The sequence below is a fragment of the Robertmurraya mesotrionivorans genome (assembly GCF_050971805.1).
Lineage (GTDB): Bacteria > Bacillota > Bacilli > Bacillales > Cytobacillaceae > Robertmurraya_A.
Window position 1 is genome coordinate 344,515 of sequence record NZ_JBPCCH010000001.1, and the last position, 57,671, is coordinate 402,185.

Sequence of the window (57,671 nt, forward strand, 5' to 3'; positions counted from 1 at the left end):
GATATAATTACCACTGTAAGCAATAATTTCTAAAAAGGAGGTCGAGTGAAATGATTAAATTATCTGTAGCAATTGAAAAGAAGACAACTAAATGTTTCACGCATTCGACCATTAGGAATGAATTGCTTAAGTAAGTGTGAACTTAAACTTATGCCATTTCAAGCCGCATGGAGAATGTACTCTTGCGGTTTTTTATATGCCTAAAAGTCGCAGGGGGATCCTTGCGGCTTTTTTGTGTGCAAAAATAAGGAGGTGATAGATATGACCCTGAATATATTATTCTTAACGGTAACGATTAAAAAACGTAACGTGTCAGCTGCTGAATTTGAACGAGCAGAAAAGGCGAAAAAGCAATATGAAGCTACTCGCGATCGTATGCTTTCCATTCAACGATTATTTTAAGGTAAGCTTAATAACAAAACTAAAAAATAAAGAAAGGTGGGAATGAAGATGATTTATTTCATGCAAGATCGTAAGGCAGTTTTATGGGTGGAGAAAGATACCACCTAACGAATTTGTGGTGAGGAGGGGAAATAGATGTTCCTCCGTGTATTGTTGCTATCTCTAGATGTGTATTGCTTAAGAAAACTAAAGAAGAGTTCTTCCCCCGGAGATATCTCTTAGATTTAAGTGACTTAGCGCATTATGAGGGCTTCATAAGTAACAAAATGTTCACATCCTTTCTCCATTTTGCTCTGAAAAATATGGTACATTCGAAGTAACAAAAGGGAGAGAAGGGGTGGTAACATGTTCGCAATCGTTATGGGTTTAATTATATGCGGATCTGTAGGTTGTATAATTGCTGCCGAAGTTTCCGTAGAATAGAAGTTTGAAACACCGACCTCGCTGTCGGTGTTTTTTAATAATCATTTTCTATTTAAATATAATTAAGTGGGACAGACAAATACGACCACCTCTCTTCATAGGTATTAACATGGAGGAAAGTCCTGAAAGTGGGGTGGAATAAATGTCAGGTATATTGACTGCGCTTAGCTATTTAGTAAAGGAAATTGTGTTTTTAGTTTCCTATGTTAAAAATAATGCATTTCCACAACCATTATCATCGGCGGATGAAAAGAAATATTTACGATTAATGGCAGATGGTGATGCTCATGCTCGTAATATGCTTATTGAACATAATCTCCGTCTCGTCGCTCATATCGTCAAAAAATTTGAGAATACGGGGGAAGATTCAGAGGATTTAATCTCCATTGGAACAATTGGATTAATTAAAGCCATTGAAAGCTATTCAGAAGGGAAAGGAACAAAGCTTGCTACGTATGCGGCCCGTTGTATAGAAAACGAAATTCTCATGCATTTACGGGCTTTAAAAAAGACAAAAAAAGATGTGTCCCTTCACGATCCAATTGGTCAGGATAAAGAAGGAAACGAGATCTCATTAATCGATGTCTTGAAGTCAGAATCTGAGGATGTCATTGAAACCATTCAACTAAATATGGAGCTTGAAAAGGTAAAAGAATTTATAGACGTGCTTGATGACAGGGAAAAGGAAGTAATCGTTGGCCGATTTGGTCTCGATTTAAAAAAGGAAAAAACGCAAAGAGAGATTGCAAAAGAATTAGGCATATCAAGAAGCTATGTTTCAAGAATTGAAAAGAGAGCATTAATGAAGATGTTTCATGAATTTTATCGAGCGGAGAAGGAAAAGCGAAAGCGTGATTCTCAAAGTTAGAAAGTAGCAGGCATAGAGCAATCTATGCCTATTTGTATGGAGGAAAGTCCGCACTCGCCTACACCAATATGGACAATGAACATACATTGATTAGTAGGATATAGTGTAAAGGAGGGTAAAAAATGCCATACGGTTATCCTTATCCATATGCTTATCAAGCACCATATTATGGTGGCGGTGGAGTAGCTTTAGCACTGCTTATCGTTTTGTTCGTACTGTTGCTCATATTCGGTGGTTGGTGGTATTTTACTGGTTATCGATATTAATTTTTGGACCCATCATCAAGGTGGGTCTTTCGGTTTTCGAAACTTTCCGTAGAGTTTTCGGAAAAATAAATTTATAATGAAATAGACAATGATTAGGAGGGGTATGGATGACGAAAGGAAGTACTTATTATGATGTATGGGACCTTGACGTGTTTTTTTCAGGGGGAAGTTCTTCTCAAACATTTATTAATCACATACATAGTTCAAAAGAAGATGTTGAAAGGTTTCGAAGTAGGGTAACAGACTGGCAGCCATCAAATAAAATAACAGATCAAGAACAAATTGCAGAAATCGTTGAATTCTTTCAAAGAGTTGCGAAAGAGATCCGCCAGGCAGGGGCATTTGTTAGCTGTTTACATGCACAAAATACAAACGATAAGAAAGTAAGCGGACTTCGTGGACAAGTAACTGAGCTTAGTGCTAGTTTACAAAATGCTCTCACTGGTTTTGATCAAAAATTAACTACTTACGACGATCAAATTTGGGAAGACCTGCTGCAGGTAGAGGATTTACATCAATTGCAGTTTGTGTTGGATGAAAGACGTATCAATGCATTAGAGAGACTTTCTCAGGAAGAAGAAACGATCATTAATGCATTAAGCATTGATGGCTATCATGGATGGGGGCAATTATATGATACCATCGTTGGTACGATAAAAGTTCCGTTTAAAGAAGGAAACGAAACAAAAGAGTTATCAGTTGGGCAGGCAGCCAACAAGTTCTCACATCCTGATCATGCGCTAAGAAAATCCATCTTTGAAGGCTGGGAGGAAACTTGGTCTGAAAAAGCAGAGTATTTGTCAAAAACACTCAACCACCTTGCCGGATTTCGATTAAACACTTATAAGCTTCGCGGATGGGAAGATGTTTTAAAGGAGCCTTTACAAATAAATCGTATGCAGAAGAAAACATTAGATACGATGTGGCAGGTTATTTCCGATGCCAAAGCCCCTTTTGTAACATTTTTAGAGAGAAAAGCGAAGTTACTAGGGAAGGATAGGTTAAGCTGGTATGACTTAGATGCACCCATCGGTCAGGTAGAATCAAAGGTTACTTATGAAGAAGGTGCTGAATTTATTATTGAGCATTTTTCACGCTTTGGAAAAGAAATGACTGGTTTTGCGAGAAAGGCATTTGAACAGAAATGGATTGAAGCTGAAGATCGCCCTGGAAAAGCCCCAGGTGGTTTTCATACCTTTTTCCCTGAGACCAATCAGTCAAGAATATTTATGACGTTCTCAGGAACACCTTCTAATGTTTCAACTCTTGCACATGAATTAGGTCATGGCTTTCATACATATGCGATGAGAGATCAACATTATTTAAATAGAAATTATGCGATGAATGTAGCAGAAACAGCCTCGACCTTTGCAGAGATGATCGTAGCTGATGCTTCTGTCAAACAAGCGAGGAACCCAGAGGAAAAGCTAGCGTTATTAGAAGATAAAATACAGCGTTCAGTAGCATTATTAATGAATATTCACGCTCGTTTTCTATTTGAAACACGCTTCTATGAGGAAAGAAAAAATGGAGTCGTAGGAACAGATCGTTTAAATCAATTAATGAAAGAAGCACAGGAAGAGGCATATGGTGGGGCGCTAGCTGAATACCATCCTTTGTTCTGGGCCTCTAAGCTACATTTCTTTATCACAGGTGTTCCTTTTTATAATTTTCCTTACACATTTGGTTATTTATTCTCTTTAGGAATTTATGCAAAGGCACTAGAAGAAGGGGAAGGCTACGAGGAAAAGTACATTGCTCTGTTAAAGGATACAGCATCTATGACAGTAGAGGAATTAGCTTGGAAGCATTTGAATGTTGATTTAACAAAGCCAGATTTTTGGGAAAAAGCAGTACAACAATGTGTAGCAGATGTTGAGGAATTTTTATCGCTAACTTAAATGAGACAATATAGACACGGGCTTTTTAAGGCTGTGTCTATATTTTTTTTAATTTGAAAGGACTAACCATGAAAAAAGAAAGAATAATAATGAAAAAGAGGAACATCTCTGGAGAAAGGAACGGGAGCAATAGGTAGCTAAAGGTCAATAAGCAGCCAGCAGCTGTAATCGGTAAACCCGTAAAATAGCTTTGATTCTCACTAATATTAAAGCGAGCAAGTCGAAATGCCCCACAGGCGATATAAAAAATCGTAAAGAATGTCCCAGGAAAGTCAAACTCAAATAATATTCCTTGATAAATCAATAGTGCAGGTGCGACACCAAATGATATAATATCACTCATGGAATCTAATTGTTTGCCAAGTTCTGATTCAATATGAAGTTTCCGGGCAACAATTCCATCAAATCGGTCAACGAAAGCGGCAATGAAAATTAATAAAAGGCTCAAATCTAAATTCCCTTTAAGACTCTCAATCACTGCGAATCCACCGAGAAAGAGATTGATGAAAGTTAAAAGATTGGCCGTTTGAATCCTTAATTTTTTGAGCGTTTGATCGAGTACGTTTAATAAAAACAAATATGCCTCACCCCTATATTAAAATGGATAAAAAACATCTTAATTATAAGTAATGATTGGTTATCTTGTTTTATTCGTTTATTGTGTGAGAATTTTCCCATAACGGAGGTCAATCCATTGTTTCAAACCATTTATCGTTTTATGATTGAATTAACCAATGGCAAATGGTCATCATTGCTGTTGAAGAGATTTGCTACATCAAATATGAGTCGTTATGTCGTTCCTCACTTCTCAAGAATCTATCAAATCAATACGGAGGAAATGGAAGGAGATCTCAAGGATTTATCCACACTTCATGATTTCTTTATACGAAAGCTGAGGAAAGGGAGTAGACCGATTGATCAGGATGTGCAAGCTGTTACTAGTCCAGTGGATGCCGTACTTGAGGAAGTTGGACCTATTTCAGAACAGAAATTGATTGAAGTGAAGGGGAAAACATACTCGATTGCAGAGATGCTAGGTAATGATGCACTTTTACAGAAATACATACATGGTACCTTCATGGTTTTGTACTTAAGCCCGAGTCATTACCATCGAATTCATAGTCCTGTAGCTGGAAGTGTTACAGCCAGTTGGACACTCGGAAAGAAATCATATCCAGTCAATTCTCTTGGGTTAAAGTATGGGAAAAGTACACTTTCGAAAAATTATCGGACAGTGACCGAAATTCAGCATCAGACGGGTCATATAGCAGTGGTGAAGGTGGGAGCCATGTTCGTGAACTCCATAGAAGTTACACATGAGAATGAACATTTAGAAAAAGGGCAGGAACTTGCGTATTTTACATTTGGATCAACGGTCGTCTTATTGTTTGAGAAAGACTCCATTAAATCAACATTAGAAAAATCGCTTCCATTTCCTATTAAAGTGGGGGAAAGAATTGCGTTATTAAAAGAGACATGATATTGTTTTGTGAGCGCAAAGAAAAAAGCCCAACATAGGGCTTATTAGACAATGATTTTGTGAGTTAATGAACGACGGTGAATTTCTGTCTCGATTAGATAGATAAAATCTTTGCTTAGTTGTAGTTCTCTTGCTTTAAAATACGATTCAACAAGCAAGTCATCCGATAATTTACGCAATGGAAATCACACCTTTCTTTTCTTGAGAATGGTTCTACTGCATAGTGATTCATCATAAAATGTAGGCTATGTAGCTGTACTCCTACTCTATCAAAATTAACAAAACAGAACAACCGTTCTGTTATCCACAAGTTGTGGTGGATAACTTGTGATTAATTTGTTTATAAGAGAGTAATTCCTTTTTATGACAGTGTGAGTTTTGTGCATAAAGTTATCCACAGTGTTGAAGGAACGTGAAATTTGTCGAAAAATTTTCATTAATTTAATGAGGTGTAAGAAATGCTTAAAAAATTTTTGCCAGATCAGCATGTCAAAAGTATTTTTGAAATTACTCCTGAAAGTCTAAAAGAAAAGGGAGTAAAGGCGATCATAACTGATTTAGATAACACTCTTGTCGAATGGGATCGGCCAAATGCAACACCGAACCTTATCAAATGGTTTGAGGAAATGAAAAAACACAATATTATAGTGACCATTGTGTCTAATAATAATGAAGGAAGAGTAAAAGCTTTTTCTGATCCGCTGAATATTCCTTTTATTTTTCAAGCTCGTAAGCCGATGGCAAGAGCCTTTAAAAAGGCTATGAAGCAAATGGGAACATCTAAGGATGAAACGGTGGTTATCGGAGACCAGCTACTTACAGATGTTCTGGGTGGTAATCGCAGCGGGTTACACACCATTCTTGTTGTACCTGTTGCTTCAACAGATGGATTTGTAACAAAGTTTAATCGACTAGTTGAGCGGAGAATACTGAATTGGTTCCGTAAAAAAGGAATGATTGTATGGGAGGATTAAGTTTGAGTGAACAGTTTTCGTGTATAGGCTGTGGGGTAAATATCCAAACAGAGGATAAGGAGGCTTTAGGCTATGCGCCTCCATCTGCGCTTGAAAAGGAAATTATTATTTGCCAACGCTGCTTTCGTTTAAAACACTATAATGAGATTCAGGATGTTAGTTTAACAGATGACGACTTTCTAAAAATATTGAATGGATTATCCCAGACGGATGCACTTATTGTAAAAATTGTCGATATTTTTGACTTTAACGGCAGCTGGTTACCAGGGTTACACCGTTTTGTTGGGAAGAACAAAATCCTGCTAGTTGGAAATAAAGTGGACCTTCTGCCCCATTCTGTAAAGCCAAATAAAGTCATTCAATGGATGAAGAGAGAAGCAAAAAAACTGGGTTTGCATCCAGAAGATGTGTTTTTAGTGAGTGCACATAAAGGTCAATTTGTTCGTGAAGTAGCGGAAGCAATCGACGAGTATCGAAATGGCAAGGATGTGTATGTAGTTGGTTGTACAAATGTTGGGAAATCAACATTTATTAACCGTATTCTTAAAGAAGTATCGGGAGAAGGGGATGTAATTACCACTTCTCATTTCCCAGGAACGACTCTTGATATTATTGAGATTCCGCTTTCTGACGGTAAGCATCTCATTGATACACCAGGAATCATCAATCACCACCAAATGGCTCATTTTGTGAGTAAACAGGATTTGAAAATTATTACTCCAAAAAAGGAAATAAAGCCAAAAGTCTTTCAATTGAACGAAGGACAAACTTTATTTTTCGGAGGACTTGCGAGATTTGATTTTATTAGTGGGGGAAGACAATCATTTGTTTGTCATTTTTCTAATGAAATTAATATTCATCGTACAAAACTTGATCATGCCGATGAGTTATATAAAAAGCATGTGGGTGACATGCTCTCACCCCCAAGAACAGATGAATTGGAGGAATTTCCACCACTCGTTCGCCATGAATTTATGATTAAAGAAGAAAAGACAGATATCGTGTTTTCCGGTCTGGGCTGGATAACGGTAAACGAACCAGGTGTGAAGATTGCAGCGTATGTCCCTAAGGGTGTTCATGCAATGATCAGAAAATCACTTATATAATTTAGCTATTTGAGTAAATCAGCTTGATCAACCTCATGAAGTACTCTAGGCTACAACAAGGGAGAGGAATTTTTTTGAAAAAGCTGTATGCGGTAATAGGGGATCCAATCGCTCATTCTATGTCGCCTGCCATGCACAATGATTTATTTGGCTTTTATGATATAGACGCTCATTATCAAGCGCTTCATGTGAGAAAAGGAGACTTACAGAAAGCGGTCCTAGGGTTAAAAGCGATTCAAATTAGTGGGTTTAATGTGACTGTTCCACATAAGGTCGATATCCTTCCGATGCTTGATCGCTTAGATCCTTTAGCAAAAGCAATCGGTGCAGTTAATACAGTTGTAAATGAGGATGGCGAATTTGTTGGTTACAACACGGATGGGGAAGGATCAGTAAAAGGAATTATGAATATTATTCCAGATCTTTTCAACCACCGAATTCTCATTGTTGGAGCCGGTGGGGCTGCAAGAGCTATTTATTTTACTTTAGCTTCAATGGGGATTAAAAATATAGATGTTACCAATCGTACGAGTGAAAAAGCAGAAGAATTAATCGCTCAATGTCCATATACAGTTAACTCCAGCGTATTAATGCGTGAGGAAGCTGAGAACTTGTTGGGTGATTATGATATTATCATACAAACAACATCGATTGGTATGGCACCGGATGTAGAATGCCAACCGCTCTCTTTACATAACTTAAAAGAAAATAGTTTTGTAAGTGATATTATATACAACCCACTTGAAACTCTATTTTTGCGTTCTGCAAAAGAAAAAGGGGCTCGTACGCAAAATGGAATTGATATGTTCGTTCTTCAAGGAGCATTAGCATTTAATAAATGGACTGGAATTTTCCCGGACCAAAAAAGAATGGAAAAATTGGTTTTAAACCGATTAGGAGGATAAGGATGTTAACTGGTAAGCAGAAAAGATTTTTACGTTCGAAAGCACATCATCTAAACCCTATTTTTCAAGTAGGTAAAGGTGGAGTGAACGATAATATGATTAAACAAATCAATGAGGCATTAGAGGTTAGGGAGCTTCTGAAGGTAAGTGTGTTACAGAATTGTGATGAGGACAAGGACGAAGTAGCAGATAAGTTAGCGTCAGCATGTAAGGCAGAGCTTGTTCAAGTAATTGGATCAACCATTGTTCTATATAAAGAGTCTGAGGAAAATAAACAAATACAGCTTCCTTAACCAGAGGGGGTCCTTATGAAGAAAATTGGAATTTTAGGGGGAACCTTTGATCCGCCCCACAATGGACACCTGCTTATTGCAAACGAGGTATTAGAATTCTTAGGGCTAAATGAAATATGGTTTTTACCTAATTCAAAGCCACCGCATAAATCAACAAGCGGGACGAGCACGATCGATCGAGTGACTATGCTTGAAAAGGCAATAAGTAATCATGCTCATTTTAAAGTTGAAAAGATAGAGTTGGAGCGGAGTGGTCCGTCCTATACGTATGACACGATGAAACTTCTGCAAGAAAAAAATGATGGGACAGAGTTTTATTTTATTATCGGGGCAGATATGGTTGAATATTTACCAAAATGGTACAAGATTGATGATTTAATGAAACTTGTTACTTTTGTCGGAGTGCAAAGACCAGAACACGTATTGCAGACAAGTTATCCGGTTATCTTTTTAGATATTCCGGAATTTGCCGTCTCTTCTAGTTTAATAAGAGAAAGAGTAAAGAATGGGAATACTATTCATTATCTTACCCCTGACTCCGTCATACAATATATAAAGGAGCATCAGTTATATGGATCGATCGAAAGCGTTAGAGATTGTTAAAGAGCAATTAACCGACCATCGTTATCAGCATACACTAGGGGTAGAAGAAACAGCGTTAAAGCTAGCAAAAAAATATGGAGCAAATGAGAAACAAGCGGAGTTGGCAGCGATCTTTCATGATTATGCTAAGTTTCGTCCAAAGGAAGAGATGGAGCAAATCATCCTTCGTGAAAAAATGCCAGAGGAACTGCTTTCCTATAACAGCGAACTTTGGCATGCTCCAGTTGGCGCCTATTTAGTGGAGAATGAAGTCGGTATTCATGATCATGAAGTACTAGAGGCAATTCGTTACCACACTTCTGGTAGGCCGCACATGTCATTGCTTGAAAAAATAATTTATGTGGCTGATTACATTGAGCCAGGAAGGCATTTTCCAGGTGTCGATGAGGTCAGAGAGGTAGCGGATAAGAATTTGAATGAAGCATTGTTACTTTCCATTCAAAATTCAATCATTTTCTTAATAAAAAAGAAACGAGCAGTTTTTCCGTTAACGCTCCAAACGTATAACTATTTCATTCATTTAAAGGAGGACTGATTGGATGACCAATCGTCAATTATTAGAAACATCAGTAAAGGCTGCTGATGATAAGCGCGCAGAGGATATTGTTGTATTAAATATGCAGGGCATTTCACTAATCTCTGATTACTTTATTATTTGCCACGGAAACTCTGATAAGCAGGTTCAAGCGATTGCCAGAGAAATGAAGGAAAAGGCAATGGAAAATGGCTATATGGTAAAGAGAATGGAAGGCTTCGACGAGGCAAGATGGATCCTTCTTGATTTAGGGGATGTGGTGGCTCATATATTCCATAAAGACGAAAGAAGTTACTATAACCTCGAGCGATTATGGGGTGATGCACCAATAGAAAATATGGAAAGTGTTCTCACTCAATGACGTATGGGAAATTTGCCTACCTTTATGATGAATTAATGAAGGATGTACCGTATGATGAATGGGTTTCTATCGTAACGGAAAAATGGAGCAAGTATGAGTGTAAGGGAAAAAAACTATTAGATTTAGCCTGTGGTACAGGTGAGTTATCTGTACGCTTTGCGAAAGCTGGATTCGAAGTAACAGGTGTCGATTTATCAGCGGACATGCTTACAGTCGCTCAGATGAAAGCAGCGACTAACGGGCTAAAGCTTCCTTTGTATCAACAAAATATGGTTGAACTCGACTTATATGAGAGTTTCGATGTGATCGGGATATTTTGTGATTCTTTAAATTATCTACAGACGGAAGAAGAAGTTATTGAAACGTTTGCGAAAATTTTTGACTTACTTGATGAGGATGGATTTTTTATATTTGATGTCCACTCTGTTCATAAGATCATGAATATATTTATGAATCAAACGTTTACCCATGATGAGGAGGATATTTGCTATATTTGGAATTGTTTTCAAGGAGACTATCCTCTTAGCATTGAACATGAGCTTACATTTTTTGTCCAGGATGATGAAAGCGGGAAATATGACCGTTATGATGAGTTTCATAGTCAGAGAACATTCCCGATAGAAGTGTATAAAAATTGGTTAGAAGCAAGTGGCTTATATGTAACAGATATCTTCTCTGATTTTATGGACGATTTATCTTCCGAGGCAGAAAGAATCTTTTTTATCGCTAAAAAGCATGCATGAGAAAAAGGCTGATTGAAAATAATCAGCCTTTTTTTTATATTGTTGCAGGAATCATTATTTCTTTAGAGAATTATTTAAAGGGAACTGTTTTTGTGATTCAATCAGATCTTCTTCGAATTTTGTATGAGTCGCTTGAAATAAGTGCTCAAACACATCTCCAAGCTCTGCATCCAACACTTTAATTCCTTCCCACGTTACTCCGCCCTTAACACAAACTTTTTGTTGTAGGGTTGGAAGTGTGTAAAATCCTTTTCGAAGCAATTCCCCAAGCCCTATTAACATTTCACTAGCAAGTGTCGTTGCAGTTGCTTCATCTATTTTTGTTTCTGCTACTGCTGCATTAATAAATCTTTGTGTTAAGTAACTGAAAAATGCTGGTCCACAACTAACGATATCTGAGCCTACTCTTGTAATATCTTCGTTAATGGAGACCGGTGTGGAAATTGCTTCAAACAGCTGAAGTAGCTTATCCTTCCATTCCCCTGTACAGCTATCACCAAACGTTAGTAGAGATACACCTGCTAGTGCCCGGTTGGTAATACTTGGTATAGCTCTCGCCACCGAACAGTCTACCACTGATTCAATTTGATTAACACTTATAGGACTAGTGATGGAAACAACACATTTCTCTGGGAGTAAAAATGGTTTAATTTCCATTAATACCTTTTGGATGTCTTTTGGTTTTATGCATAAGAAAATGACATCTGATACTCTTGCTACGCTTTTAGCATCAGAAAGTACGGCGACGTCATTATACACTGCTTTTATATTCATTGCTTTACTAAGCGTTCGATTTGTCACATTCATAAAAGAAGGGGAAATGGCTTTTCCATCAATAAGTGCCTCAATTAATATCCTCCCCATATTCCCTGTACCAATCACTCCGATTTTCAATGTACTTCCCTCCTTCACAAAGCAAGCATTCTCATATAAAAGTATGTAAATAAATTTGTGAATATGCCAAGAAAGGAATAACAAGATGATTGACTCTGTAAAGAAATATAAATGGTTTATTGTTGGGTCTTGTGTTATCGCCATTGGAATGCTAATTTATGCTCGCGGTTTTGTAAACGACAATGAGGAGGAAAATAAATGGACGATTCCAAGTGAGGAAGAACAAGATCCGGAAGTGCCCGAAGAAAAGTTTGTTCAGGAACCGGATGTAAAGAATTTAGTAGATGTAAAAGGAGCAGTAGAAAATCCAGGTGTGTACGAAGTGATGCTGGATGAAAGGGTAATCGATGTTATCGAAAAGGCTGGAGGATTAAAGGAAGGAGCGGATGAGACAAAAATTAACTTTGCTGGGCGGGTAACAGATGAAATGGTTTTGTATATTCCTTTAATAGGAGAAGAAGGAGAAAATATGATTGTGTCTGCCGGTGCTAGTTCTACCTCTACCTCTACTAGTCAAGGAGAAGGCAAAATCAATATTAATAAGGCTACTTCTGATGAATTGCAAAATCTCCCTGGAATTGGACCGTCTAAAGCGGATGCGATTATAGCGTATCGTGAAGAAAACGGATTATTTCAAACGATTGATGATTTGAAGCTTGTTACTGGGATTGGTGATAAGACATTTGAGAAGCTGCAGGATCAGATCATCGTAAAATAACAGCATTGACTAAAATCGACAATTTCCCTTAGACTAGTAGAAAATGAGAAATCTGGAGTGGGGAATATGAGCAACCATCGTTTAACTTGGGATCAATACTTTATGCTAAATGCGCATCTGATAAGTATGAGAAGCACATGTAATCGACTGAATGTAGGTTCGGTATTGGTAAAGAATAATCGAATCATTTCAACTGGCTATAATGGGGGAATTAGTGGAGATGATCACTGCCTTGATGCGGGCTGTTACGTCGTTGATAATCACTGTCTTCGCTGTTTGCATGCCGAAGAAAATGCGATCCTTCAGTGTGCACTTGAAGGAGTTTCCACAAAGGGAAGTCAAATCTATGTGACTCATTTTCCTTGTATACATTGTATGAAAAAGATCCTACAAGCGGGTATTACAAAAATTTATTACACGCATGATTATAAAAATCATGAATATTGCTATCATCTTCTCCGCATAAGCAATGTGGAAGCAATAAAGCTAGAAATGGATATTGAAAATGAGCTTAACAATAAAAACGATAACTCAGGGCATTTAAGTTGGAATTTTCAAGAATAATATACCTTGATTCAAACACGATCCGGGGGTGATATCTTGCAAGGAAGTTGGATCTATTTTGCAATTGCTTCTTTACTTGCTCTGGTTATTGCTTTTCAGACCCAAGTTGTTGTCAAGGTCTCACTCTTTTTATTTTTGATCTTATTTTTGTATTATAAGCGGTTCTCAAAAAGAAAAGTTTATACCATCTTGTTGATTGTCCTTGTTTTCTATACGAAGGCAAGGATTGATATAAACAGAAATGAATCTGTTTTTCATGGGAGTGAGACCCAGTTTGCTGTTTCGTTTCAAGATGAAGTAACGCTTAATGGGAGTCTACTAAGTGGTTATGCAAAGGATATAACCGGAGAAAAGCTATTAATTAAATACCGAATGAAGTCCGAAAAGGAAAAGTCCAGTTTTAATGAGGAAAGACTCCTCGGATATTCTTGTCAGTTAAAAGGTAGCTTAAAAACAGTGAATGGACAAACTAATCCTAATGCCTTTGATTACCAATCTTACTTAAATCATCAACAAATTCATTGGCAGTTAGTTGTTGATCAATGGGGGGATTGTTACGAACATGATGGACCTATTCTTCTTGTGAAAAAGCAAAGGCAAAGGGCAATCGCATTATTGGAATCTTATTTTCCAGAGTCCGTCGCTTCCTTAGCCAGTGCACTGCTGTTTGGAGAGAGACAGATACTCGATCCATCCTTAGAGAAAGCGTATCAAAAACTCGGAATCATCCATTTATTAGCTATTTCTGGAGCAAATGTTGCTCTTTACGTAAGCATCATCCATTATATTGGTGTGCGTTTAGGAGTGACAAGAGAACGCGTGATTGTCGTCCTTCTTCTCTATTTACCAATCTTTACTTATCTGTCAGGAGCCTCTCCTCCCGTGTTTCGAGCAGCGATGATGATGTTTCTTTTTTTGTTCCTTCGGCTTGTATCACAGTCAAAATTGGCCAGTCTAGATATTTGCAGTATCGTATTCATGGTTTATGCATTTCTTTCACCTTATCTCCTTTTTGATGTTGGGTATCAGCTGTCCTTTAGTGTGACCTTCTCATTACTTCTTTCCACCAAAGGATTATTAAAGCCTTCTAAATTCCTCTTAATAAAAGCGTCATTTATTTCTCAGCTAAGTTCTCTCCCTATCGTCCTCTATCATTTTTATGAATTTTCTTTGTTGTCATTGTTGGCAAACCTCGTTTATATTCCCGTTTTCTCTATAATCATAAACCCTGTTTTTATCACTCTGTTTTTTCTGTTATTCATTTTGGGGGAACATGTCTCATTTTTGATAAAACCAGTGGATTTTGTCATTACCTTAATGAACCGATTAACCGTTGGGCTAGCATCGTTTCCGTACCAAACAGTCACAATTGGCCGGCCTTACGTTTGGATCATACTTGTCCTGATATGCTCTATTGTCTATTTACTCTACAAATGGGAGACAGGTAAGACAAGGAAAAGCCAACTGATTTCAATCCTTCCTTTGTTATTTACCCTCACTTCCTCCTATTGCATGTCACATTATTCTTTCTCAGGACAAATCACGTTTGTTGATGTTGGGCAAGGAGACAGTATCGTTATTCAAAACGGTTTTCATAATAAAACGTATGTGATTGACACGGGAGGAACTATGTCTTTTCATGAGGAGGGATGGGAAAAGCCAAGAAATCCTTTTGAAGTTGGAAATGATATTCTCGTCCCCTTTTTAAAAGGAAAAGGGGTAAGTACAATCGATAAGTTAATATTGACTCATGGAGATATGGATCATATTGGTGGAGCAAAGTCTGTTCTCGAAACAATAAGAGTGAAAGAATTAATCCTTCCTTATGTTTCGAATCGTTCTAATTTGGAAAATGAAATCATTCATTTAGCTAAAGAAAAGAAAACTACTGTCATATTTGTGAAAAACGGAATGAGTTGGAATGAAAATGGGTCCTCCTTTAAAATCGTTAATCCAATTATTGAACAAGAGGATAGAAACGATAATTCAGTCGTTATTCATGTGAAAATAGGAGGGTTATTCTGGTTGTTTACAGGAGATTTAGGAGAACAAGGAGAAGAAAGGTTATTGAGAGAGTATCCTACCTTACCAGTGGATGTTTTAAAAATAGGACATCATGGCAGCAAAAGCTCTACATCTGCTACTCTTCTTCAGGCCTATCAGCCGAAAGTCGCGGTGATATCTGTTGGGATGACCAACCGATTTGGGCATCCACATCAAGAAGTTTTGGATCGGTTAGAGGAAAGAAATATAAAAATTTTCCGTACTGATACAGATGGTGCAATTAGTTACACTTTTCAGAATGGGATAGGAACCTTTTCTAAACATATCCCATATGATGTAACAAACCCATAAAAAAGAGACTGCAATAGCAGTCTCCTTATGTTTTATGTAGCAGAACCATTATGCCCCTACGAGTTTAATGACAGTTGCAATGATAAATAAAGTTGCAAAAAAACCGAAGGAAACGATGAACCCTACACCAGAATCAACAGCGTCATTACGTTTACTTTGCACATTTTTCTCAAATTCGTTCACAACTACCCCTCCTAATCAATCTTAGTATAAGCGATTTCATAAAAAAAATCTACCGATCCTCTTGTTTCTTTTCCTTGCTTGTCAGTGATTGTCACAAATACTTTTTAGATGTACGGTAACAATAATGTATACAACGGGGGTTATCGCTGTAAAAGGAGTATCCTAGGCCTCTTTTTTCAGCGTTTCTATAGATGGGAATTGGTCAGGAGATTGATCAATTCCCTTTAAAATGCTTGTCAAATCCTTGATCCTTCATTAGGATAAATAAGTAACCTATTTTCCTGAACGGAGCGAGGAAAAGTGATTTTTGATTTATGGAAGCAAATTAAGAGGAAAGAATTTTCTCCTATTTACGTTTTGTATGGAACAGAATCGTTTCTAATAAATGAAACAAAGCAGCTTTTTATACAAAATGTTTTGGGTGAAGATGAAAGTGATTTTAATCTATCCACCTATGATTTAGAAGAAATACCGATTGAAGTGGCTTTAGAGGATGCCGAAACAATCCCATTCTTAGGGGATAAAAGGCTGATATTTTTAAATAACCCAGGTTTCTTAACTGCTGAAAAAACGAAGGACAAAGTGGAACATCAGCTAGGAAGACTAGAACAATACATGAAGGAGCCGTCCCCTTATTCGATTGTTGTGATGGTAGCGCCATATGAAAAGCTAGACGAACGAAAAAAGCTAACAAAGGAATTAAAGAGAACAGCTGTAGTAGCAGAAGCAAAGAAACTTGGGGAACACGAACTAAAGAACTGGATTGTCCAAAGAGCAAAGACAAATGGAACAAGCATAGATGATGAGGCAGTAGAGCGGATGCTTGCATTAGCTGGGACCAATCTATTTTTATTAACCTCAGAGGTGGACAAGCTTAGCTTATATTGCAATGAGACAAAACAAATTGATGCCGAAACAGTAGAGAAGCTCGTGTCACGCTCACTTGAACAAAATATTTTTACACTCGTTGATAAAGTGGTGCATCGAAAAGTAGACGAGGCATTACGTATTTATTATGATTTGTTGAGGCAAAATGAAGAGCCGCTAAAAATATTAGCGATTATTGCAGGTCAGTTCCGGTTAATTTACCAGGTAAAGGAATTAGCAAGACGTGGATACGGTCAACAACAAATGGGAGGGTATTTGAAAGTACATCCATTCCGTGTGAAACTAGCTGCAGGTCAAGCAGTGCAATTTAGTGATGAAGAGCTGACGAAAATTATGAAAATGTTAGCAGACGCTGATTATCAAGCGAAGACAGGTGGAATGAACAAGGAGCTTCTTATTGAAATGTTCTTATTTCATTTACATTCTAGTTCATAAATCAAAAAAAGCTAGATCCGATAAGGATCTAGCTTTTTATCTATGTTTAGCAAAAATTAAGAGTTTAATGAGTTTAATTTCTTCATTAAACGAGACTTTTTGCGAGCAGCAGCATTTTTATGGATAAGACCCTTTGCTGCAGCTTTGTCAAGTTTACTTGCAGCAAGAGCATAGCTCTCTTGTGCAGTAGTAGCGTCACCGTTTACGATAGCTGATTCTACTTTCTTAACAGCCGTACGTGTTGCAGATTTCACCATCGTGTTACGTGCATTACGCTCTTCGCTTGTTTTCACGCGCTTGATTGCAGATTTAATATTTGGCATTCTTTTCACCTCCTACAAAGCATCGAGATTATATACTCGACTATCACCATTCATTAATTTACGTAAATTAAGAACAAAACACATTTTATCATTCGGTGCATACTATTGCAATACTTTTCAATGGAAATATATCAGCCGATATCCAATGGTTTGAATGGTTTCATATAGAAAAGGAAATAATAGTTGCTAGTTTATTATCTAATTTGACGAAAGAGAGGGGCTTATGATGAAAGAATCAATAGATTTAAGTAGATATTCCATCCGTACCGATTTGGCAGTAGAGGCAAGGGAGATGGTGATTGCAAGCAGGGGGGGGAATGTAACAGATGCACAAGATCTCTCAAATATAAATGGTGTGGTTATTAAAGAAAAAGAAGAGAACGGCATTAAGCTATCGCTAGTAGAAGTGTCGAAGGAAGGAGAGAAAGAGCTAAATAAAAAAGCAGGAAAGTATTTAACCATCGAAGTTCAAGGGATTAGACAGCAGGACACAGATTTACAAAAAAAGGTTGAAGAAACGTTTGCGAGAGAATTCTCCCATTTTTTAAGTGGATTAGGAATAAATAAAGATGCCTCCTGCCTTGTAGTTGGATTAGGAAATTGGAATGTTACTCCTGATGCCCTTGGTCCACAGGTGTGTGAAAATCTATTAGTTACGAGACATTTATATCAATTAAGTCCTGAGAGTGTGGACGAAGGCTATCGTCCAGTAAGTGCGTTAGCTCCTGGTGTTATGGGCTTAACAGGTATAGAAACAAGTGACATTATTATGGGAGTGGTTGAGAAAACAAAACCTGATTTTGTTATCGCTATTGATGCGTTAGCTTCGCGATCCATTGAGAGGGTCAATTCAACGGTTCAGATATCAAATACAGGAATACATCCAGGATCTGGGGTAGGAAATAAGCGTAAGGAGCTTAGTGAAGAAACATTAGGAATACCTGTTATCGCAGTGGGCGTGCCAACGGTGGTTGATGCGGTTTCCATTACAAGTGATACGATTGATTTTATTTTAAAGCATTTTGGACGGGAGTTAAAAGAAGGAAATCGACCTTCTAGGGCATTAGCGCCAGCAGGAATGACGTTTGGTGAGAAGAAGAAATTGACTGACGAAGATATGCCTGAAGAACATCACCGAAATACATTTCTTGGAATGATTGGCACTTTAGAAGAAGAAGAAAAAAGAAGATTGATTCATGAAGTATTATCCCCGCTTGGACATAACTTAATGGTAACGCCAAAGGAAGTGGATGTATTTATTGAAGATATGTCCAATTTAATTGCAAATGGACTAAATGCTGCTTTGCATGATGCTGTAAATCAAGATAATGCAGGTTTCTATACAAGATAGAGTTCGTCCAAATTTATTGTTCTACCTTCTCTAGTAAGTACATATCATTTACTAGACTAGGCTAAGAGGTGGAATAATGAAACTACAAAAAACGCCCTATGTTGTAACTATTCAAGGGACAAGCATTTTAAAACTCATTTTATCGTGTTTGTTGTTGATTTTCCTACTCTTTTCTGTGAGCGGACTATTAACTTCTTTAAACCCACAATATCAGCTTAGGTCATCGAGTGTGAACAAAGCGACAATGAATATGAGCGGAAATGTACTCTTTCAGTTGATGGCTAGAGAAAACCATTATTTAATGAGCGGATTAGTAGAAAGAGATGAAGTTCCGAGTATGTCGAGTGTCTTGTTTAAAGCCTCCACAAATGTGAATCTTGATGATCCACGGAGCTTATTAGGTAGAGAACTTCCGGGGTTCTCCTTATTTGATGGGAAAATTCTTGTTGCTGGTGAAGGAACCAATTATACCAATATGCCAATTGAATCAGCTCCACCAGAGGAAGCGTTGAACACAGAAAATGAGGCGAGTTTGCAAAACACGGACGATATTACAAAGGAAGAACCAAATAAAGTAACTCCTCCTTTAACAACAGGTGATAAAAAGGTTGCTTACATTTATTTCTCTCATACAAGAGAATCCTACCTCCCTTATTTAAAAGGAGTGACGGATCCAAATAGTGCGCAACACTCAGAAATAAATGTAACGAAAATAGGTGATCGCCTGCAAGAGAGGTTGGAAGGTTATGGGGTTGGCACAATAGTGGATAAAACCGATATTACGAATCGTTTAAATTCCAATGGCTGGACTTATGGCCGATCCTATGACGCTTCTAGGGCTCTTGTACAAGAAGCAATGGCTGGTAATTCTAACTTATCATATTTGATAGATATTCATCGTGATTCAAGAAGAAAAGAAGATACAACGAAAGTAATCAATGGTAAATCATACGCGAAACTAGCTTTTGTAATTGGAGCAGAACATCCAAATTACGAAAAGAATTTAAAGTTAGCGACGGAAATCCACAATAAACTCGAGGAGAAATATCCAGGTTTAAGCAGAGGAATTATCCAAAAGAGCGGAGCAAGTACAAATGGTCGTTTCAATCAGGACCTTTCCGGAAATGCTTTATTAGTAGAGTTTGGTGGAGTGGATAACAACTTTGACGAGCTTAATCTTTCTGCAGATGCATTTGCAGATGTATTTAGCGAAATTTTCTGGGAAGCAGAAAAGGTGAATTACCCAGTAACCGTTCCTTCTGAGGAGCAATAATGTTAATTAAGGTGATAGTTATGAAAATGTTTATGTTTAAAAGCATATTGTTAATGTCTCTCATGTTTGTATCAGTATTATTTGGAATGCAAATTGCAAACAACGGGATCGTAAACATGAAGGGATTTGAAGATCCTAATTTTAAAGGTGCATTCACTATTAACGAACAAGAAGAAAATGTCCAAGTATCGGTATTAGGAAATAATGTAGATAGTCACGATATTAATAAAAAAAGAGAGCAGCTAGAAGAAATGGAAGCCTATAACTTCTTCTCAGACTTAGGCAAAACATTAGCAGACATAGTAACGGGTATAGCAGATATTACGATTGATCTTATCACGGACAGGTAGAATTACGGCAATCTTAGGATTGCTGTTTTTTCTTTATATGGCTAGCTCCGCCTCCTTGGCCCTCGAGGTCGTAAATCAAACATCTCCAGAAGGCAGGCCTTCCTGCGATATTCGCCTTACGCTTGTCGGGCCAGTACAGTCGGCTCCGCTTTTCTCTGTCTAGCTCCAGCAGCTAGTCCCTCGGGGTCATAAGCCAAAGCACTACAGAGGTCAGGACCTCTTACGGTCTTCGTCTTATGCCTGTCGGGACTGATCAAGCTGCTTCCGCTTTTCTCTATTGAATCTTATTTTACCTACTGCTATAATCAAAAATAGTGTATACGTGCGAAGTATAGTAGGAGTGAACTGAATGAACAGACAAGATAGACTAAATAGACAAGAAAAAATAAGGAATTTTTCTATTATTGCACATATTGATCATGGGAAATCGACATTAGCTGACCGTATTTTAGAGAAAACAAATGCGCTTACAGCTAGAGAAATGAAGGACCAATTGCTAGATTCGATGGACCTTGAGAGAGAACGTGGCATCACGATCAAATTAAACTCTGTGCAATTAAAATATCAAGCAAAGGATGGAGAGATTTATACTTTCCATTTAATCGATACACCGGGGCATGTAGACTTCACGTATGAGGTATCACGAAGCTTAGCTGCTTGTGAAGGAGCAGTCCTGGTAGTTGATGCGGCACAGGGAATTGAAGCGCAAACATTAGCAAATGTTTACTTAGCGTTAGATAATGACCTTGAAATTGTGCCTGTAATTAACAAAATTGATTTGCCAAGTGCAGATCCAGAACGCGTGCGTAACGAGATTGAAGAAGTAATTGGGTTAGATGCATCCGAGGCGGTTTTAGCAAGTGCGAAGGCAGGAATCGGAATTGAAGACATTCTAGAGCAAGTAGTAGAAAAGGTTCCTGCGCCTACTGGGGATCCAGAAGCCCCATTAAAAGCGCTGATTTTCGACTCTCTTTATGATGCGTATCGCGGAGTGGTAGCTTATATCCGTGTTGTAGATGGTACGGTAAAGGTTGGAGATAAAATCCGCATGATGGCAACCGGAAAAGAATTTGAGGTTACCGAAGTAGGGGTGTTCACACCAAAATCAACTCCAGTTCCAGAACTAACTGTTGGTGATGTTGGATTTTTAACGGCAGCCATTAAAAATGTGGGAGACACACGCGTGGGTGATACCATTACTAGTGTGAAAAATGGAGCAACGGAAGCCCTTCCAGGGTATCGTCGCTTAAACCCAATGGTATATTGCGGTTTGTATCCAATAGATAGTGCGAAGTTCAACGATTTAAGAGAAGCATTAGAAAAGCTAGAACTAAACGATTCGGCTCTTCAATTTGAGCCAGAGACCTCTCAAGCGCTTGGCTTTGGCTTCCGTTGTGGATTCCTAGGATTGCTCCATATGGAGATTATTCAAGAGCGTATTGAAAGAGAGTTTAAAATCGACTTAATTACAACGGCTCCAAGCGTAATCTATCATGTCATTATGACGGATGGCACCGAGATTAAAGTGGATAATCCTTCAAACATGCCTGATCCACAAAAAATTGCACGCGTTGAAGAGCCATATGTAAAAGCTACAATGATGGCTCCTAATGATTATGTTGGTGCAATTATGGAACTTTGTCAGGAAAAACGAGGAATCTTTATCGATATGCAATACATGGATGAGACTCGTGTAAACATTGTGTACGAGATTCCTCTTTCAGAAATCGTTTATGACTTCTTTGATCAATTAAAGTCAAGCACAAAGGGTTATGCTTCGTTCGATTACGAGTTAATTGGATACAAGGAGTCAAAACTTGTGAAGATGGATATTCTTCTTAATGCTGAAAAGGTTGATGCGTTAAGCTTTATTGTTCATAAAGACTTCGCATATGACCGTGGAAAGGTCATAGTTGAAAAGCTGAAGGAATTAATACCGAGACAACAGTTTGAGGTTCCTATTCAAGCAGCGGTTGGGCAAAAAATTGTGGCACGTTCTACCATTAAAGCAATGCGTAAAAATGTATTAGCAAAATGTTATGGTGGAGATATCTCACGTAAGCGTAAGCTACTTGAAAAGCAAAAAGAAGGTAAAAAGCGTATGAAGCAGGTAGGGTCCGTAGAGGTACCTCAAGAAGCATTCATGGCTGTGTTGAAAATGGATGATACAAACTCAAAGAAGTAGATGATTTGATTTTAAAGGAAAGGTTAGATAAGCTTGATAAATCAAGTGATCTAACCTTTTTTGATTGCAAAAAAGTTATATTTTAAGGTTGTGTGAAAATGGTAAAAGCAGCATATATTCATATTCCGTTCTGTGAGCATATTTGTCACTATTGTGATTTTAATAAGGTTTTCTTAAAAGGTCAGCCTGTTGATGAATACCTAGACGCGCTTGAGGAGGAAATTCGACTAACGCTAGAAAAGCATCCTGCAGAGCCTCTTCATTCCGTATTTGTAGGTGGTGGAACTCCAACTTCATTAACTGAAAAACAATTACAACGATTATTGTTTTCCATAAAAAAATATCTTCCATTAGAACAGAATGCAGAGTTTACATTTGAAGCCAATCCAGGTGACTTGTCCGATGAAAAGTTTCGTGTGCTATTCGAGGGTGGAGTCAATCGATTAAGCTTTGGTGTGCAAACCTTTGATAATCAGTTGCTAAAGGCGATTGGAAGAACACATCGGGCGGAAGATGTGTTCACCTCTATTGAAAAAGCAAAAAAAGTTGGGTTCAAAAATATTAGTGTAGATTTAATCTATAGCTTGCCGAATCAAACGCTAGATAGTTTTAAAGAAACATTACAAACGGCTCTCTCCCTTGATATTCAACACTACTCTGGCTACTCCCTCATTATTGAACCCAAAACGGTGTTTTATAATCAAATGAGAAGGGGAAAGCTGCCTGTTCCAGGAGAAGATGCTGAAGCAGAAATATATTCGTTGCTAATGGAGCAAATGCAGTTAGCCGGATTTCAACAATACGAGATTTCCAACTTTGCTCTTCCAGGCCACGAGAGTAAGCATAATTTAACATATTGGAATAACGAGGAATACTATGGGTTTGGTGCTGGTTCTCATAGTTATGTTGCTGGAGAGAGGATTGCAAACCATGGTCCTTTAAAAAAATATATGGATCCCATTTGGAATGGCACTTTACCCTCTCATAATATTCACAAAGTGGAGAACAATGAAAAGTGGGAGGAAGAAATGTTTCTCGGTTTAAGGAAAATGGAGGGAATCAGCGTGGAACACTTCATTCAAAAATTTGGGGTAGATCCGCTCTCCTTATTTAAGAATGAGATAGATTCCTTACAAAGTCGAGATTTAATCTTATTACAAGAGGGAAAAATTGTATTAACAAAAAAAGGGCGGTTTTTAGGAAATGAAGTGTTTCAATCATTTATCGGCGTTATCTAAATGTTGACATATAGCCCTAACATTTGATAATTTATTATTAGATTTAGCACTCGTTAGAAGAGAGTGCTAACAGAGGTGATGAAACATGTTAACAGATCGTCAGTTGTTAATTTTTCAGGTGATTGTTGATGATTTCATTCGTTCTGCTCAGCCGATTGGATCTAGAAGTTTGTCGAAAAAAGAGGATATTAGTTATAGCTCTGCTACGATTCGTAATGATATGGCTGATTTAGAGGAGCTAGGCTTTCTTGAGAAGACACATACATCTTCTGGAAGAATTCCGTCCGAGAAGGGCTATCGTTTTTATGTAGATCATCTTCTTGCTCCACAGAAGCTTGATCAGCATGATATGCAATCGGTTAAATCGATTTTTGCTGAAAGGCTTTATGAACTTGAAAAAATCGTACAAAAATCCGCAAAAATATTATCTGAGCTGACCAATTATACTTCTATTGTTCTTGGACCTGCTGTTAGAGAGAATAAGCTTAAAAAGATTCAAATTGTTCCACTTAATAAGGAAACAGCTATCGCAATCATTGTGACTGATAAAGGACATGTAGACAATCGAATGTTTCATCTTCCTGAGGGGTTAGATGCAAGTGATATTGAGAAAATGGTCAATATCCTTAATGAACGTCTAACGGGTGTGCCACTTGAAGATTTAAATGAGAAGATCTACAAAGAGGTAGCCACTTTACTCAGACAGCATATCCGTAATTATGATTCCATGCTTCATGCATTCGCTGATACGTTGAAGATTCCATCAAATGAAAAGGTGTTTTTTGGTGGAAGAACCAATATTCTTAGTCAACCGGAATTCCATGATATCGAAAAGGTAAAAAGTCTTTTAAACATGATTGAGCATGAAAAAAGCATGTACGATTTGATTCGGAAAAATCCGACTGGGATTCATGTGAAAATTGGAAAAGAAAACAACAATTCAGCAATGGAGAATTGTAGCTTAATTACGGCAACGTATTCTGTAGGTGAGGAACAACTGGGGACAATTGCTATTTTAGGCCCTACTAGAATGGAATACTCTCGAGTCATCAGCTTGTTACAAACGATTAGTCATGATTTAACTTCTGTATTAACAAAGCTGTATCAAAATAAATAACGGTGGTGATTATGTTAAGGGGAGTACTCCCTTAACATCAGCCACTACTTATAAATAAGGAAGGAACACATTTAAGGGAGGTGAGTAATTTGGCAGAAGAGAAAAGTACATTAAATGAGGAATTACAATCTTCTACTGAAACAGAAGCAAGCTCAGAAGGTATTGAAGAAGTTTTTGCTGAAGCAGAAGTGGTAACTGAGGAAAATGTTGAAACTAATTCTGAGGACACTCGTATACAAGAGCTAGAAACAAAACTTCAAGACGCTGAAAATCGTTACTTGCGCTTGCAGGCTGATTTTGATAACTCTCGTCGCCGGGCCAGAATTGACCTTGAAGCGGCGCAAAAATATAGAGCTCAAAGCTTAATTACAAATTTATTGCCAGCTCTAGATAATTTTGAAAGAGCTCTTCAGGTTGAACCTGATAATGAACAAACAAGATCGTTGTTACAAGGGATGGACATGGTTTACCGCAGTCTGTCTGAAGCGTTAAAAGGTGAGGGCCTTGAGGCAATTGAAGCTGTTGGTCATCCATTTGATCCGCATATGCATCAAGCGGTTATGCAAGTAGAGGATCCTAACTTTGAATCAAATATTGTTGTAGAGCAATTCCAAAAGGGGTACAAGTTAAAGGATAAAGTCATCCGACCATCGATGGTTAAGGTGAACCAGTAATCCCTACATAATAGAATTTTGGGAGGTTATTTTTATGAGTAAAATCATTGGTATTGACTTAGGGACAACAAACTCATGTGTGTCTGTACTTGAAGGTGGAGAGCCTAAGGTCATTCCTAATGCAGAAGGAAACCGCACAACACCATCTGTTGTTGCTTTCAAAAATGGTGAGCGTCAAGTTGGTGAAGTAGCAAAGCGTCAAGCAATTACAAATCCAAATACAATCATGTCCATCAAGCGTCATATGGGTACTAGCCATAAAGAAACGATTGAAGGAAAGGATTATACACCACAAGAGGTATCTGCAATCATTCTTCAACATCTTAAAGCGTACGCAGAAGACTATCTTGGAGAGCCTGTTTCAAAGGCTGTAATTACCGTTCCAGCTTATTTTAACGATGCAGAGCGTCAAGCAACAAAAGATGCTGGGAAAATTGCAGGACTAGAAGTAGAACGTATTATCAACGAGCCAACTGCAGCAGCACTTGCTTATGGTTTAGACAAAATGGACGATGATCAAACGATTCTTGTTTACGACCTTGGGGGCGGAACATTTGACGTGTCTATTTTGGAATTAGGTGATGGTGTATTTGAAGTAAAATCAACAGCAGGTGATAATCGTCTTGGTGGAGATGACTTTGACCAAGTGATTATCGATTATCTAGTTGAGCAATTCAAAAAGGAAAATGGCATTGATCTTTCTAAAGATAAAATGGCGCTTCAACGCTTAAAGGATGCGGCAGAAAAGGCGAAGAAAGACCTTTCTGGTGTTACGACAACTCAAATTTCTCTTCCGTTTATCACGGCTGGGGAAGCTGGTCCACTTCACTTGGAAGTGACATTATCTAGAGCGAAATTTGAAGAACTATCTGCAAGCCTTGTAGAAAGAACAATGGGTCCGACTCGCCAAGCTTTAAGAGATGCTGGTTTAACACCTGCTGAACTTGATAAAGTTATACTAGTTGGTGGTTCAACTCGTATTCCTGCGGTACAAGAAGCAATTAAGCGTGAAACAGGAAAAGAGCCACATAAAGGCGTAAATCCAGATGAAGTAGTTGCAATGGGTGCTGCTATTCAAGGTGGAGTTATCTCTGGTGACGTAAAAGATGTTGTTCTTCTTGACGTAACTCCATTATCACTTGGTATTGAAACAATGGGTGGTGTATTTACGAAGTTAATTGATCGCAATACGACGATTCCAACTTCAAAGTCACAAGTATTCTCAACTGCGGCAGATAGCCAAACAGCTGTTGATATCCATGTTCTTCAAGGTGAGCGTCCAATGGCGGCTGATAACAAAACACTTGGTCGTTTCCAATTAACGGACATTCCACCAGCACCACGTGGTATTCCACAAATTGAAGTATCATTTGATATTGATAAAAATGGTATCGTAAACGTTCGTGCAAAGGATTTAGGAACAAACAAAGAACAAACAATTACGATCAAGTCTTCAACTGGTCTATCGGATGAAGAAATTCAAAAGATGGTAAGAGAAGCAGAAGAAAATGCAGAAGCTGATAAGAAGCGTAAAGAAGAAGTAGAACTTCGCAATGAAGCGGATCAGCTTGTATTTACAACTGAAAAAACTCTGAAAGACCTTGAAGGAAAAGTAGACGCGTCTGAAGTAGCTTCAGCAAATGAAGCAAAGGATGCACTAAAGGCTGCCATTGAGAAAAACGAATTAGAAGAAATTCGTGCGAAAAAAGATGCTCTTCAAGAAATCGTTCAAAATTTAACGGTTAAGCTATACGAAGAAGCAGCTAAGCAAGCTCAAGCAGCTGGAGGTCAAGCAGGCGAAAGTGGCAAGGATGACAATGTCGTTGATGCAGAATTTGAGGAAGTAAAAGACGATAAATAAGTTTAGGCTAACTAGCTTAGAAAAAGTCAAAGTCAAATCCAAGCGACTTTGGCTTTTTCATTGCTTTGGGTTGAATGGTAATGTTAAAATAACCTTTATGTGAAATGATTCGGGGAGTGGGCAATCATGAGTAAAAGGGACTACTATGAGGTACTTGGAGTCAGTAAAAGTGCTTCAAAGGATGAGATAAAAAAGGCGTACCGAAAGCTATCGAAAAAATATCATCCTGATATTAATAAGGAACCAGATGCGGATGAAAAGTTCAAAGAGGTAAAAGAAGCATATGAGGTATTAAGTGACGACCAAAAGAAAGCACACTATGATCAATTTGGTCACACCGATCCTAACCAAGGTTTTGGTGGAGGAGACTTTGGTGGTTTTGGCGGTTTTGAGGATATATTTAGCACGTTCTTTGGCGGTGGCGGTTCAAGAAGAAGAGATCCTAATGCACCAAGACAAGGAGCCGACCTCCAATATACAATGACCCTTAGCTTTGAGGAAGCAGTTTTCGGAAAGGAAACCGATTTAGAAATACCGAGAGAAGAAAATTGTGAAACATGTCACGGATCTGGAGCAAAACCAGGTACGAAGCCAGATACTTGTAGTCACTGTCATGGGTCTGGTCAGTTGAATGTGGAGCAAAACACACCGTTTGGTCGGATTGTGAATCGTCGAGTCTGTCATTACTGTAGCGGAACTGGGAAACAGATTAAAGACAAGTGTTCAACATGTGGTGGAACAGGGAAAGTGCAGAAGCGTCGTAAGATTCATGTAAAGATTCCTGCAGGTATTGATGATGGTCAACAGCTTCGTGTTGCTGGACAAGGTGAACCTGGAGTGAATGGTGGACCGGCAGGAGATTTATATGTTGTATTCCATGTCCGTTCGCATGAGTTCTTTGAACGTGATGGAGACGATATCTATTGTGAAATGCCGATTACTTTTGTTCAAGCCGCACTAGGTGATGAAGTGGAAGTACCAACATTACACGGGAAAGTAAAACTGAAAGTGCCAGCGGGTACACAAACAGGAACCAAATTCCGATTGAAAGGAAAAGGTGTTCCAAACGTAAGAGGCTATGGTACAGGTGATCAGCATATTATTATTCGAATCTTAACACCAACGAAATTAACTGAAAAGCAAAAGCAATTGCTTCATGAGTTTGCAGAGGTAAGTGGAAGCGTACCTCAAGGTGAGCATGAAGAAGGTTTTTTTTCAAAAGTAAAGAGAGCATTTAAAGGCGAATAAAAGGAATAGGAGTTGGTAGTATGAAATGGTCAGAACTTTGCATTCATACAACAAATGAGGCAATAGAACCGATCTCAAATATATTGCATGAGGCAGGAGCAAGTGGAGTGGTTATTGAGGATCCATTAGAGCTTGTGAAAGAAAGGGAAGACCAATTCGGTGAAATCTACCAACTCAATCCTAAAGATTATCCGGATGAAGGAGTAATGGTTAAAGCATATTTACCGGTTACAAGCTTCTTGGGAGAAACGGTTGATGCAATAAAAGAATCCATTAACAACCTAAGCATTCATAATATTGATATTGGAAGAAATACCGTAACGGTCAGTGAAGTGAATGAAGAGGAATGGGCAACCGCATGGAAGAAGTATTATCATCCAGTGAAAATTTCTGAACGATTTACCATTGTACCTACGTGGGAAGAATATACTCCAGTTTCAAGTGATGAATTAATTATTGAATTGGATCCAGGAATGGCATTTGGTACAGGGACGCATCCGACGACGGTTATGTGTATACAGGCGTTAGAAAGAACGGTTAGAGAAGGTGACCATGTTGTCGACGTTGGAACGGGAACAGGTGTATTAAGTATTGCATCAGCCATGTTAGGTGCAAGCTCAGTCCTCGCTCTAGATTTAGACGAAGTGGCTGTTAAATCAGCAAAGATTAATAGCAAGCTGAATAAAACACATGAAGTAGTAACCGTCGCTCAAAACAATTTACTTGACGGTGTGGACCAACAGGCAGATGTGGTAGTTGCAAATATTTTAGCCGAAGTGATTGTTCGATTTACTGATGATGTAGCAAGAGTTGTAAAAAATGACGGTTATTTTATTTCTTCAGGTATCATTCTACAGAAAAAAGATGAGGTTAGGGCAGCAATTGAGCGCTCTGGGTTTGAAATAATAGAGACGATCCAAATGGAAGATTGGATTGCGATGATTGCAAAGAGGCAATAATGTGAAGGGGGGTATCCCCCTTTATACATGAATAAAGAAGGTGTAGCGTGTGCAACGATATTTTGTTGATCAGACAACGGAAGGACGATTTGTCATAAAGGGTGACGATTTCAGACACATTGTGAAGGTGATGAGATTAAAGATTAACGATCAAATCATTTGTACGACTTCCAAAGGAGAAGGGGCTATTTGCCAAATTGCAGAAATTACCGATGAACAAGTCGTTGCAGACGTTGTACAATGGGAGGTAGTGTCTTCTGAACTTCCCGTTCGTGTGACGATTGCAAGTGGTCTTCCTAAAGGTGACAAGCTAGAGTGGATCATACAAAAAGGCACTGAATTAGGTGCCTATTCTTTCGTCCCAGTAACAACTGCTAGATCGGTAGTAAAATGGGATGAAAAAAAGGCTGATAAAAAAGTAGACCGTTGGCAAAGGATTGCAAAGGAGGCAGCAGAGCAGTCGCACCGACGGATCGTGCCAACTGTTGTAACTCCTCTTAATTTAGCAAAGCTTATTAGTCTTTCAAAAGACTATACGTATAAATTAATTGCTTATGAGGAAGAAGCAAAGCAAGGAGAGCGCTCGACTCTCGCTCGCACTCTTCAAGAGATGAAGAATGATGACAGTGTCTTAATTGTGTTCGGTCCGGAAGGCGGACTAACAGAATCAGAAGTTGAGTTGCTTACCCAAGAAGGGTTCCGGTCCTGTGGGCTTGGTCCTAGAATTTTACGTACAGAGACAGCACCCTTATACGTGCTGTCAGTTATTTCTTATCAATTTGAACTATTGAGGTGAACAATATGCCATCAGTTGCATTTCATACATTAGGTTGTAAGGTAAATCATTACGAAACAGAAGCCATTTGGCAGCTATTTCAAGAACAGGGATATGAGAGAGTAGACTATGAATCAACTTCAGATGTTTATGTCATCAATACTTGTACAGTAACAAACACAGGTGATAAAAAGAGTCGTCAAGTAATCAGACGTGCGATTCGTAAAAATCCGGACGCAGTTATTTGTGTAACAGGCTGTTATGCACAAACGTCTCCTGCTGAAATTATGGCAATTCCAGGTGTAGATATTGTTGTTGGAACACAGGACCGTGTGAAGATGCTTGAATATATCGAACGCTTTAAGGAAGAAAGACAACCAATTAATGCGGTTGGTAATATTATGAAAAATCGTGTTTACGAGGAATTAGATGTTCCTGCCTTTACGGACCGCACTCGTGCTTCTTTAAAGATTCAGGAAGGCTGCAATAACTTCTGTACGTTTTGTATCATTCCTTGGGCTCGTGGATTAATGAGATCACGTGATCCAAAGGAAGTGATAAAACAAGCACAGCAGCTAGTTGATGCCGGTTATAAAGAAATCGTATTAACTGGTATTCACACAGGTGGATATGGTGAAGATATGAAGGATTATAATCTTGCCATGTTATTAAAAGATTTAGAAAAAGAAGTGATTGGGCTTGAGAGACTAAGAATTTCTTCTATTGAAGCAAGTCAAATTACTGATGAAGTGATTCAAGTAATGAATGACTCTAATGTAATAGTTAGACATCTTCATATTCCATTGCAATCAGGTTCTAACACGGTGTTAAAAAGAATGCGCCGTAAGTACACGATGGAATTCTTTGGCGAGCGCTTAAACCGACTGAAGGAGGCTCTACCAGGTCTTGCGGTCACTTCTGACGTAATCGTTGGCTTCCCTGGTGAAACAGAAGAAGAATTTATGGAAACTTATCAATTTATCAAGGATCATAAATTTTCTGAACTGCACGTATTCCCATATTCTAAACGTACAGGTACACCTGCTGCTAGAATGGATGACCAAGTGGATGAAGAAGTTAAAAATGAGCGTGTACATCGATTGATATCTTTATCTGATCAATTAGCTAAAGAGTATGCTTCACAATTTGAAGGGGAAGTACTCGAAGTAATTCCTGAAGAACGTTCAAAAAACGGTGAAGGAATGTATGAAGGATATACAGATAATTATTTAAAGGTTATATTTAAAGGGACTGAAGAAATGATTGGACAAATTGTAAAGGTGAAAATTACAAAAGCTGGTTACCCTTACAATGAAGGTCAATTTGTCCGTGTGCTTGATGAGTATGTTAGATCAGCAGAACAAGCAGCGATATAATTTTCGAATTGGAGTGTATATGATGAAAGAAATCGCGAAAATGATTGATCACACTTTGTTAAAAGCTGAAGCAACAAAAGACCAAATTGAACAATTATGTGCTGAAGCAAAAGAATATCAATTTGCTTCTGTATGTGTAAACCCAACTTGGGTGGCTTATGCTAGTGAATTACTAAAGGGAACGGGTGTGGATGTTTGTACAGTCATCGGTTTTCCATTGGGAGCCAATACACCAGAAACAAAAGCATTTGAAACAACGAACGCCATTGAAAATGGTGCGACCGAGGTAGATATGGTTATCAATATCGGTGCGCTAAAGAATGGAGATGACTCTTTGGTAGAAAAAGATATTCAAGCTGTTGTTAACGCTGCTAAAGGTAAAGCTTTAACAAAGGTTATTATTGAAACATCTCTTTTAACGGAAGAGGAAAAGGTTCGTGCATGTAAGCTAGCTGTAAGTGCAGGTACTGATTTTGTCAAAACATCTACAGGCTTTTCAACTGGTGGCGCAACGGTTGATGATATTGCACTAATGCGTAAGACGGTTGGACCTACAATTGGTGTAAAAGCTTCAGGTGGAGTAAGAAGTGCGGAAGACGCAAAAAATATGATTGAAGCTGGTGCAACTCGTATCGGAGCTAGCTCAGGCATTGCTATTGTAAAAGGATTAGTTTCCAATAGTGACTATTAAAAATAAAAACATGCCACCCGGCATGTTTTTATTTTTTACCATGTAATTTCGTAACAAATGTCGCAAAATGGCTGGCGAATGGAAGGACAAGTAGAGAAGAGATTACGTTAAACAGGACGCTAATATGAGCCAGTTGTACATCAGGCTCTTGAGCTAGGCTACCTGCTATGCTTGCAAGATATGCGATGAATGGGAAAAAGGCCATCACCCCGATTACATTTAACCATATATGAGAATACGCGCATAGACGAGCCTCTTTGCCCCCGCCGATACTAGCCACATACCCAGTTACACAGGTTCCAATATTAGCTCCAAGCATGACGGCTATACCTGCACCAATCGTTAGTAACTGACTTGATAGGAACCCCATAATAATACCTGTCGTAGCAGAGCTTGAGTGAATAAGAGCTGTAATGACAGCCCCCACACCAACACTAAGTAAGTGGCTTTCATTCATATCAATAATCAATTGTTGGATGATCGGTAAACTAGATAAGGGCTTTGCTAGATATTTAAAGCCACTCATTGCCGAAAAAACCGTTGCCATTCCCAGGAGTATTAAACCAAAGGCATTTGCATTTTTATTTTTCATGAAAATAAGTAAGGCTCCTAAAATAGCCATTGGTACAAGAAAAGAGTCGATTTGGAATGTGATAAATTCTGTAGTAAAGGTTGTGCCAATATTGGTTCCAAGTATGATCCCAATAGATTGGCGAAACGTTAACAACCCAGCAGAAATCAACCCGATCGTCATGACCATGACAGCTGAGCTGCTTTGTAGAGCTCCCGTAATGATAATGGATGCTAAAAGTCCCTTCCATGTGCGATCGGTTAATTTTACAAGCCATTTTTTAAGTGAATCTGCGGATAAATTAAATAAACCCGTTCGCAAAATGGTCATACCAAAAATAAATAATACAATGAAGATACAAAATAAAAGAACACTTACCATGCTTTTCCCTCCTTTTACATCTTTATTGCAAAGGGATGTGGGACATGCTAAGTATCCGTAAGAAAATATGATATTTTAAAGTTTTATTCATAAATGGACGATAGCTAGTAGAATTACAGTTGACCTTGTTTCACTGTTATATTATAATTGCAAAGTACATGGAATTTCCATGTTGTTTGTTGTAAGTGTGTTGTGTTCGGAGGGAGGGAAAGAGAATGTCTAAAACCGTTGTTCGTAAAAACGAATCGCTTGAAGATGCTCTTCGTCGCTTCAAACGTACTGTATCTAAGTCAGGTACTATACAAGAAGCTAGAAAGCGCGAATTCTACGAAAAGCCTAGCGTTAAGCGTAAGAAAAAGTCTGAAGCTGCTAGAAAACGTAAGTGGTAAGAGAGGGTGTGTAAATGAGTCTTCTCGAGCGTTTAAATAATGATATGAAGCAAGCGATGAAAAACAAAGAAAAAGATAAACTTTCCGTTATTCGGATGGTCAAAGCTTCGTTGCAAAATGAAGCTATTAAAACTGGCCAGGAATTATCCGAGAACGAAGAGTTAACTGTCCTTTCTCGCGAAGTAAAGCAACGCAAGGATTCCCTCCATGAATTTGAAAAAGCAGGTCGTGATGACCTAGTTGAGAAACTACGTACTGAATTATCGTATATAGTCGAATATATGCCAAAACAGCTAACGGAAGAGGAACTTTCCGATATAGTGAAAGCGGCGATATTAGAAACAGGTGCTTCTACAAAGGCTGAGATGGGAAAAGTGATGGCAGTACTAATGCCTAAAGTAAAAGGCAAGGCTGATGGATCACTTGTTAATAAACTTGTACAACAACACCTTTCATAATAAACATGCTTTAAAGACTGCAGGGATTCTGCAGTCTTTTTACATATACTTTGTATAAAGAAACTGATTAAGATTTGAAACCTTTTTGCAGGAGCATCCGTATACATACTATGCATCAAGTGAGGAAGGAGGGAAATGGGTGAAGCTTTGTCGATGGATCATGGTCATTTCTTTTTTTATGGTTGGTATATTGTCGATCCTTCCGCTTAAAGGAGGAGCTCAAGGCGAAGCTGTATATGTAGTACCTGTGGAAGAAACAGTTGAGAAAGGTCTTTACGCCTTCTTATCGAGAGCTGTAAAAGAGGCTGAAGAAGAAAATGCAAAGGCAATCATTTTTACAATCAATACACCAGGAGGCGCTGTCGATGCGGCAGGGAAAATAGGCCAATTACTGTCGGCGACGAATATAAAAACCATTGCGTTTGTTGACAATCAAGCGTTATCAGCAGGAGCGTATATTTCACTCAATATGGATGAGATTTATATGGTGCCAAGTGGAACCATTGGTTCGGCTGCAGTCATTGACCAAGCAGGAAATGCTGCTGATGAAAAGGCTCAATCCTACTGGCTAAGTGCCATGAAAGCTGCCGCGGAACAAAGCGGTCGGGATCCCATCTATGCGCTAGCGATGGCTGATCGTGAAGTAGACTTGCCTGAGTATGGGGCACCAACAGGAAAGTTGTTAACATTGACTGCAGATCAGGCAGAGGAAGTGGGATATTCAGAAGGGACGGTTACCAGCCTAGAGGATTTACTTTCAGTACTTGATCTTTCTGGCGCCAAACTCGTAGATGTAGAAGCGAGCTTTGCAGAAAAAGTTGCACGATTCATCACTCATCCTGTCGTTGTTCCGATTTTGCTATCGATTGGTAGTCTTGGCTTAATCCTTGAATTATACTCACCAGGGTTTGGAATCCCAGGATTTATGGGACTTTCATCGTTGCTACTATTCTTCTACGGACATTTAGTGGCAGGATTAGCTGGTTTTGAAACATTAATCCTATTTGTGATAGGGATTGGACTCATATTGCTGGAGTTGTTTTTACCTGGTGGAATTGCAGGTATTTTTGGTCTAGCGGCCATTTTAGCAAGTTTGTTTCTAGCCACGGATAATGTTGTTCATATGGGAATCTCGATTCTCATTGCATTAAGTATTTCCGTATTAGCGTCTATCTTAATGGTAAAGGTGTTTGGTAAAAAGATGAAATTCTTTAGAAGGATTATTCTAACTGACTCCACAAAAAGCGAAGCCGGTTACGTTTCAAATAAAAATCGACCGGAGATCGTAGGGAAAGAGGGAATGACTCTCACGGCATTACGTCCAGCAGGTACCATTGTTTTAGATGATGAGCGTATTGATGTGGTTAGTGAGGGGAGTTTTATTGGGAAAGATAAGAGAGTAAAGATTGTCAAATCTGAAGGAGCTAGAATAGTTGTTAGAGAGTTAACAGAACCATTGTCTAAGGAGGAAGAAGAATGATTTTAGGATCTGGAACGATATTTGTTATTGTTTTAGTTGTATTAGGAATTGTTTTATTATCTGTTTTGCTCACGTTTGTACCAGTTATGCTCTGGATTTCAGCGCTTGCTGCAGGTGTTAAGGTAAGCATTTTTACACTGATTGGAATGAGATTACGTCGAGTTATTCCAAGTAGAGTAATCAACCCTTTAATTAAGGCGCATAAAGCAGGCTTGGATGTTACAACCAATCAACTAGAAAGCCATTACTTAGCAGGTGGTAATGTAGATAGAGTGGTTAATGCATTAATTGCCGCTCACCGCGCCAATATCGAATTATCTTTCGAACGTGCGGCAGCGATTGATTTAGCGGGTCGTGATGTATTAGAGGCTGTACAGATGAGTGTAAATCCAAAGGTAATTGAAACTCCATTTATCGCAGGGGTTGCAATGGATGGAATTGAGGTAAAAGCAAAAGCGAGAATTACCGTGCGTGCAAATATTGATCGTTTAGTCGGTGGTGCTGGTGAAGAAACAATTGTAGCTCGTGTTGGGGAAGGGATTGTTTCAACAATCGGTTCCTCTGACAATCATAAAAAAGTGTTAGAAAATCCAGATATGATCTCACAAACCGTCTTGTCAAAAGGCTTAGATGCGGGTACGGCATTTGAAATTTTGTCGATTGATATTGCGGATGTTGATATCGGAAAGAATATTGGTGCTGAATTACAAACGGAACAAGCGGAAGCAGATAAAAAGATTGCTCAAGCAAAAGCAGAGGAACGCAGAGCAATGGCAGTAGCTCAGGAACAGGAAATGAAAGCACGCGTTGAAGAAATGAGAGCAAAAGTAGTAGAAGCGGAAGCGAAGGTACCACTTGCAATGTCAGAGGCGTTAACTTCTGGGAAAATTGGTGTGATGGATTATTTAAATATCCAAAACATTGCGGCTGACACGAGTATGAGAGATTCTATTGGTAAACCAGACGGAAATACGGATAAAAAATAATACGATTACTGACGTAAAGCAAGGAGGTGTCCATCTTTGCAATTTCTATTGGAAAATCCCTTTATCTTAGTTGTATTGATCGGGATTATTTCTTCCTTCTATAAACAGATGAAGGGCACGGGGGAAGACGACCGTCAAAAGCGTAAACAGCCAAAGCCTTTTCTCCCTGGACAAACATCAGAGAAATCAAAACCTTTCATCGACTTTGATTTTGGAGAACTTCAACAAAAGTTTGAACGTCCACAAATGGAAAAGAAAGAGCCTGTAGAAACACGAAGCTTGAGCACCAATCGAGTGCAAGAAGTAAAAAACACGAATCGAGAACAACTGTATACTCCAAACAAGAAGGTGGACCGTCAAACGACGGGAAGATTAAATCAGCAGCCGAGAGTGGAATCGGCTGCAAAAACAGATCATGACCTCCGTGTGTCTAGCCAGACATTAAGGGATGCTGTTATTTGGTCAGAAATTTTAGGCCCACCTAAAGCAAAACAGGGTTATCATCGAAAAAGAACGAATTCACACTACTAAAACACGGCAGGATTTGCTTAAAAAAGTAGTGCTAGAACCCCCATTCATTTCATAAACATGAGATGAAAGGGGGTTCTTTTTTTATGGCTAAAAGGTGGGGGCAACGTGTAAGAAACTGGATGACCCAAACAATGGATCTTCCACAAGATGTCATGATGGATTTACCCCGCATCACTATGATTGGTCAAATCCACATCTATATTGAGAACCACCGTGGCTTACTCACTTTCTCAGAGAAAGAGCTTAGACTGCTTTTAAAGCAAGGGCAGTTGTTAATAAAGGGCAAGGCATTTGTCATTAAGACGATACTTCCAGAAGAGATTCTACTTGAAGGGAAAATTGAACACGTTATTTATCTTGAAGAATAAGAGTTTAAATTGATTTCGTCTGAAAGGTAAGGAGGCAGAATATGAAGAACCAATGGATTTACTACTATACGGGAATTGTATCTGTAAAGGTGACAGGAAAAGGCCTTGAAAGATTTATTAACACGCTAACAAGAGAGCAGGTTTCAATCTGGAGAGTAAAGCGTCATGGCGTAAACGCCATGAGCTTTGAAATAAGAGTGGATGATGCCCATAAAATTAGGAAGGTTGTTAGGAACTCAGGCTGTAAAATTGAGTTCCAGCGACGGACAGGCCTTCCTTTTCTGATGAAAAGAGCATATAAAAATATTGGTTTCTTTATCGGTGCTTTTCTTTTTTTTATTGTCATAACCCTGCTTTCAAACATGGTATGGGGAATCGAAATTAAAGGAGCAGACCCAGCAACAGAATATAAGATCCGAAAAACCCTTGATGAAATAGGAGTAAAAAAGGGGAAATTTCAGTGGTCCTTAGGTACCCCAGATGCGATTCAAAAGTCGATTACAGACAGTATGGATGAATTAACATGGATAGGAGTGGAGTTACAGGGGACAACCTACCACTTACAAGTAGTCGAAAAAAATGAACCTGAAAAACAAATGGAATACGGCCCACAAAATTTAGTAGCCAAAAAGAAAGCAACGGTTGTTGACTATTTTGTTGAAGAAGGTAAAACGGTGGTTTCTCTTAATGAAGTCGTTTCTCCAGGAAAAGTTTTAGTGTCAGGTACGATTGGAAGGGAAGGAGAGGAGCAGCTCGTTCCAGCAAGGGGAGAGGTTTTAGGTGAAACTTGGTATTGGACAGAAGTGGAACTTCCTTTGTCAACGAACTTTCAAGTATACACGGGAAATGAAGTAAGAAAACATGCAATAACTATAGGTGGGTTCAATATTCCTGTTTTGGGGTTTGGGAAGGTCGAGTACAAACAATCGGTTACAGAGGAAAATACGAAGCCAATTAAATTCCTAAAATGGAATTTGCCGATTTCTTACCAACAATCCACGATTCGTGAAAGTGAAAATGAGACAAGGGTATATACGGAAAAACAAGCATATACTGTCGCAAGAGAAATGGCTAGAAAAGATATAAAAAGTCTCCTACCTGAAGATGCTAAAATAAAAGGGGAAAAAGTTTTGCGCCAATTGGTCAAGAATGGTAAAGTTAACTTAATTGTTCATTTTCAAGTAATTGAAAATATTGCAGAACCTCAACCAATTACTCAAGGAGACTCGGAATGACAGAAGAACTAAAAACGATTAGTGTAAATCTCGAAAATCCAAATGAAGCCATAGCTCTATTAGGTAATTCTGATGCAAATATTAAAATGATTGAGCAGGAATTGGGTGTATCGATTGTAACCAGAGGTGAAACCGTAAGTGTGTCGGGTTCAACTGAAAATGTTGAAATGGTTACAAGCATTATCAGCAATCTATTGTATGTTATTAGAAAAGGCATTAATATTAGCGGACGAGATTGTTTGTATGCCATTCAAATGTCTAAAAAAGGTACATTGGAGTACTTTAAGGACATATATGAAGAAGAAATTACGAAAAATGCGAAAGGTAAGTCAATAAGAGTTAAAACTCTCGGTCAGCAGCAGTATTTAACGGCGATGAAGAAGCATGATCTCGTTTTTGGTATTGGTCCAGCAGGTACGGGAAAAACGTATTTAGCTGTGGTTATGGCAGTGAATGCCTTGAAAAATGGAAATGTAAAACGAATTATCTTAACGAGACCGGCAGTCGAAGCGGGAGAAAGTCTTGGATTTTTACCAGGGGACTTAAAAGAAAAGGTTGACCCGTATTTACGTCCATTATATGATGCACTTCATGATATCTTAGGAACGGAGCATACACAGCGTATGATCGAACGAGGAACGATAGAAATTGCTCCTCTAGCCTATATGAGGGGAAGAACCTTAGATGATGCCTTTGTTATTCTAGATGAAGCACAAAACACAACACAGGCACAGATGAAAATGTTCTTAACCCGTCTTGGATTCGGCTCTAAAATGGTCATTACCGGTGATCAAACACAAATTGACTTACCGAAAGGTGTAAAGTCAGGTTTGATTGCGGCGGAGTCCATTCTATCTACCGTAAAGGGGATTTCCATTATTCATTTAGAACAAAGCGATGTGGTTAGACACCCTCTAGTAGGTCGAATCATCCAAGCGTACGAAAAGCAATCTAATGAGTAAACCGTTCGAGTATTAAACGAACGGTTTTTTCTTGTTTTTTGAAAAAGATGCATCTTCCCTGAAAAACTGTTATCATTTTACATATGTGGCATTTATTTTGTTTAATGATAAGAATTGGAGGAGAGTCATAGTGGAAAAGATTCAACAACAGTTGATGAAAATTAGAGGCTTATTGGATCTACGAATTTTTCGGGTCTTGTTATTCCTCGTCCTTGGCTTAGTCCTTTATGCCTCCATGTTTACCAATGTTAAGCCAGAAAAAATGGATTTACGCTTGTTTTCGATAGCGAATCAAACCGTAAGATCTCCAGTAACGATCTCTGATAAAGAGAGTACCGAAAAGAAGAGAGAAGAAGCTGAAGACAGTGTTCAAGATGTCTATTATATGAAAAAGGAAACAAATGAGAATCGAGTCGATTTAATTACCTCAATCTTCGATGCAGCAACGGAAGTGAAAAAGGAGCTGCAAGACCAAGTAAACGCTTCAGAAGGAACTTCTCAGGGGCAAGAAAGTGAAAATTCTGGGGGTGCTCCTTCAGACAATGAAGTTGTCGACAAGATGAAGGGAAAGCTAACAGAGGAGGTAACAAGAAGTATTTCTGATTCTGTCTTGCTAGCACTTGTCTCATCCTCCAAGGAAGAGTTATCTGTTGCCAAGGATGTGACCATAACCGCTATAAATACGGTTATGAATCGAAGAATTCCAGCAGATGAAGTGGAAAATAGTAAGAGGCTTGTAGAAGAAGAACTGAAACTAACTTCTATGAGCAGTCAATTAAAAGCAGCTGTAATTGAATTAGGACGATATGCAGTTGTTCAAAATGAATTTTTTGATTTAGAGGCTACTCAGGAGCTGAGGGAACAGGCGAAGGAAAGTGTTGAGCCAGTAAAGATATTACAAGGGCAAATAATTGTTGAGGAGAATCAGCTGATTAGTAGAGAAGTCTTCCGTCAGCTAGAGCTTGTCGGCCTTACAGACAATCAGCAATCAACACTGCCTTTTATCGGATTAGCACTTCTTGTTATGGTAATGGTAATTGCTCTGTACTATTACTTCCATGAACTCAAAGTGAGTGGAGATATGAAGCAAAATTACTTGCTTTTGTTTAGCATTATCTTTATTCTTTCAATCGTGATGTTAAAAGGAATTAGCCTTCTTCAACAATTTGAGTTTTCAGATTTAGGTTATTTATTTCCTGCTGCTATGGCAGCCATGTTAATTAAAATTTTGGTGGACGATAGACTAGCGATTTTAACAACCATTATTTTAGCTCTTTGCGGAACCATTTTGTTTAGTGAAAACATAACAAGCTCACTCAATGTAAATATTGGCATCTACATCATTTGTAGTGGTTTAGCGAGCATAATGTTTTTAAGTAAACAAAATCAGAGGATGAAAATTCTACAGGCGGGTATGTTTGTTTCTTTAATAAATATCATCATTATTTTTGCTTTGTTATTTATTAACAATGGTCACTATAATGCCAAGGAATATACGTTTTATTTTGGTGGTGCCTTTACATCGGGAATTATTGCGGCGATTCTAACCATCGGGCTCCTTCCATTTTTCGAGGCCGGATTTGGAATCCTTTCAACGATGAGATTGATTGAATTATCAAATCCAAATCATCCGCTTCTTAGAAAAATACTTACGGAGGCACCTGGAACCTACCATCATTCTATTATGGTAGCAAATCTTGCCGAGTCAGCATGTGAGGCAATCGGTGCAAACGGCTTATTAGCAAGGGTAGGATGCTATTATCACGATATTGGGAAGACAAAGAGACCACAATTTTTTATTGAAAATCAAATGAATATTGAAAATCCTCATGATCGCTTGCCGCCACAAACGAGCAAAAATATTATAGTGGCACATGCCACAGATGGTGCTGAACTACTAAGACAATACAAAATGCCTAAAGAAATTGTTGATATTGCTGAACAACATCATGGCACTACTTTACTCAAGTTCTTTTACCACAAGGCAAAACAAAATGGCAATGAGGTGCGAGAAGAGGATTATCGTTATCCTGGACCAAAAGCTCAAAACAAGGAAATTGCCATAATCGGAATAGCTGATAGTGTGGAGGCAGCCGTTCGTTCTATGCAACATCCTAATCCTGAACAAATAGAAAGCTTGGTTAAAAGTATTATTGCAGATCGATTACAGGATGGGCAGCTGAATGAATGTGACTTAACACTCAAGGAAATAGAAATCATCTCAAATACACTATGTGAAACGTTAAAGGGAATCTTCCATTCTCGAATTGAATATCCAGAAATTACGAAACAGAAGGTGAAACAAGCATGAACTTAAGTATCGATTTTTTAGATGAAACAAATGAAATGACAGAAAAAGCGATTGAGCAAATTGAAGAGTTATTAAATTTAGCTCAAAAAAAACTTCAAATCACAGACCCTTGTGAGCTATCCGTTACATTTGTTGATAATAACCGTATTCAAGAAATTAACCGTGAATACAGAGGTAAGGATAAGCCAACAGATGTAATTTCTTTCGCATTAGAGGAACTCGGAGAGGGAGAAATCCAAATAAGCGGTGCAAACATGCCAAGAGTACTCGGAGATATCATTATTTCAACTGATAGAGCTCGAGAACAGGCTTCGGACTACGGGCATACTGTTGAACGTGAGTTAGGTTTTTTAGCTGTCCATGGCTTTCTTCATTTATTAGGTTATGATCATGAGACAGAAGCAGAGGAAAAGGAAATGTTTGATCTTCAACGGAGTATATTGGATGAGTACGGGCTCGGACGATAAAAGAAAGTATAAAACGAGACATGTCCTATATTCTTTCCGGCATGCCCTATCCGGGTTTAGTAAGGCAGTAAAAGAGGAGAGGAATATGAGAATTCATCTTTTCTTTACAATGTTAGTTGTCTTGCTTGGCTATTTGCTACAAGTTTCTATAGTTGAGTGGGTGTTTCTCCTCTTATCAATAGGAGGAGTGATCTCCTTAGAACTAATTAATTCGAGTATAGAAAACCTTGTGGATTTAGTGACAGAGGAATTTCATCCACTAGCAAAAAAAGCAAAGGATATGGCTGCGGCGGCAGTCTTTATCTTTTCCATTGTGAGCATCATCATTGGTATGATTATTTTTATACCAAGGCTATGGTAATAGGGAACCGAACCTATTTTCGGTTCCATTTTTATTTGAAATCGCATTCAAGAAAGAGTAAAATAGGGAAACGAATTGAAGGAATTGATTAATATTTAGAAAATTCAATCTTCTTCATTACATTTTTGCTACAATCGATGAAATGCAGAACAAAATAGGGTAAAATAGGAGTATGCAGTCTCCTGAAAGGAAGTATTAATTTGAGCAAGCAAGAAACATTAATTAAAGAAGCGAAAATTGCAAGAGAAAAAGCTTATGTACCATATTCGAAGTTCCAAGTGGGAGCTGCCCTCTTAACGACTGATGGAAAAGTATATCATGGGTGTAACGTAGAAAATGCTGCTTTTAGCATGACCAATTGTGCGGAGAGAACCGCGTTTTTCAGTGCCTATGCTGGGGGAGATCGTCAGTTTGAGATGCTTGCCGTGGTTGCAGATACAGAAGGTCCTGTCTCTCCATGTGGAGCATGTCGTCAAGTTATTTCAGAGTTATGTCCTAAAGACATGAAAGTTATTTTAACAAATTTAAAAGGCGATACACAAGAATTAACCGTGGCAGAATTACTACCAGGAGCATTTTCACCGGAGGATCTAAATGAGTAATAATCAAAAGCAAGAGCACAAATCAGGGTTTATCTCAATCATCGGCCGTCCAAATGTTGGGAAATCAACGTTCCTCAATCGTGTAATCGGACAAAAAATCGCTATTATGAGTGATAAACCACAAACTACAAGAAATAAAGTACAAGGTGTACTAACAACCAATGATGCACAATTAGTATTTATTGATACACCAGGAATTCATAAGCCAAAGCATAAGCTTGGGGACTTTATGATGAAGGTTGCTCAAAACACATTAAAAGAAGTCGATATTGTTCTTTTTATGGTGAATGCAGAAGAAGGTTTTGGTCGTGGTGAAGAGTTTATTTTAGATAAATTCCAATCAATTAAAACACCTGTATTCCTCGTGATTAACAAAATTGATCTTGTTCATCCTGACCAACTCATGGAAATTATCGTGTCGTATAAAGAAAAATATCCTTTTGCTGAAATCATTCCCATCTCTGCGCTTGAAGGAAATAACCTAGAGGTCTTGCTTGATGTGATTAAGAAATATATTCCTGAAGGACCTCAGTATTATCCAGCCGACCAAGTAACAGATCATCCAGAAAGATTTATCGTGTCAGAGCTAATACGTGAGAAGGCATTGCATTTAACAAGAGAAGAAATTCCTCATTCATTAGCGGTTGTTATTGAGAAAATGGAACGCTTAGAAGACAAAGATGTCGTACACGTTATGGCAACCATTATCGTAGAACGTGATTCCCAAAAAGGAATTATTATTGGTAAACAAGGAAGCATGTTAAAGGAAATTGGAAAACGTGCAAGGCAGGATATTGAGAACTTGTTGGGAACAAAAGTATTTTTAGAATTATGGGTTAAGGTTCAGAAGGATTGGCGCAACAAAATGTCCCAACTGAGAGATTTTGGGTTCCGTGAGGACGAATATTGATTTACCATTTTTAGATTATTATTCATCTTTCTAGTTTATGCACCTTTTTTATTAACAATATTTTCGACTCATTATTTTTGGTAGACAAGGCTATGATAATGGTAACGATTTGGATTTATTGCTAGTCAACTATTTGAAAGGTGGGGGTTTTTGATGATGGATTTTACCTGGAAAGTTTTTTCGCAGACAGGTAACATTGACACTTATCTGCTCTTTAAGGAGTTAGAGAAGGAGAATCAAGACATACCCGGGAATCAGGATGATGAGCTAGCAGAGGTTGAATTTCCATATCTCTAGGTTTGTCTCGTACTAGGATGGTGTTCTAGATGTTTCAAAAATGCGAAGGCATCGTCATTCGAACAAATCATTATGGTGAAACAAATAAAATAGTCACTCTATTCACACGTGAATGGGGGAAAATTGGGGTGATGGCACGCGGCGCAAAAAAGCCAAACAGCCGTTTAGCTGCCATCACTCAGCTTTTTACATACGGTCAATTCCTAGTGCAAACAGGCAGCGGACTAGGGAGTTTGCAGCAAGGTGAAATGCTTTCCTCGATGCGGTCAATCAAGGAGGATATCTTCCTAACCGCTTATGCAAGTTACGTTATTGATCTAACAGATAAAAGCACTGACGAAAAAAAGGCAAATCCTTTTTTATTTGAGATGCTATATCAAACGCTAAATTATATTAACGAAGGCTATGACCCAGAAATTATTGTTCATATTTTTGAAGTGAAAATGTTGAATACATTAGGGTTGTATCCCGTCCTTAATCAATGTGCCGTTTGTGGAAGTACAGACGGTCATTTTTCTTTTTCAATTAGAGAGGGTGGATTTATCTGTCATCGCTGTTTGGAAAAGGATCCATATCACTATAAAATCTCACAATCAACAGTAAAACTACTTCGTTTATTTTATTTTATTGATATGAGTAGGTTAGGGAATATATCTGTAAAGCAAGAAACAAAGGATGAGCTTAAAAAAATTATTAATGCTTATTATGATGAATACTCCGGTTTACATTTAAAAACAAAAAAATTTCTGAATCAGATTAGCCAATTAGGAAGTAATGACTTTTAAGAGTTGACAACGACCTTTGTTTCAGCTAAGATTCAAATTAAATTTAATATTTGCGTTGAAGGAAAGGAGTACTTAACTTTCTCTACTTAGAAGCGATCCTAGGACGGTGTAAGCTAGGAATAGAGTGTTAAGGAAGGGCGTTCCCGAGCAATTTCGGATTAAGGTGGCTGACGTTTTTATCGTCGGCAAATAGGGTGGAACCGCGGGTAACTCTCGTCCCTATGCTCAAAGGCATAGGAGACGGGAGTTTTTTTGTTTGCCAAAAATGATCATCTCTTATGCGATAAATTTTGGAGGTGTACGATGAATATTCAAGACATGATTTTAACTTTGCAAAAGCATTGGTCTGATCAAGGATGTATTTTAATGCAAGCTTACGATGTAGAAAAGGGAGCAGGTACCATGAGCCCCTACACATTCTTACGTGCAATTGGCCCTGAACCATGGAATGTGGCGTATGTGGAGCCGTCAAGACGACCAGCCGACGGAAGATACGGTGAAAACCCTAATCGCTTGTACCAACATCACCAATTCCAAGTGATTATGAAGCCTTCTCCTGACAATATTCAGGAAATTTATCTTGATTCGTTGAAGGCGCTGGGAATTGATCCTCTTCAGCACGATATTCGTTTTGTAGAAGATAATTGGGAAAATCCATCGCTTGGATGTGCAGGGCTTGGTTGGGAAGTATGGTTAGACGGCATGGAGATAACCCAATTTACATATTTCCAACAGGTAGGGGGACTTGAGTGTAAGCCTGTTTCAGTTGAAATAACTTATGGAATCGAGCGCCTTGCTTCATATATTCAAGAAAAGGAAAATGTATTTGATCTAGAGTGGACCAACGGATTTACCGTTCGTGATATTTTCTTACAGCCTGAATATGAGCACTCAAAATATACTTTTGAAACATCAGATCCTGAAATGCTTTTTAATCTGTTTAACATTTATGAAAAAGAAGCACATCGTCAAATGAACGAAGGTCTTGTTCATCCCGCTTATGACTATGTCTTAAAATGCTCTCATGTATTTAATCTTCTGGATGCTAGAGGCGCCATTTCGGTTACTGAACGTACTGGTTTTATCGGTCGATGTAGAAACCTAGCAAGAAAGGTAGCTAAAACGTTCTATGAAGAGAGAGAAAAGTTAGGATTCCCAATTCTACAGCAAAAGGGGGAAGATACACATGAATAAGCAAGATTTATTAATTGAAATCGGGCTTGAGGAGATGCCGGCTCGTTTCGTTACAGGGTCAATTGAACAATTAACATCAAAAATAGAGAACTGGCTAAAAGAGAAAAAGATTTCATTTGATTCCATCACTCATTTTTCTACTCCAAGACGTCTAGCTGTCATTGCTTACGGTGTTAGTACTAGCCAAGAGGATGTTGAGGAAGAGGCAAAAGGACCTGCTAAAAAAATCGCCGTTGACCACGAAGGGAATTGGTCAAAAGCAGCAGTAGGATTTACTAAAGGTCAAGGAATGTCTGTTGAGGATATATATTTTAAAGAGATTAATGGGGTTGAGTATGCTCATGTACGAAAGTTTACAAAGGGGCAAGCGACGAAAGAGATACTTCCGGAGATAGAACATATTATTACCGGACTAACATTCCCTAAAAATATGCGTTGGGCAAATGAAACACTAAAATATATTCGTCCAATTAAATGGTTACTTCCTATATATGGAACAGAGATTATCCCATTTACGATCACGAATGTATCGACAAGCAATCGTACAAACGGGCATCGTTTCCTAGGGAAAGAAGTAGAAATCGGTTCACCAGAAGAGTATGTAACTAAGCTTTTAGGTGAATTTGTTATTGCGAATGCAGAAGAAAGAAAAGACGCAATTCTCTCCCAAATTTCTAAGTTAGAAGAAGAGCAAGGCTGGACGATTCCTGTCGATGAGGAATTATTAGAGGAAGTAACGAATCTAGTTGAATACCCAACAGCTTTATTCGGAAGATTTGAGGAAGAATTTCTAGAGCTTCCGGAAGAAGTTCTTATCACATCGATGAAAGAGCATCAGCGCTATTTCCCTGTAAAGAAAAAGGACGGAACACTTTTGCCGTTCTTTGTAACAGTAAGAAATGGTGATCATATGCATCTTGAGACAGTAGCAAAGGGAAATGAGAAGGTACTTAGAGCAAGACTATCAGATGCAGCATTTTTCTATAGAGAAGATCAAAAAACGAATATTTCCGATGCTATAGCTAAGCTTGCTTCAATTGTATATCATGAGGAAATTGGTACCCTTTCTGAAAAGGTTGCACGAGTTCGTTCACTAACAAATCAGTTAGCAGAATTATTAACCTTTAATGATGAAGATAAAAAGACAGCAGATCGTGCTGCGGAAATCAGTAAGTTTGATTTAGTCACTCATATGGTATATGAATTCCCAGAACTTCAAGGTTTCATGGGTGAGAAGTATGCTAGACAAAAAGGGGAATCTGAAGCGGTTGCTGTTGCCATTAATGAACACTACATGCCAAGAAACGCGGAAGACTCTACTCCTAAGTCAAATAGTGGGGCAATTCTTGCCTTAGCAGAGAAATTAGATACGATTGTCTCGTTTTTTGCAATTGGCAATATTCCAAGCGGCTCACAGGATCCGTACGCATTAAGAAGACAAGCTTCAGGAATTGTTCAAATCTTAATCAATAAAGAATGGAATGTTTCATTAACTGATCTTCTACGTCTCTCTATTCTTTCTATTAAGGAGAAGGGAATTGGAGAAAAAAGTGAAGAAGAGTTACTACTTGAGCTTGTAGCTTTCTTCAAGCTCCGCTTAAAGCACTATTTACAAGAACAAAGCATTCGCTATGACATCATCGATGCCGTATTAGAAAAGAACATTACAGCTTTACCTACGCTGGTCAAAAAGGCATTTGTTCTGCAAACGAAAAAAGATGGTAGTGGGTTTAAAGAGACGGTTGAAGCTCTTAGCCGTGTGCTAACCATCTCGAATAAAGCGGTGGAAAATACGGAAATCAATGAATCCCTGTTTGAAAATGAGTACGAGACGGCACTATATAATCAATATCTTGGTGTGAAATTGGGATTGGAATCAAATGAAGCTAGTGAGGAAGAGTTTTTCGACAAACTTGCATCTTTACAAGGGGCAATCAACGACTTCTTTGACCATACAATGGTCATGGCAGAGGATCAAGCGTTGAAAAACAACCGATTAGCATTAATGTCACAGTTGGCAGAATTGATTATCAGCTTTGCGAATGTGAAGGAAATTGTAACAAAATAATCTTTTTTAAAGAGGGCCTTCTGAATGGTGAAGGCCCTTTTTATCCTTATGTCTTTTCATTTATGAGAGATAGTATATAATAATTTTATATAAGTATGACATACATATGAGCCTAAAGGGCGATTAGGTGGTGAGTACAATCGAGCTAAATAAACGGCAAGAGCATATTTTGCAAATTGTGAAGGAAAATGGGCCGATAACTGGAGAGCATATTGCAGAACGACTCAATCTAACGAGAGCTACACTTCGACCAGATCTAGCTATTTTAACCATGGCTGGATATTTGGATGCACGGCCGCGGGTAGGTTATTTTTACACAGGGAAATCAGGCACTCAATTATTAACTGAGAACTTAAAGAAACTGTATGTGAAGGATTATCAGTCTATTCCTGTAGTTGTGAACGAAAACGTTTCTGTTTACGATGCGATCTGTACCATGTTTCTCGAAGATGTTGGGACATTATTTGTTGTCGATCAATCTTCGTTGCTCACGGGCGTATTGTCGAGAAAAGATCTACTTAGAGCAAGTATTGGAAAGCAGGAACTAACCACATTACCAGTGCATATCATCATGACAAGAATGCCTAATGTTACCATGTGCGGAAAAGACGATCTTCTCATTGATGTGGCGCATAAATTAATTGATAAGCAGATTGATGCATTGCCTGTTGTTAGGGAATCGGAAAGAGGTTTCGAAGTTCTTGGCAGAATTACTAAAACGAACTTAACAAAAGCGTTTGTCGCATTAGCAGAAGGAAATTAACGATCGAAAATGAAATTACTCGATTCGCATAAGATTATTACAAATGATGTAGGAGATGAGGAAGTATGGGGAAAATGCCAATCGTCTACGTGGTATCTGATTCTGTAGGAGAAACTGCAGAGCTCGTGACAAAAGCAGCGATAAGCCAATTTGATGGACAAGAAGTCACAATCAAAAGGTTTCCATATGTAGAGGATAAATCCAATATTGACGAAGTGATTTCACTTGTGAAATTAGACGGTGGGATGGTTGCCTATACACTTGTTAAGCCAGATATGCGCGAGTATATGAGGGATACAGCGAAGGCAGAAGGAATTTATGCTTGTGATATTATTGGACCTTTAATTGACCAAATTCAAGATATTTGTGGCAAACAACCTCTATTTGAACCGGGTTTAGTTAGGAAGCTTGATGAGGATTATTTTAAAAAGGTGGAAGCAATTGAATTTGCAGTTAAGTATGATGATGGTCGGGATCCGCGAGGAATCTTAAAGGCGGATATCGTCTTAGTGGGTGTTTCGAGAACTTCAAAAACCCCATTATCACAGTACCTGGCTCATAAACGTATTAAAGTGGCGAATGTTCCACTTGTTCCAGAGGTTGATCCTCCTGAGGAATTGTTTAAAGTACCTTCAGAGAAATGTTTCGGATTAAAAATAAGCCCAGAAAAACTAAATAATATTAGGCGTGAAAGACTTCTTTCTTTAGGTTTAAATGATCGAGCAAGCTACGCGAATATCGAACGGATTAAAGACGAAATTGAGTATTTTGATAAAATTGTCTCAAGAATTGGATGTCATGTAATCGATGTAACCAACAAAGCTGTTGAGGAAACAGCTAATGTCATTTTAAACCGTTACTTAAAAAGAGGATAAATAAAAGAAATAGCGCATAAAATGATGTGCTATTTCTTTTTATTGCTTGGAGAGTATCACAAAAAAAGTGATGGAAAAATAGACTTTTATATACTATAATAAAAAATTGTGATAAAAATGTATCAGATTAGGTTTAGACTTCACTATGAACGAATAAACTATTTATTGTCAGAAGTCAAGATACTCGTCCGAAAAAAATTCGACAAACGCTTTTCCACTAAGTTATTCCTCGAATAAGAAGGAATATATGGAGTGATGTAGAATTAATAGTACATTAGGTTTACCAAAGGTTCTTGTTGATGCAGATTCCTGTCCAGTGAAGCAGGAAATTGTCGAAATCGCGTCGAATTTTTCATTGGAAGTAATTTTTGTTGCATCTTATAATCATATGAGCACAACAGAAGCTGCAGGAACATGGAAATATGTCGATACGGGTAAGGAGGAAGTTGACTTATATATCATGAACCATGTGGATAAAGGAGACTTTGTAGTCACCCAAGACATCGGGTTAGCTTCGACACTCGTGAATAAAGGTGTTTATGTACTTTCTCCAAGGGGGAATGTATACGAAGAGAAAGATATTCATCTTGCTCTTGATATGAGGTATCTTGCCGCGAAAGCTAGGCGACAAGGGGTACACTCAAAAGGACCCAAACGTTTTGGTCAAAATGACCGAGATGATTTTGCGAAAAATTTTTATAGTATTTTGTCGAAATTTGCAGGAAATCTATAATTTATCGCGAATTACTCACTAATACCTGGAGTTGTTTTCATGGCAGAACGTATCCCTGAGGATAAAATTAATGAAATTCGCCAGGCGGTTGATATAGTGGACGTGGTTAGCGACTATGTTCAGCTGAAAAAACAAGGTCGTAATTATTTTGGACTTTGTCCGTTTCATGGAGAAAACTCTCCTTCCTTCTCCGTTTCTCCTGATAAGCAAATTTATCATTGTTTCGGATGTGGAGCAGGTGGAAATGCATTCTCTTTCTTAATGGAACAAGAAGGTGTCTCATTTATAGAAGCGGCTGTTAAACTAGCTGAAAAAGGAAATGTTGAGCTACATATCGAATCGTCTTCTCACACTAAATCTAGGACGATCCCGAATGATTTTCAGCAGATGATTGATGCTCACGATTTATTACGTAAATTCTATCATCATTTGCTCGTAAACACAAAAGACGGTCAACATGCACTTGAGTACCTTTTATCGAGAGGCTTTACTAATGAAGCGATTGCTAAATTTCAAATAGGTTATTCATTAAATTCGTGGGATTTTGTTTACAAATTTCTATCGAAACGTAATTACCCCCCTGATGTGATGGAAAGGGCTGGGCTGGTTATTAAACGTGAACGTGATGGAACTTATTTTGATCGCTTCAGAGACCGCATAATGTTTCCTATATTAGACCACAAAGGCAATACAATTGCGTTTTCAGGAAGATCATTAGGGGCTGATGAGCCCAAATATTTAAATAGTCCTGAAACAGCAATTTTTAACAAAAGTAAAATTTTATATAATTTTCACCAAGCAAGAGCAAGCATTAAAAAAACGAATCAAATCGTATTATTTGAGGGGTTTGCTGATGTAATAGCTGCCGATCGATCAGGTGTACTCAATGGAGTTGCAACCATGGGAACATCATTGACAGACGATCATATCGTGTCGATCAGGCGGAGCGCTGAAGCAGTAACGATTTGTTACGATGGAGACAATGCTGGTATTGAAGCCGCTCACCGTGCTAGTCAGCTTCTTCATTCAGCAGGGATTCAGGTCCGTGTGGCGATATTGCCAGATGGAATGGATCCTGATGATTATATTCGCCAAAATGGTGAAGAGAAATTTCAAAACGAAATTATCTCTGCTAGTGTTACATTAATGAATTTTAAACTTCGATATTTAAGAAGAGGAAAGGATTTAAATAATGAAGGAATTCGCCTCCAATATATCGAAGAAGTATTAAAGGAAATAAGCCAACTAGAGAAGGTAGTAGAACGAGATCACTATTTGAGACAGCTAGCAAGTGAATTTTCACTTTCACTCGATGCATTAAAGCAACAACAAAAACAATTTTTCTTTGCGAACAAAAAAGGAAATCGTGAGCAATACGTTCAAAAAAGAAATCAAGATGTGGTTATCAAACAATCTTCCAACCTAAGGCCGGCTTATGAAACTGCAGAAAGACGTTTAATAGCTTATATGTTGAAGGATTCTGACATAGCATATAAAGTGCAGGATTTGTTAAACGGTACTCCCTTTAATATTGATGAACATCAAGCAATCATAACATACTTGTATGGTTACTATGAAAAGGGATTCCAACCGAATCCAAGTGATTTCCTAACATATATAAAAGATGAAAAGCTTAGACGCACTGTAGCAGATATTGGAATGATGTCTATTGGTGAGGAAATAAGCGACCAGGAGCTTTCCGATTACATTAAGCAGGTGTTTAATTATCAAAAGATGTTAAAAATAAAAGAAAAAGAAGCAGAAGAGAAAGAAGCAGAGAGACAAAAGGATCATGGTAGGGCAGCTGCGATTGCGATGGAAATTATCCAATTGCGCAAAACATTAAAAGCTTGAGATTGTTGTTTGACTTTGGAAGGAGGGGTACATATGGCTGAAAAATCGGCCCGTTCAAAAGAGGTTGATTCAGATTTGACCCTAGAACAAGTAAAAGACCAGTTAACAGAGGTTGGAAAGAAAACAGGGGTTCTAGCCTATGACGATATTGCAGAGAAATTATCTAATTTTGATGTAGACTCAGATCAAATGGATGAGTTTTATGAATTTTTAGGTGAGCAAGGTGTAGAACTAGTTGGAGAATCCGAAGATGGAGATCCTAATATACAGGAGCTTGCTAAAGGTGAAGAAGAATTTGATTTAAATGATCTAAGCGTACCACCAGGAGTGAAAATCAATGACCCTGTTCGGATGTACTTAAAAGAAATCGGTCGAGTAGACTTATTGTCTGCCGAAGAGGAAATTGAGCTCGCTAACCGTATTGAACAAGGTGACGAAGAAGCAAAGCGCCGATTAGCAGAAGCAAACCTACGTCTTGTGGTTAGTATTGCAAAACGTTATGTTGGTCGCGGTATGTTGTTCCTTGATTTGATTCAAGAAGGAAACATGGGATTAATCAAAGCGGTTGAGAAATTTGATTATCGCAAAGGGTTTAAATTTAGTACGTATGCTACTTGGTGGATACGACAAGCAATTACTCGTGCAATTGCTGACCAAGCCAGAACGATTCGTATCCCCGTTCATATGGTGGAAACAATAAATAAGCTAATTCGTGTTCAACGTCAGCTACTTCAGGATCTTGGACGTGAACCAACTCCAGAAGAAATTGGAGAAGATATGGACTTAACTCCTGATAAGGTTCGTGAAATCCTGAAAATTGCTCAAGAACCAGTTTCATTAGAAACACCAATTGGTGAAGAAGATGACTCGCATCTAGGTGATTTCATTGAAGATCAGGATGCTACATCACCTTCAGAGCATGCTGCTTATGAGCTGTTAAAAGAACAGCTTGAAGATGTTCTTGATACTTTAACCGACCGTGAAGAAAATGTATTACGACTACGTTTTGGACTTGATGATGGCCGTACGAGAACTTTAGAAGAAGTTGGAAAAGTGTTTGGTGTCACAAGAGAACGTATCAGACAAATTGAAGCAAAAGCGTTAAGGAAGTTAAGACACCCTAGCCGTAGCAAGCGTTTGAAGGATTTCTTAGAATAAAATGATTGTCTAAAAATAGTTTACTTCTTACAATAGAGGTAAACTATTTTTATGTTCAGTAAGAGAAAGGACAAGGTATGAGTGATAATCGGAAAGAAATCATTGTTAAAGAAATTTATTATTGGAAAGAAACGAAGCTGTTACCAGAACAATATTGCAATTTTTTATTAGCTTTATATACAGAAGGTGAACAAGTTAATGGAAAGAAAGTTAGAAAAAAAAGCACCAAGAGGAAGTTTTTCCTCGCTTACACTCCATTGCTACTGATTCCAATTGGTATATTTATATATTTTACTGAATTATCTTTCTTTTTGCAAATGACTCTTTATGCTTTATTGCTATTATTTGGATTTGGAGCTAGTTTTTATTTTTTTAGAAAAGCGACAGACTTTATTGTTCCAATGATTTCTACAGCCCTCATCGCTTTATTATGCTCAGTAGATTTTGTCACTTATGTTTTTCCAAATAGTGGTGTAAACCTCTATACAATCATTATTTTAAACTGTATAGCTTGGTTTATCATTGGAAGAAAAGCAAAATTATTGTCCTTTGTTATTTCTTCCATATTAGGACTGTTATTACTAATTGGGTCTATATTTATATAATGATTATTTATTATAAAATTTAAAATGTTGAGAAAATTATTTAACTCCATATATAATAAATATGAAAGCGATTTCGTTATTAGGCTTAAGGAGGAGAAAAACGTGAATTTTGATTTAACATCAGAACAAAGCATGATCCTTCGAACAATTAGAGAATTTGCTAATGAAGAGGTTGCACCAGGTGCGCTCGAAAGAGACCTTCATAAGCTGTTCCCACATGAGGTGTTTAAAAAGTTAACTGAATTAGGTTTAATGGGGCTTCCATTTCCAGAAGAATACGGTGGTGGGGGAGCAGATACAATAAGCTTTGCCATAGTCACAGAGGAACTAAGTAGAGCCTGTGCCTCTACTGGAATTACGTATTCAGCCCATATATCGCTGGGGGGTGCTCCGCTCCATTTGTTTGGTACAGAAGAACAAAAGAGAAAATATTTAATTCCGATTTGTACAGGAGAATCCTTTGGAGCCTTTGGGCTAACCGAACCCAATGCTGGTTCCGATGCAGGAGGTACTAAGACGAGAGCGATTGAGAAAGATGGGAAGTTTGTTATAAATGGTAATAAATGTTACATTACAAATGCAAGCTACGCAAAGCATTTAGCCATTACAGCAGTAACTGGGGAACAAAATGGGAAAAAAGAAATAAGTGCTATTATTGTTCCAACGAATTCCCCTGGCTTTCAGGTCATCAGCAACTATGAGAAAATGGGGCTTCATGCCTCTAATACAACCGAGTTAGTATTAGAAGATGTTCAAGTGCCAACTGAGAACTTACTAGGAAAGCGTGGAGAGGGGTTTAAACAGTTTTTAATCACTCTTGATGGGGGAAGGATTGGAATTGGTGCAATGGCAGTAGGTATTGCTCAGGCGGCTTATGAAAAGGCATTGAGCTATGCGAAGCAAAGACAGCAATTTGGAAGATCATTGTCACATTTTCAGGCGATACAATTCAAGCTTGCAGACATGGCCATGAAGATTGAACTTGCTAGAAATATGGTTTATAAAGCTGCTTGGTTAAAAGATCGAGGGCGTTCCTTTACAAAGGAAGCTTCCATGTGTAAGCTTTACGCTTCGGAAATTTGTATGGAGGTTACTGATCAAGCCGTACAAATACACGGGGGATACGGGTATATGAAGGATTACCATGTGGAACGATATATGCGTGATGGAAAGTTAACAGAAATTGGTGAAGGTACTTCAGAAATTCAACGAATGGTAATTGCACGAGAAATTGGTTGTTAGCTTTCCTTCGTTTATGACAGACCTTACAAAAACTAGTGAGGTTTTGTCTAAAATGAGAACATAATGTGACAAAGTTTACTTTAGTACTTTTCCTTCTGCCCATTTTCAAGTAAAATAGATATTGTTTGCATTCTATATTTAAATAGTTTTTGATGTACTTACATAAGGGAGGGAAAAGCATGAATCGCAATCCGATTATTCCATTTGTCTTAATCATGGTTCTTGGTATTGCTGCGATGTTCCTTTTTTCGTTTAAAGGCTTAGGTGACAGTAAGGAACTAGCTGCAGAACAAGAAGGCGGTGGAGAACAGGCAGAAGAGGTTTCAAACAATCCTGAAGATATTTATAAGTCTGCGGGCTGTATTGGATGTCACGGGGATTCATACCAAGGGGGCGTAGGTCCAGCTTTAACAGGTGTTGGTGACAAACTGTCGAAAGAAGAAATTGAAGACATTCTTGTAAACGGAAAAGGCTCAATGCCATCAGGACTAGTTACTGCTGAGAATGCAGGAGCAATGGCTGATTGGTTAATGGAGCTTAAATAAGTAAGCGTTTTAAGTCCTTTGCATATGTAAAGGACTTTTTTTATACTGTATGTAATCAAATAAAGAGTTGGTGTTTGTAAATGAATGTGGAAAAATTATCGAAAAGACTTAGCACCGTTGCGAATTTTATTCCAGAGGGTGCGAAACTAGCTGATATAGGTTCTGATCATGCCTATCTTCCTTGTCATGTAGTGAGAGCAGGAAAAGTACCTTATGCAATAGCAGGTGAAGTGGTTGAAGGACCTTTTCAATCTGCAAGAAAACAAGTAGAAATGGAAGGATTAACAAATCAAATTGATGTTCGAAAAGGAAATGGTCTTGAAGTTATTGGTGCAGGTGAAGTAGAGTGCATTACCATTGCCGGTATGGGTGGTGCCCTTATTGCCAGCATCCTTGAAGAGGGAAAGGAAAAGCTTAAGGGTGTGAACAGACTTGTGCTTCAACCGAATATTAGTGCTATTTCGATACGATTGTGGCTCCTAGAAAATGGATGGAGTCTCATAAATGAAGCTATTTTAGAAGAAGATGGCAAGATTTATGAAATCTTGGTTGCTGAAAGAGGAGATCCCAAATCTGTTTATTCGGAGAACATCGAAAATCAACTGTTATTCGGACCATTTTTAAGTAAAGAAAAGAACGAGGCTTTTAGTCATAAGTGGACGGCTGAATGGAATAATTGGGAACGCATTTTAAATCAAATGAGCCAATCTAGCCAAACAGCAGAAAAAATAGAAAAGAAAATGGAAATACAGAAGAAGATTTCAATGGTAAAGGAGGTTCTAGGAGAATGAAAACCGTAAATGGGCATGAAATTATTAGTCTCTTTGAACAATTTTCACCAAAGAATCTAGCGCTAGAAGGAGATAAGATTGGTTTACAAATTGGTAGACTAAATAAAAAAATTTCAAATGTAATGATCGTACTAGATGTACTAGAAGAAGTAGTGGATGAAGCGATACATAATAATGTTCAATTGATCATTGCGCATCATCCACTTATTTATCGTCCTTTACAAAAGCTCGTGACAGATACAGCAACAGGTCGAATCATTGAAAAATTAATTAAGCATGATATCGCTGTATATGCAGCTCACACGAATCTGGACGTTGCAGAAGGCGGAGTAAATGATTTGCTGGCAGACGCCCTGCAATTATCAAACAGAGAGGTTCTCATTCCAACCTACGATTCTGAATTACTTAAACTCGTTGTCTATGTTCCAATC

The 57,671-nt window shown here is 38.2% G+C and carries 63 protein-coding genes and 1 other annotated feature (1 of these 64 running past the window's edge); of the genes, 57 read left to right on the forward strand and 6 right to left on the reverse strand.

Features of this window, described 5'->3' with window-relative positions; translation table 11 throughout:
- The first annotated feature begins 261 nt into the window (after positions 1-261).
- From ACRX5O_RS01685 to ACRX5O_RS01700, 4 genes are all read left to right on the forward strand, one after another.
- Positions 262-402 (forward strand): YrzI family small protein, encoded by a 141-nt coding sequence (locus tag ACRX5O_RS01685; protein ID WP_391560241.1) that lies wholly within the window; start codon positions 262-264, stop codon positions 400-402.
- Positions 403-967: 565 nt separating this feature from the next.
- Entirely contained in the window at positions 968-1,693 is a 726-nt protein-coding gene (gene sigK, locus ACRX5O_RS01690; RefSeq protein ID WP_066049924.1) for an RNA polymerase sporulation sigma factor SigK, read from the forward strand.
- 122 nt (positions 1,694-1,815) lie between these two features.
- Entirely contained in the window at positions 1,816-1,959 is a 144-nt protein-coding gene (locus tag ACRX5O_RS01695) for a hypothetical protein (RefSeq protein ID WP_162927791.1), read from the forward strand.
- A 107-nt stretch (positions 1,960-2,066) separates the two neighbouring features.
- Positions 2,067-3,860, forward strand: a complete 1,794-nt coding sequence (locus ACRX5O_RS01700) for a M3 family oligoendopeptidase (RefSeq protein WP_433904346.1) — start codon at positions 2,067-2,069, stop codon at positions 3,858-3,860.
- A 37-nt stretch (positions 3,861-3,897) separates the two neighbouring features.
- Here ACRX5O_RS01700 and pssA read toward each other — a convergent pair whose 3' ends face one another.
- The gene (pssA, locus tag ACRX5O_RS01705) at positions 3,898-4,437 is read right to left on the reverse strand and encodes a CDP-diacylglycerol--serine O-phosphatidyltransferase (RefSeq protein ID WP_433904347.1); all 540 of its coding nucleotides are present in this window, start codon (positions 4,435-4,437) and stop codon (positions 3,898-3,900) included.
- 117 nt (positions 4,438-4,554) lie between these two features.
- Here pssA and ACRX5O_RS01710 point away from each other — a divergent pair, with 117 nt between their 5' ends.
- Entirely contained in the window at positions 4,555-5,340 is a 786-nt protein-coding gene (locus ACRX5O_RS01710) for a phosphatidylserine decarboxylase (protein ID WP_433904348.1), read from the forward strand.
- A 44-nt stretch (positions 5,341-5,384) separates the two neighbouring features.
- Here ACRX5O_RS01710 and ACRX5O_RS01715 read toward each other — a convergent pair whose 3' ends face one another.
- Positions 5,385-5,519, reverse strand: a complete 135-nt coding sequence (locus ACRX5O_RS01715) for a sporulation histidine kinase inhibitor Sda (protein ID WP_119709206.1) — start codon at positions 5,517-5,519, stop codon at positions 5,385-5,387.
- A gap of 279 nt (positions 5,520-5,798) precedes the next feature.
- On the opposite strand from ACRX5O_RS01715, the gene ACRX5O_RS01720 reads away from it, so the two are divergent.
- The 8 genes from ACRX5O_RS01720 (at position 5,799) to ACRX5O_RS01755 (ending at position 10,860) form a co-directional block, all read left to right on the forward strand.
- Positions 5,799-6,314 (forward strand): YqeG family HAD IIIA-type phosphatase, encoded by a 516-nt coding sequence (locus tag ACRX5O_RS01720; protein ID WP_433904349.1) that lies wholly within the window; start codon positions 5,799-5,801, stop codon positions 6,312-6,314.
- The gene (yqeH, locus tag ACRX5O_RS01725) at positions 6,302-7,420 is read left to right on the forward strand and encodes a ribosome biogenesis GTPase YqeH (protein ID WP_433904350.1); all 1,119 of its coding nucleotides are present in this window, start codon (positions 6,302-6,304) and stop codon (positions 7,418-7,420) included. The genes ACRX5O_RS01720 and yqeH overlap by 13 nt, the downstream gene beginning before the upstream one ends.
- Positions 7,421-7,494: 74 nt before the next feature.
- A complete protein-coding gene (gene aroE / locus ACRX5O_RS01730) occupies positions 7,495-8,325 on the forward strand; it encodes a shikimate dehydrogenase (RefSeq protein ID WP_433904351.1) in 831 nt (276 codons plus the stop codon).
- Between the two features lie 2 nt (positions 8,326-8,327).
- Entirely contained in the window at positions 8,328-8,618 is a 291-nt protein-coding gene (yhbY, locus tag ACRX5O_RS01735) for a ribosome assembly RNA-binding protein YhbY (RefSeq protein ID WP_433904352.1), read from the forward strand.
- A 15-nt stretch (positions 8,619-8,633) separates the two neighbouring features.
- Positions 8,634-9,221, forward strand: coding sequence for a nicotinate-nucleotide adenylyltransferase (locus ACRX5O_RS01740; RefSeq protein ID WP_433904353.1), 588 nt, complete (start codon positions 8,634-8,636; stop codon positions 9,219-9,221).
- The gene (gene yqeK, locus ACRX5O_RS01745) at positions 9,190-9,756 is read left to right on the forward strand and encodes a bis(5'-nucleosyl)-tetraphosphatase (symmetrical) YqeK (protein WP_433904354.1); all 567 of its coding nucleotides are present in this window, start codon (positions 9,190-9,192) and stop codon (positions 9,754-9,756) included. Before ACRX5O_RS01740 ends, yqeK begins: the two co-directional genes overlap by 32 nt.
- A gap of 4 nt (positions 9,757-9,760) precedes the next feature.
- Complete coding sequence (rsfS, locus tag ACRX5O_RS01750; RefSeq protein WP_433904355.1) at positions 9,761-10,117, forward strand: ribosome silencing factor; 357 nt, start codon at positions 9,761-9,763, stop codon at positions 10,115-10,117.
- Complete coding sequence (locus ACRX5O_RS01755; protein ID WP_433904356.1) at positions 10,114-10,860, forward strand: class I SAM-dependent DNA methyltransferase; 747 nt, start codon at positions 10,114-10,116, stop codon at positions 10,858-10,860. The genes rsfS and ACRX5O_RS01755 overlap by 4 nt, the downstream gene beginning before the upstream one ends.
- Positions 10,861-10,914: 54 nt before the next feature.
- Here ACRX5O_RS01755 and comER read toward each other — a convergent pair whose 3' ends face one another.
- Positions 10,915-11,754 (reverse strand): late competence protein ComER, encoded by an 840-nt coding sequence (gene comER / locus ACRX5O_RS01760; RefSeq protein ID WP_433904357.1) that lies wholly within the window; start codon positions 11,752-11,754, stop codon positions 10,915-10,917.
- 85 nt (positions 11,755-11,839) lie between these two features.
- Here comER and ACRX5O_RS01765 point away from each other — a divergent pair, with 85 nt between their 5' ends.
- From ACRX5O_RS01765 to ACRX5O_RS01775, 3 genes are all read left to right on the forward strand, one after another.
- Positions 11,840-12,472 (forward strand): helix-hairpin-helix domain-containing protein, encoded by a 633-nt coding sequence (locus tag ACRX5O_RS01765; RefSeq protein WP_433904358.1) that lies wholly within the window; start codon positions 11,840-11,842, stop codon positions 12,470-12,472.
- Positions 12,473-12,538: 66 nt separating this feature from the next.
- The gene (locus ACRX5O_RS01770; RefSeq protein WP_433904359.1) at positions 12,539-13,036 is read left to right on the forward strand and encodes a ComE operon protein 2; all 498 of its coding nucleotides are present in this window, start codon (positions 12,539-12,541) and stop codon (positions 13,034-13,036) included.
- A gap of 36 nt (positions 13,037-13,072) precedes the next feature.
- Complete coding sequence (locus ACRX5O_RS01775) at positions 13,073-15,391, forward strand: DNA internalization-related competence protein ComEC/Rec2 (RefSeq protein WP_433904360.1); 2,319 nt, start codon at positions 13,073-13,075, stop codon at positions 15,389-15,391.
- Positions 15,392-15,439: 48 nt separating this feature from the next.
- Here ACRX5O_RS01775 and ACRX5O_RS01780 read toward each other — a convergent pair whose 3' ends face one another.
- Positions 15,440-15,574: a YqzM family protein gene (locus tag ACRX5O_RS01780; protein ID WP_084361972.1), complete on the reverse strand. Its 135-nt coding sequence runs from the start codon at positions 15,572-15,574 to the stop codon at positions 15,440-15,442.
- Positions 15,575-15,874: 300 nt separating this feature from the next.
- On the opposite strand from ACRX5O_RS01780, the gene holA reads away from it, so the two are divergent.
- Complete coding sequence (gene holA, locus ACRX5O_RS01785; RefSeq protein ID WP_433904361.1) at positions 15,875-16,897, forward strand: DNA polymerase III subunit delta; 1,023 nt, start codon at positions 15,875-15,877, stop codon at positions 16,895-16,897.
- Between the two features lie 56 nt (positions 16,898-16,953).
- On the opposite strand, the gene rpsT is transcribed toward holA, so the two are convergent.
- Positions 16,954-17,220 (reverse strand): 30S ribosomal protein S20, encoded by a 267-nt coding sequence (gene rpsT, locus ACRX5O_RS01790; RefSeq protein ID WP_119709192.1) that lies wholly within the window; start codon positions 17,218-17,220, stop codon positions 16,954-16,956.
- A gap of 226 nt (positions 17,221-17,446) precedes the next feature.
- Here rpsT and gpr point away from each other — a divergent pair, with 226 nt between their 5' ends.
- The 13 genes from gpr (at position 17,447) to deoC (ending at position 32,318) form a co-directional block, all read left to right on the forward strand.
- The gene (gene gpr, locus ACRX5O_RS01795) at positions 17,447-18,571 is read left to right on the forward strand and encodes a GPR endopeptidase (RefSeq protein WP_433904742.1); all 1,125 of its coding nucleotides are present in this window, start codon (positions 17,447-17,449) and stop codon (positions 18,569-18,571) included.
- 76 nt (positions 18,572-18,647) lie between these two features.
- A complete protein-coding gene (gene spoIIP / locus ACRX5O_RS01800) occupies positions 18,648-19,844 on the forward strand; it encodes a stage II sporulation protein P (RefSeq protein WP_433904362.1) in 1,197 nt (398 codons plus the stop codon).
- A 20-nt stretch (positions 19,845-19,864) separates the two neighbouring features.
- Positions 19,865-20,194 (forward strand): YqxA family protein, encoded by a 330-nt coding sequence (locus ACRX5O_RS01805; RefSeq protein ID WP_119709190.1) that lies wholly within the window; start codon positions 19,865-19,867, stop codon positions 20,192-20,194.
- Between the two features lie 349 nt (positions 20,195-20,543).
- Positions 20,544-22,379: a translation elongation factor 4 gene (gene lepA / locus ACRX5O_RS01810; protein ID WP_433904363.1), complete on the forward strand. Its 1,836-nt coding sequence runs from the start codon at positions 20,544-20,546 to the stop codon at positions 22,377-22,379.
- Positions 22,380-22,477: 98 nt separating this feature from the next.
- On the forward strand, positions 22,478-23,617 hold the full coding sequence (gene hemW / locus ACRX5O_RS01815) for a radical SAM family heme chaperone HemW (protein WP_433904364.1): 1,140 nt from the start codon (positions 22,478-22,480) through the stop codon (positions 23,615-23,617).
- 85 nt (positions 23,618-23,702) lie between these two features.
- Positions 23,703-24,734 carry a heat-inducible transcriptional repressor HrcA gene (gene hrcA / locus ACRX5O_RS01820; RefSeq protein ID WP_433904365.1) on the forward strand — a complete coding sequence of 344 codons (1,032 nt, stop codon included), beginning with the start codon at positions 23,703-23,705 and terminating at the stop codon, positions 24,732-24,734.
- A gap of 89 nt (positions 24,735-24,823) precedes the next feature.
- Complete coding sequence (gene grpE / locus ACRX5O_RS01825; RefSeq protein WP_433904366.1) at positions 24,824-25,408, forward strand: nucleotide exchange factor GrpE; 585 nt, start codon at positions 24,824-24,826, stop codon at positions 25,406-25,408.
- 34 nt (positions 25,409-25,442) lie between these two features.
- Positions 25,443-27,269, forward strand: a complete 1,827-nt coding sequence (gene dnaK, locus ACRX5O_RS01830; RefSeq protein WP_433904367.1) for a molecular chaperone DnaK — start codon at positions 25,443-25,445, stop codon at positions 27,267-27,269.
- A gap of 126 nt (positions 27,270-27,395) precedes the next feature.
- The gene (dnaJ, locus tag ACRX5O_RS01835) at positions 27,396-28,517 is read left to right on the forward strand and encodes a molecular chaperone DnaJ (protein WP_433904368.1); all 1,122 of its coding nucleotides are present in this window, start codon (positions 27,396-27,398) and stop codon (positions 28,515-28,517) included.
- Positions 28,518-28,537: 20 nt separating this feature from the next.
- Complete coding sequence (prmA, locus tag ACRX5O_RS01840; RefSeq protein ID WP_433904369.1) at positions 28,538-29,476, forward strand: 50S ribosomal protein L11 methyltransferase; 939 nt, start codon at positions 28,538-28,540, stop codon at positions 29,474-29,476.
- A gap of 49 nt (positions 29,477-29,525) precedes the next feature.
- Positions 29,526-30,272, forward strand: coding sequence for a 16S rRNA (uracil(1498)-N(3))-methyltransferase (locus tag ACRX5O_RS01845; protein WP_433904370.1), 747 nt, complete (start codon positions 29,526-29,528; stop codon positions 30,270-30,272).
- 5 nt (positions 30,273-30,277) lie between these two features.
- Positions 30,278-31,627: a tRNA (N(6)-L-threonylcarbamoyladenosine(37)-C(2))-methylthiotransferase MtaB gene (mtaB, locus tag ACRX5O_RS01850; protein ID WP_433904371.1), complete on the forward strand. Its 1,350-nt coding sequence runs from the start codon at positions 30,278-30,280 to the stop codon at positions 31,625-31,627.
- A gap of 19 nt (positions 31,628-31,646) precedes the next feature.
- Complete coding sequence (deoC, locus tag ACRX5O_RS01855) at positions 31,647-32,318, forward strand: deoxyribose-phosphate aldolase (protein WP_433904372.1); 672 nt, start codon at positions 31,647-31,649, stop codon at positions 32,316-32,318.
- Between the two features lie 28 nt (positions 32,319-32,346).
- Here deoC and ACRX5O_RS01860 read toward each other — a convergent pair whose 3' ends face one another.
- Positions 32,347-33,270: a Na/Pi symporter gene (locus tag ACRX5O_RS01860; protein ID WP_433904373.1), complete on the reverse strand. Its 924-nt coding sequence runs from the start codon at positions 33,268-33,270 to the stop codon at positions 32,347-32,349.
- Between the two features lie 215 nt (positions 33,271-33,485).
- On the opposite strand from ACRX5O_RS01860, the gene rpsU reads away from it, so the two are divergent.
- From rpsU to ACRX5O_RS01995, 27 genes are all read left to right on the forward strand, one after another.
- Positions 33,486-33,659 (forward strand): 30S ribosomal protein S21, encoded by a 174-nt coding sequence (rpsU, locus tag ACRX5O_RS01865; RefSeq protein WP_019154564.1) that lies wholly within the window; start codon positions 33,486-33,488, stop codon positions 33,657-33,659.
- A gap of 14 nt (positions 33,660-33,673) precedes the next feature.
- Entirely contained in the window at positions 33,674-34,117 is a 444-nt protein-coding gene (locus tag ACRX5O_RS01870) for a GatB/YqeY domain-containing protein (RefSeq protein ID WP_119709178.1), read from the forward strand.
- A gap of 160 nt (positions 34,118-34,277) precedes the next feature.
- Positions 34,278-35,597 carry an NfeD family protein gene (locus tag ACRX5O_RS01875; protein ID WP_433904743.1) on the forward strand — a complete coding sequence of 440 codons (1,320 nt, stop codon included), beginning with the start codon at positions 34,278-34,280 and terminating at the stop codon, positions 35,595-35,597.
- Positions 35,594-36,583 (forward strand): flotillin-like protein FloA, encoded by a 990-nt coding sequence (floA, locus tag ACRX5O_RS01880; protein ID WP_162927789.1) that lies wholly within the window; start codon positions 35,594-35,596, stop codon positions 36,581-36,583. The genes ACRX5O_RS01875 and floA overlap by 4 nt, the downstream gene beginning before the upstream one ends.
- 36 nt (positions 36,584-36,619) lie before the next feature.
- Positions 36,620-37,114, forward strand: a complete 495-nt coding sequence (locus ACRX5O_RS01885; RefSeq protein ID WP_433904374.1) for a YqfB family membrane protein — start codon at positions 36,620-36,622, stop codon at positions 37,112-37,114.
- Between the two features lie 83 nt (positions 37,115-37,197).
- Entirely contained in the window at positions 37,198-37,482 is a 285-nt protein-coding gene (yqfC, locus tag ACRX5O_RS01890) for a sporulation protein YqfC (RefSeq protein ID WP_119709176.1), read from the forward strand.
- A gap of 41 nt (positions 37,483-37,523) precedes the next feature.
- Positions 37,524-38,717 (forward strand): sporulation protein YqfD, encoded by a 1,194-nt coding sequence (yqfD, locus tag ACRX5O_RS01895; RefSeq protein ID WP_433904375.1) that lies wholly within the window; start codon positions 37,524-37,526, stop codon positions 38,715-38,717.
- Entirely contained in the window at positions 38,714-39,679 is a 966-nt protein-coding gene (locus ACRX5O_RS01900; RefSeq protein ID WP_433904376.1) for a PhoH family protein, read from the forward strand. The genes yqfD and ACRX5O_RS01900 overlap by 4 nt, the downstream gene beginning before the upstream one ends.
- A gap of 130 nt (positions 39,680-39,809) precedes the next feature.
- Positions 39,810-41,990, forward strand: a complete 2,181-nt coding sequence (locus ACRX5O_RS01905) for an HD family phosphohydrolase (protein WP_433904377.1) — start codon at positions 39,810-39,812, stop codon at positions 41,988-41,990.
- Complete coding sequence (gene ybeY, locus ACRX5O_RS01910) at positions 41,987-42,457, forward strand: rRNA maturation RNase YbeY (protein ID WP_433904378.1); 471 nt, start codon at positions 41,987-41,989, stop codon at positions 42,455-42,457. Before ACRX5O_RS01905 ends, ybeY begins: the two co-directional genes overlap by 4 nt.
- Complete coding sequence (locus ACRX5O_RS01915; protein ID WP_433904379.1) at positions 42,435-42,818, forward strand: diacylglycerol kinase family protein; 384 nt, start codon at positions 42,435-42,437, stop codon at positions 42,816-42,818. Before ybeY ends, ACRX5O_RS01915 begins: the two co-directional genes overlap by 23 nt.
- 200 nt (positions 42,819-43,018) lie before the next feature.
- Positions 43,019-43,420: a cytidine deaminase gene (locus ACRX5O_RS01920; protein ID WP_433904380.1), complete on the forward strand. Its 402-nt coding sequence runs from the start codon at positions 43,019-43,021 to the stop codon at positions 43,418-43,420.
- The gene (gene era / locus ACRX5O_RS01925; RefSeq protein WP_433904381.1) at positions 43,413-44,330 is read left to right on the forward strand and encodes a GTPase Era; all 918 of its coding nucleotides are present in this window, start codon (positions 43,413-43,415) and stop codon (positions 44,328-44,330) included. Before ACRX5O_RS01920 ends, era begins: the two co-directional genes overlap by 8 nt.
- Positions 44,331-44,483: 153 nt before the next feature.
- Positions 44,484-44,627 (forward strand): YqzL family protein, encoded by a 144-nt coding sequence (locus ACRX5O_RS01930; protein WP_119709169.1) that lies wholly within the window; start codon positions 44,484-44,486, stop codon positions 44,625-44,627.
- A 29-nt stretch (positions 44,628-44,656) separates the two neighbouring features.
- Positions 44,657-45,412, forward strand: coding sequence for a DNA repair protein RecO (recO, locus tag ACRX5O_RS01935; RefSeq protein ID WP_433904382.1), 756 nt, complete (start codon positions 44,657-44,659; stop codon positions 45,410-45,412).
- 46 nt (positions 45,413-45,458) lie between these two features.
- Positions 45,459-45,636: a binding site (T-box leader), on the forward strand.
- Positions 45,637-45,715: 79 nt separating this feature from the next.
- Positions 45,716-46,606, forward strand: a complete 891-nt coding sequence (gene glyQ, locus ACRX5O_RS01940) for a glycine--tRNA ligase subunit alpha (protein ID WP_433904383.1) — start codon at positions 45,716-45,718, stop codon at positions 46,604-46,606.
- The gene (glyS, locus tag ACRX5O_RS01945) at positions 46,599-48,674 is read left to right on the forward strand and encodes a glycine--tRNA ligase subunit beta (RefSeq protein WP_433904384.1); all 2,076 of its coding nucleotides are present in this window, start codon (positions 46,599-46,601) and stop codon (positions 48,672-48,674) included. The genes glyQ and glyS overlap by 8 nt, the downstream gene beginning before the upstream one ends.
- Positions 48,675-48,804: 130 nt before the next feature.
- Positions 48,805-49,437, forward strand: coding sequence for a transcriptional regulator CcpN (ccpN, locus tag ACRX5O_RS01950; protein WP_162927788.1), 633 nt, complete (start codon positions 48,805-48,807; stop codon positions 49,435-49,437).
- Between the two features lie 65 nt (positions 49,438-49,502).
- Positions 49,503-50,312, forward strand: coding sequence for a pyruvate, water dikinase regulatory protein (locus ACRX5O_RS01955; protein WP_433904385.1), 810 nt, complete (start codon positions 49,503-49,505; stop codon positions 50,310-50,312).
- Between the two features lie 262 nt (positions 50,313-50,574).
- A complete protein-coding gene (locus ACRX5O_RS01960; RefSeq protein ID WP_433904744.1) occupies positions 50,575-51,045 on the forward strand; it encodes a YaiI/YqxD family protein in 471 nt (156 codons plus the stop codon).
- Between the two features lie 39 nt (positions 51,046-51,084).
- Positions 51,085-52,899 (forward strand): DNA primase, encoded by a 1,815-nt coding sequence (gene dnaG / locus ACRX5O_RS01965; protein WP_433904386.1) that lies wholly within the window; start codon positions 51,085-51,087, stop codon positions 52,897-52,899.
- A gap of 33 nt (positions 52,900-52,932) precedes the next feature.
- Entirely contained in the window at positions 52,933-54,057 is a 1,125-nt protein-coding gene (gene rpoD / locus ACRX5O_RS01970; protein WP_119709162.1) for an RNA polymerase sigma factor RpoD, read from the forward strand.
- 77 nt (positions 54,058-54,134) lie between these two features.
- Positions 54,135-54,662, forward strand: coding sequence for a hypothetical protein (locus tag ACRX5O_RS01975; RefSeq protein ID WP_433904387.1), 528 nt, complete (start codon positions 54,135-54,137; stop codon positions 54,660-54,662).
- Positions 54,663-54,764: 102 nt separating this feature from the next.
- The gene (locus tag ACRX5O_RS01980) at positions 54,765-55,904 is read left to right on the forward strand and encodes an acyl-CoA dehydrogenase family protein (RefSeq protein WP_433904388.1); all 1,140 of its coding nucleotides are present in this window, start codon (positions 54,765-54,767) and stop codon (positions 55,902-55,904) included.
- 179 nt (positions 55,905-56,083) lie between these two features.
- The gene (gene cccA, locus ACRX5O_RS01985) at positions 56,084-56,449 is read left to right on the forward strand and encodes a cytochrome c550 (protein ID WP_119709159.1); all 366 of its coding nucleotides are present in this window, start codon (positions 56,084-56,086) and stop codon (positions 56,447-56,449) included.
- A gap of 80 nt (positions 56,450-56,529) precedes the next feature.
- Positions 56,530-57,240, forward strand: coding sequence for a tRNA (adenine(22)-N(1))-methyltransferase (locus ACRX5O_RS01990; protein ID WP_433904389.1), 711 nt, complete (start codon positions 56,530-56,532; stop codon positions 57,238-57,240).
- Positions 57,237-57,671, forward strand: the 5' end (the start) of a protein-coding gene (locus tag ACRX5O_RS01995) for a Nif3-like dinuclear metal center hexameric protein (RefSeq protein ID WP_433904390.1). The gene runs 681 nt beyond the window's last position; only the first 435 of its 1,116 coding nucleotides appear in the window; the start codon lies at positions 57,237-57,239; its stop codon lies beyond the right edge, outside the window. Before ACRX5O_RS01990 ends, ACRX5O_RS01995 begins: the two co-directional genes overlap by 4 nt.

Coding starts and splice junctions, on each gene's coding strand:
- ACRX5O_RS01860 (WP_433904373.1), bottom strand. CDS start 33,270: ATGGTAAGTGTTCTTTTATTTTGTATCTTCATTGTATTATTTATTTTT.
- ACRX5O_RS01990 (WP_433904389.1), top strand. CDS start 56,530: ATGAATGTGGAAAAATTATCGAAAAGACTTAGCACCGTTGCGAATTTT.
- ACRX5O_RS01805 (WP_119709190.1), top strand. CDS start 19,865: ATGAAAATGTTTATGTTTAAAAGCATATTGTTAATGTCTCTCATGTTT.
- dnaG (WP_433904386.1), top strand. CDS start 51,085: ATGGCAGAACGTATCCCTGAGGATAAAATTAATGAAATTCGCCAGGCG.
- dnaK (WP_433904367.1), top strand. CDS start 25,443: ATGAGTAAAATCATTGGTATTGACTTAGGGACAACAAACTCATGTGTG.
- rpoD (WP_119709162.1), top strand. CDS start 52,933: ATGGCTGAAAAATCGGCCCGTTCAAAAGAGGTTGATTCAGATTTGACC.
- spoIIP (WP_433904362.1), top strand. CDS start 18,648: ATGAAACTACAAAAAACGCCCTATGTTGTAACTATTCAAGGGACAAGC.
- rsfS (WP_433904355.1), top strand. CDS start 9,761: ATGACCAATCGTCAATTATTAGAAACATCAGTAAAGGCTGCTGATGAT.
- ACRX5O_RS01900 (WP_433904376.1), top strand. CDS start 38,714: ATGACAGAAGAACTAAAAACGATTAGTGTAAATCTCGAAAATCCAAAT.
- glyS (WP_433904384.1), top strand. CDS start 46,599: ATGAATAAGCAAGATTTATTAATTGAAATCGGGCTTGAGGAGATGCCG.
- dnaJ (WP_433904368.1), top strand. CDS start 27,396: ATGAGTAAAAGGGACTACTATGAGGTACTTGGAGTCAGTAAAAGTGCT.
- ACRX5O_RS01765 (WP_433904358.1), top strand. CDS start 11,840: ATGATTGACTCTGTAAAGAAATATAAATGGTTTATTGTTGGGTCTTGT.
- ACRX5O_RS01975 (WP_433904387.1), top strand. CDS start 54,135: ATGAGTGATAATCGGAAAGAAATCATTGTTAAAGAAATTTATTATTGG.
- era (WP_433904381.1), top strand. CDS start 43,413: ATGAGTAATAATCAAAAGCAAGAGCACAAATCAGGGTTTATCTCAATC.
- ACRX5O_RS01955 (WP_433904385.1), top strand. CDS start 49,503: ATGGGGAAAATGCCAATCGTCTACGTGGTATCTGATTCTGTAGGAGAA.
- hrcA (WP_433904365.1), top strand. CDS start 23,703: ATGTTAACAGATCGTCAGTTGTTAATTTTTCAGGTGATTGTTGATGAT.
- ACRX5O_RS01720 (WP_433904349.1), top strand. CDS start 5,799: ATGCTTAAAAAATTTTTGCCAGATCAGCATGTCAAAAGTATTTTTGAA.
- floA (WP_162927789.1), top strand. CDS start 35,594: ATGATTTTAGGATCTGGAACGATATTTGTTATTGTTTTAGTTGTATTA.
- ACRX5O_RS01770 (WP_433904359.1), top strand. CDS start 12,539: ATGAGCAACCATCGTTTAACTTGGGATCAATACTTTATGCTAAATGCG.
- gpr (WP_433904742.1), top strand. CDS start 17,447: ATGAAAGAATCAATAGATTTAAGTAGATATTCCATCCGTACCGATTTG.
- yqeH (WP_433904350.1), top strand. CDS start 6,302: ATGGGAGGATTAAGTTTGAGTGAACAGTTTTCGTGTATAGGCTGTGGG.
- mtaB (WP_433904371.1), top strand. CDS start 30,278: ATGCCATCAGTTGCATTTCATACATTAGGTTGTAAGGTAAATCATTAC.
- ACRX5O_RS01875 (WP_433904743.1), top strand. CDS start 34,278: ATGGTCATTTCTTTTTTTATGGTTGGTATATTGTCGATCCTTCCGCTT.
- hemW (WP_433904364.1), top strand. CDS start 22,478: ATGGTAAAAGCAGCATATATTCATATTCCGTTCTGTGAGCATATTTGT.
- yqeK (WP_433904354.1), top strand. CDS start 9,190: ATGGATCGATCGAAAGCGTTAGAGATTGTTAAAGAGCAATTAACCGAC.
- recO (WP_433904382.1), top strand. CDS start 44,657: ATGTTTCAAAAATGCGAAGGCATCGTCATTCGAACAAATCATTATGGT.
- cccA (WP_119709159.1), top strand. CDS start 56,084: ATGAATCGCAATCCGATTATTCCATTTGTCTTAATCATGGTTCTTGGT.
- rpsU (WP_019154564.1), top strand. CDS start 33,486: ATGTCTAAAACCGTTGTTCGTAAAAACGAATCGCTTGAAGATGCTCTT.
- sigK (WP_066049924.1), top strand. CDS start 968: ATGTCAGGTATATTGACTGCGCTTAGCTATTTAGTAAAGGAAATTGTG.
- ACRX5O_RS01915 (WP_433904379.1), top strand. CDS start 42,435: ATGAGTACGGGCTCGGACGATAAAAGAAAGTATAAAACGAGACATGTC.
- deoC (WP_433904372.1), top strand. CDS start 31,647: ATGATGAAAGAAATCGCGAAAATGATTGATCACACTTTGTTAAAAGCT.
- ACRX5O_RS01755 (WP_433904356.1), top strand. CDS start 10,114: ATGACGTATGGGAAATTTGCCTACCTTTATGATGAATTAATGAAGGAT.
- glyQ (WP_433904383.1), top strand. CDS start 45,716: ATGAATATTCAAGACATGATTTTAACTTTGCAAAAGCATTGGTCTGAT.
- ACRX5O_RS01695 (WP_162927791.1), top strand. CDS start 1,816: ATGCCATACGGTTATCCTTATCCATATGCTTATCAAGCACCATATTAT.
- rpsT (WP_119709192.1), bottom strand. CDS start 17,220: ATGCCAAATATTAAATCTGCAATCAAGCGCGTGAAAACAAGCGAAGAG.
- ybeY (WP_433904378.1), top strand. CDS start 41,987: ATGAACTTAAGTATCGATTTTTTAGATGAAACAAATGAAATGACAGAA.
- ACRX5O_RS01700 (WP_433904346.1), top strand. CDS start 2,067: ATGACGAAAGGAAGTACTTATTATGATGTATGGGACCTTGACGTGTTT.
- yhbY (WP_433904352.1), top strand. CDS start 8,328: ATGTTAACTGGTAAGCAGAAAAGATTTTTACGTTCGAAAGCACATCAT.
- ACRX5O_RS01685 (WP_391560241.1), top strand. CDS start 262: ATGACCCTGAATATATTATTCTTAACGGTAACGATTAAAAAACGTAAC.
- yqfC (WP_119709176.1), top strand. CDS start 37,198: ATGGCTAAAAGGTGGGGGCAACGTGTAAGAAACTGGATGACCCAAACA.
- ACRX5O_RS01740 (WP_433904353.1), top strand. CDS start 8,634: ATGAAGAAAATTGGAATTTTAGGGGGAACCTTTGATCCGCCCCACAAT.
- yqfD (WP_433904375.1), top strand. CDS start 37,524: ATGAAGAACCAATGGATTTACTACTATACGGGAATTGTATCTGTAAAG.
- ACRX5O_RS01870 (WP_119709178.1), top strand. CDS start 33,674: ATGAGTCTTCTCGAGCGTTTAAATAATGATATGAAGCAAGCGATGAAA.
- lepA (WP_433904363.1), top strand. CDS start 20,544: ATGAACAGACAAGATAGACTAAATAGACAAGAAAAAATAAGGAATTTT.
- prmA (WP_433904369.1), top strand. CDS start 28,538: ATGAAATGGTCAGAACTTTGCATTCATACAACAAATGAGGCAATAGAA.
- ACRX5O_RS01930 (WP_119709169.1), top strand. CDS start 44,484: ATGATGGATTTTACCTGGAAAGTTTTTTCGCAGACAGGTAACATTGAC.